Below are 56,905 nucleotides of genomic sequence, written 5' to 3'. Positions count from 1 at the left end.
GGTGGAGATCCGTTGATGGGAATGAGATCCTGGTCGCGTCCGGTCTGTCCTGGCAGTGCGGCGAGCAGGGCTTTGGTATAGGGATGCGATGGCGCGTCGAGAACATCCCGCACCAAGCCGGTTTCCACTACACGCCCAGCATACATGACCGCCATGCGGTCACATATCTGAGAAACAACGCCCAAATCATGGGTGACCAGAATGATTGAAGTGCCAAAACTGTCGCGGCGCTCCTTGAGGAGACGCAATATTTGGTCCTGTACAGTAACATCGAGCGCAGTCGTCGGTTCATCGGCGATGATGAGACGTGGACGTAGCGCAAGCGCTATTGCGATTACGACACGTTGACGCAACCCGCCCGACAGTTCGTGCGGATAGGCGTCAAGCCGACGCTCTGGCGAGGTCACATGCACGTCGCGCAGCAATTGCAGCGCCGCTTCGCGGGCTTCCTTCTTGCTGACCTTGCGATGGCGACGGATCACTTCACTGATCTGCTTGCCGACGCGCATGGTCGGATTGAGCGCTGTGAGCGGATCCTGGAAAATGAATGCGACATCGCGCCCGCGGATCTGCGACAGCGCCCCTTCCTTCATCGAGGCCAGATCGCCCGCACCCTCGAGCATGATCTGTCCGCCGGCCACCCGCGCAGCAGCCCCGCCAAACAGTTGCAGGATCGAGCGGCAGGTGGCTGACTTGCCGCAGCCGGATTCACCGACAATGCCAAATATTTCTCCCGGATTCACATCGAAACTGACACCATCCACGGCGCGTACAATCCCGGAAGGGCTCTGGAATTCGGTCACGAGATCACGGATAGACAGATGGCTCACGGCTTATCCCTTCGGTTTCAGCGTGGTGGAGAGACCTTCACCGAGCAACGAGAATGCAATGCCGATCCAGACGATGGCGAGGCCCGGGAAAATCGTCATCCACGGGGCCTCACGCATGTAATCAATGCTTTCGACAATCAGCAGACCCCATTCGGGTGCAGGAGGCTGTACGCCAAGCCCGAAAAAGGACATCGCGGCGACGGCCTGGACGGTCAGCACCACGTCGGACATCGAATAGACGATCGCCGGCGTGACTACATTGGGCAAGATATGGCGCAACATCACGCGCAACTTGCCAAACCGCAGCACCCGGGTGGCATCGACATATTCAAGCCGCGACACCAGCAACGTTTCACCGCGAACAATGCGAGCATAGCCGATCCAGTTGACGATGAAAAACGCAATGTAAAGGTTGGTTTCGCTCGGACCAAGAACACCAACAATGGCGAGGATGAGCACGTAGAACGGAAATGCCCATACAACATCAGTGAGACGCATCAGGACCGCGTCGACAATACCGCCAGAGTAACCGGCGACTAGACCGATCATCACGCCCATGATCATCGGACCGAACACGCAAATCAGTGCCAGACGCAGGTCAAACACCGCGCCGGCAAGGATACGGGTGAAAATATCACGTCCAAAATTGTCTGTACCGAACCAGTGTGCTGCCGAAGGTGGCTGCATAGCACCAGCAAAATCGAGTGCGAATGGATCGTAGGGTGACAGCATCGGGGTAAGCATCGTTGCTGCCAGAGTAATGATCAGCATGAGCAGGCCGATGGCACCGGAATAGGTGCGTAAAAGTTTGCCAAGAATGGACATAGTCTACTCCATCCTGACGCGTGGATCGGCCAACGCGTAACAGATATCGGTGATGAGATTTACAATCACAACCATGATTGCGAAAAAGACGGTCAATCCACGGATGACAGGAAGATCACGGGAAACGACTGCATCGATCAGCAGGCTGCCAAGTCCAGGCACGGAAAAGATTTTTTCGACAATCACGGTGCCGCCAACGATCCAGCTCACTCGTACTCCGATGATCGAGATGGTCGAAATCAGACTGTTCGGGAGTACGTGGCGCAGAAAGGTTTCGTGACGGCGCAGCCCCTTGGCACGGGCAGTGTCGATGTAATCGGCTTTCATCGTATCGATCAATGCGGCGCGTAGACTTTGCTGAATGAGCGCAGCGGTCGACAGCCCAACCACGAGTGACGGCAGAAAAAGACGATTGACATTGGTCCAGAATCCGATCCCTACACCGCCTGTAGCGAACCAGCCCATATTGAGTGCCAGCCATATTATGAGCATATAGCAGAGCCAAAAAGGCGGCATGGCAATCAGGACAACAAAGATCTGGCGGATGACATTGTCGATCAGGCGTCCGCGATAGACGGCTGCCAATATGGAAAATGGCAACGCGATGGCCAGTGCGATGATAGTGGAATAGGCAACAATTGCCAAAGTGAACGGCAGACGATCCATCACCAGAGTGATGATTGACTGCTTGTGGAATATCGACGTTCCGAAACTGCCGGTCACGCAATCGCGAAGGAAATAGACATACTGGATCAGAAGAGGCTTATCGAGCCCCCACAATTCCCGCATTGCTTGCAATTCTTCCGGACTGGCCCGGGTTCCCATCGCTTTCGATGCAGGATCACCAGGAACGATCTGCAGTAGCACGAAGCTGATCAAGGTGATCCCGATTAGAACCGGGATCAGCATCAAGAGACGTTTCAGGATGGCAAATATCATGGTATTCGCTAACAATCGCCGTAAAAAAAGGAGGGGCCGCCACTACCAAGCTCGGTCGGCTCTGGCTGTGTAGACTGATCGTTCTCACCGTGAAGCAAGTTGCATTCCTGTGGTTAACCGGCTGGTCCGCAGCAGGAATGCGCTGCTTGGCGTGGTGAATTAGGTTATTTTTCGAGCCTCACATCCTCCAGGCGAAAATTAGAGGTCGGCAGAACTTCAAAACCCTTGACATTATTGCGCTTGGCCCACGCTGTTGCAGGGTGATAAAGGAAAATAAAGGGTGCACCATCGTGGAGAACCTGGATCATTTCCTTGAACATGGCACCGCGTTTATCGCCATCAACCGTTTTGCGTTCTTCTGCATAGAGTTCATTCAGACGATCGCTTTTCCATTGAGTATGATAGGCGTTGGCCCGTTCTGGATTGACCGCAACGAATCCAATGATTTGATCGGGATCGATAGTATCGGAAGTGGTGAGCGAGACCGACATGTCATAATTGCCTGCCTTCGTGGTTTCCCACTGGGTACCGCCTTCCAGCATCTGCACTTTCAGTTTGACGCCCACCTGTTGCAGCATGGCCTGAAGCGCAATAGCAGCATTGCGGCTTGTTGCTGCGCCAGAATCAACGATCAACTGGGCTTCAAAGCCGCCAGCATAACCGGCTTCTGCCAGCAGCGCTTTGGCCTTGGCCGGGTCATAAGGGTATGGGGCTAAATTGGAATCGGCATAAGCCATAACGGGCATGGCCGAAGCGGCTGGTTTGCCTGCGCCATAGAGAACGCCCTGTACCAGCGCATTCTTGTCTATTGCGTAGTTCAGTGCCTGGCGAACCCGCCCGTCGTCAAATGGTTTGCGGGTCGTATTCAGCTGAACAAAATCGGCACGGTAAGGAATGGTCTGGCCAACGGTGATGCCATCCTTGGCTTTCAGTTCCTTCAACTGATTTAGCGGCGGATCAAGAGCTACGTCAATTTCTCCGGCTTCAAGCTTTATGGCGCGTGCTGATGGTTCGGTGACGACTTCGAGGCGGGCTTCATCAACAAAAGGCTTACCCTGCTGCCAGTAATATGGGTTTTTGGCCAGCTCGACCTTTGAACCGCGTTCCCAAGATTTTAACTTGAAAGGTCCCGAACCAATAGGTGCCTGGAAGAAGGCATCGCCTTTGGCTTCAACCTGTGCCTTCGGCAAGATTGCTGCTGCAAAAAGACCCAAATTGTTGAATGCCGGTGTGAAAGGCTCCGTCAACTTCATGGTGATCTCATGGGCGTTGACGATTTCGAAGTTGGTGATCGGACGGTAGAAGCGCCCCCAACCGGATTCTTTGGAAGCAGCACGTTCGATAGAGAATTTGACGTCCTCTGCGGTGACTGGTGTACCGTCGGAGAATTTTGCATCGCGCAGCTTGAATTTAAGCGTCAGACCATCATCGGAAACTGTCCAGCTTTCGGCAAGACCTGGTTCAAGCTTTTCACCGGACTTGTCGGGACGAACCAAAGTGTCAAAAATCAAGAGCTGAGTCCAAATCGAACCATTGTCGCTGGTTGCAATCGGATCAAGACTGACCGGATCAAACCCGATTGCAACGCGTAGTGCCTCGGCTTGCGCCGTTAAGGCAGAAAGAGAAAAGACGGAAGCTAATAAAAGGCCTTTGAAGCCGGTCTGAAAAAGCATGAAAAGTGCTCCTACACCATTTGATACATCGAGAGCGGCGTCCCCTTGTTTTTGTTTAGCCGCCGCTAGTTCGGGATTGATGTTAGACAACGACTACCTGTATGAATAATAATAAATATGTTGTCTCTTATTAATAGGCTGATAGTGGATCTACGCGAACTCGAACTTTTCGGTACCCTGATGCGAGTGGGTACGACCATTGAAACAGCAAGACTACTTGGAATATCGCAGCCTAGCGTAAGTGGGCAATTGAAGCGTATCGAAAGCAGGCTTGGCTTTTCGCTATTCCATCGCACAGGCAACCGTCTTGAGCCAACTCGTGAGGCGAACGAGCTTTTTGCGCTCTCCATGCCAATCTTCACTACGCACACAGTCGTGCGGTCTGAACTATCAACCTTGCGTCATCACGCATCCCGCCCTGTGGCAGTTTCTGCGACGCCAGCACTCGTTGAAAGCTTTATCGGACCGGTGCTTCTTAGCGCTGGTTACCGCAACTGGAAAAAGCGCCTCCTTCTGAAAGTTCACACTCCCGAGGAAGACTTGCGCAAGGAGGAGGCTGATATCGGTTTGCAGATGGCTTTACCGCCAAAGGCCGAATTTCATTCCTACATTGTCGGACAGACACCTCTGGTGGCGGTTATACAATCAGACCACCCGTTGGCAAAATCGAAGTCACTCACCTGCGCAATCATCGCCAAACAGCCGCTCGTTTGTTACAATGCCGATTGGTCGCCCATGGGTGGCACTATTCGTGCAGCCTTTGCCGCTCAGGGGCTAAACTATGATCCAGTGTGTGTTGTGCCGTTTTGCGGCACTGTCTGCAGCCTGGTGCGCGCTTGTGGTGGTGTTGGCGTCGTGGATGCAATGACAGCGCAAGACTATGCCATGCAGGGGCTTGTATCATTGCCGATCAGCGACATGCCAGATGTCTCCATCGTTGCATTCCATCGTCGAAATGAGCCCTTGCGAGCCCCGGTACAGGATTTCTTGACCGCGCTGCGTAAAGCGGCTGTGACGTCCGCAAATTGAAGACCCGTGAGTAGCTGAAATGACGTATTCCGATCGGATGCAATCGGTTCCGTCGCAATTTTAAGGTAACTCGCGAAATTGACGGGAGTCTTCGATCACACCTTATGCAACGGGATTGTCATATTGATTATTCGTCAAACAGATTGCGGTAGTTGAGGTGCATGAATAAGCAAGCCCCGACGTACAAAAAATCATCCCTTTTCAATTTCAATCGCGGTTCGTGTAATCTGGCTGTATTTCCGCTTCAATCTCAGTCTGTGTGAAGTTGAAGAAATGATGCTTGAGTGCGGTATACCAGTTTCTTACGAAACGATCCGCTGATGGTGTCGGTCGCATGGTTCGCTGCTCACGGCGCGACTGTGCCGCAAGATGCCCTCGGCCAGCGATATCTGGCATCTCGATGAAGTCGTTGCTCGCATCGGTGACAAGAAATGCTGGTTGTGGCGCGTGGTTGATCAGGATGGTCATGTGCTGGAAGAAATTGTACAAACCCATCGCAACACTAAGGCTGCGAGGCGCTTGCTGGTCCGAGAATTGAAGAAACAGGGATGTGCGCCAAAGCGTACCGTCACTGACAATCTGCGATCCCATGGTGCTGCCGGGCGTCAGGTCGATCGTCGTCCACACAAGGGACTGAACAATCGAGCCGAGAATTCGCGTCTGCCGTTGCGGAAGCGAGAGCGAACCAGGCAAGGGTTTCGGTCGATCGGATCACTGCAACATTTCGTATCGATCTTTTCGGCCACCCGAAACCATTTCATTCCCGCAAGTGCCAAACTCTCCGCCGACCAGGCCCGGGTGCATCGCCAAAATGCCATCGCGGAATGGTCCGCGGCGGCGCTTAAACTTGCTTGAAATTCTCCGTGCAGCTTCAACACACACTTACATCAAACAATGTGACAGCACCTATGGCTGTGATGCTTTCGGCTTGCATTGGGCTATGTTTCAATAGGGACATCATTGTCACCTTGATTTTCTATAAAGAAATTATTGAATACTTCGTGAAGCAACGAAGGAGACAGCATGATTATGCATCCATCGACATTCACACAGTCGATCAACGCCGAAACTGGCGATAATTACTCCGACAACAGCGAACGGACGAAGGTTAGATGGCCTTTTGGAGTCGAGGTGATCAGGATACATATTCCACGCGACTGCCACTATAAAGTAAGACTGGCGCCCAAAGATGAGAACGAACACAATGTCGACGTCATTACGAGCCGTGTACTGACACGCGCCGAGAAGGATTGCATCGCAACCGCGTATTATGAAACGACGCCCTTTGTTCTGGAATCCGATATCACTTTCGTGGTTGCGCAGCGCGGCTTTACCGATAATGTGTCCGACGAGGAGTGGACGACCAATAGCAGCCTAAGCTTTTGACCCGGTGTGGATTGTTTGGTCACCATTGGCCGCAGCCAGCATAAATTCGATCCAGGTTCAATCTGACCATGCTCGAACGGATAGCTTTGTTTTTGCAATGGCTGTTTCAAAATCCAGTCAAAGGTTGGAAGAGCGGATGACGAATGGGAAATGCCCAAAGTGCACAAGCGAGCTGACATCCATCAATGTCCAACAGGTTGATTTGGTGGACGGTGAGAAGCATTTGCGCGGCGGGATGTTTGTGTGCCCACACTGCACGGTGATAAACGTTTCACTTGATCCCAAATTGGTCGCTAGCGCATTGCATAGCAGTTCAAGGCGTCGAACCTAACCTGCTGTTAGCTGGCATGTCCCACATGCTCAAACGATACGAATGCTTGTGCTATCTCGGCCCTGCAATAGCTGCATCAATCCCCTCATCTCCAGCAATTGCCTCGACCGAATGACCCAGAGTCGTATCAAAGATTTTCAAAGCTAGTTGAAGTGCACCGAGGGTGACCTGGACTGTCCGGTTACCGCCGCGAATTGAGCTTGGACCAGTTTGGTTGCGGAGACAGGAGCCATACTTACGACGCCAGCTTATGGGATGACGAGCTACTGGGCGGCGGTAATCGGTCGCTCCAGTTGATTTCAGGCTTGATCGAATTCCAGCGGCATTCAGAAGAGCACCGCATAGTGCCTAAGCGTGAAAACAACCACCGAAACCAAAGCTAAAATAGCCAAAACGCCATGCCAACGTTGATTGCGTGTGATGAACGCCACGATACAGATTGAGACAATCAACGCCGTCTGAAGTTTGTATTCGACCCCGAGCCTGACCAAGTGATCTCCTCCCTTTAAGAGGGTGTCGATGAGATCGGTGAGATAAAGGACGATCAGTAGACCGAAGAACCAATGCCGGCGCGAAAGGAAATAGTCGCGATAGCCGGTATATTCCTCCATGCTGTCCGGATAGAGCAGCGTGCATAGCAAGAAGTACAAGCTCGAATAGAAGATGACGAACAGATACTCCTTGAACGTCCAGACTGAAAGCTCCCTGAGATCAAACTCAAACCACCAGAACCTCGCAACCGAAAAAAGCATGAAGCCGACCCAGATGAGATGTGCGGGGTAAATGGTGAGCTTTTTAGGGTGCTGTATAAACCGGGCGGTACCCGTCAACAGTCGCGAGACGCACAACCCCAAGACGATGCCCATGATCGTCCGGATGTGTGAGAAAGCTTCGGGCGACGGTGCTACAGACAGAAGATGATCATTCATGATGAACTCGGGTAGTCCCAGTGATTTTCTAATCTTTGACAGATCTCAATGACGTATCTGCCCTGCTTATATCAACAGCGCCGCACTCAAATGCCGTTAATATTGGCTATGGTTGTTAAACGCGTTTAACGAAGGCGCCATATACTTCCAGCTTCACGCCCGCGAAAACAGACCTGTCACCTTAAGTTATGACGCGCTTTACGGACTGGCATTCTTATACCTGCTGTGATTGATTGGCGACCTGCGATCAAAGGGGGGGACGACGAGTTGCGAACTATCATTCTCGGAGGAACGTTAGTGTTGAGTGTTCTGCTTGCTCAACAACCCTCATATGCCGTTTCGCTTTGCGACGGCGTTGACACACAACTCACCAAGCAACGCAAATCCGATTATGCCAAGCTTATCGCCGCAAGTCTTGGGAGCAAGGTCAAGCCGTCGAAAGTGCGCGTTGAGAATTTCATGCAGTCCGGCACCTGGACGGTCATATACGCAGATGTTCCAATTGCTGACCCCGGTTACTTCTTCTTCGATGCATCGACGGGCAAACCCAACTTTAAAGATGTTTGGGGTGGAATGGCAGACAAAAGCGAAATGCCGGACCTGATAAAGTGGGCAAGAAAACTGGGCGCCAATCCAAAGATTGCTTCGTGTTTCGCCGATACCGCAACGGGTTAACCAACATCGACTACCACCTTCGTGCAAACCGGGTTGCGAGATTCGGTATCCTGCCGCGTGAATAAACCATCGTGTTCAGTCTATAAGTTCAACACAAAATAGGAATGCGTGGTTTGATTCGATCCCGTTGACTATTCCTGATTTCAGCCGGATGTCTTTGGAGGTGTGCTTGAACTCCTCAAGCGCGTCATCGAGATAGCAATTCAGACCAAGCTCGTCACACATCTTCCGGATCACGGGTTGGCGATGGCCAATCAGCAGAATCCGATGGGGATTCGTATGAGATTGATGTGATTGTCGATGTGATCGGCCGCCGAAAACCGCTTAAGCTTGCGACGATCAAACTCTTCTTGTTCGCTCAATTGGCCAACGCCTTGGAACGTCACGAAGGCGTACTGTTTGAACGGATAATCGGCGGCGAATATGAAGAGCATGCGCGAAAACCATAGTCGCGTAACAGAAGGTGGTTGCGCTTCGAAGTGATATGCCCAGTGGAGAGAAGGTTATTGCCGGATCAGACACGCTTGTTTTCTCCCAAAAGATTGCTTCGCCACAGACTGGCACCCACCTGATCAGGTTGACATGTTTCAGCTTGCCCGCAGTCTATACGCAGCCAAAGTCCGGTCTACCTTCAAATTTCGTGTATCAAAGCAGACGGGATATCTGCCAGACCATCATGGACGGCGCTGCGAATGCATTGGACACGTCAATGGTCCCTCGATCTGCATTGCGATAATTCGCATAGCTCGTATGCGGATTTGTGCATTGCACCAAATTTGTACGATGCTATTTTACGGGTGTTAGGTTCTTTCCTCCCAGAAATCCTAACGACGGATGCAACAACCTCCTCCCTGTTGCATTTACAATCAGGGCCCAGCGCACCTCCTCCCGCGCTGGGCCTTTTTATGTGTTCAGCCTATTTGTCCGGCCTTTCACTATTGCTCCAAACCAAAGCAGTCCAAGCTGATTTCGCAGTTGTGTGAAGCCGCTTTTGGCCTGACGCTTGGGGGATGTCACAAAGTCCAACTCCCGAAATTTCAGAGCTTATATCCTGTTGGAAGATTTTCCGTACTCACCCGAACCAGACTGCTGGATTCAGCGGGGAAGCATCGTATTTGTCAGTGTCCAACCAGGTTATGGAATGGCGGCTTCTTACAATTTGTGACTTGCAATTATGTATGAAATAATTTTTCCTCGTTTTTGTAATGTATATATTCCATATTGCATTGCAGATAGGAGGTGCAATGAGGAGAGATATTAATAATACAAATACAAAAGATGATTATAGGCCATACTTAACGTCGATATGGCCATTTTTAGTTCTATTTGCCTTCGTCATTCTGTTGATTTTATTCTTAGTACGAATCACTGCGCATGAACATATAATTGAAAAAGACGTTTTCTATGAGGGACAGAACAGCTTGATTGTGGAAAATAACTTAGACGCTACATTTGTGTTGAAACCTTCTTCCGATAACGAGGCTCCGTGAACATTTACCCTCGATGATCAGTCGCCGCTGAGTCTCTTCTAATACCGTTCAACTATTTAAAACTAAGTCCGAATAAATTGTCATGAGATATTCAATAGGGAGGATGTGTCGGCTAATTAGAATGTCATTTATCCCTGCTGGAGAGCTGAAGAAGGCTATTATCATTCGGGCGCAACGATGCGATGCCGTTGCTCGAAATACCAATCCAAGCGCATCACTGCTGCGATTCAAACGACGATTGCGTATGATTAAGTAGCTGGTGAATTATGAGCGTCCGGCGAATGCATTTTCTGCTTTCGTGGAGGTGTATGAACCGCACCGGGTATTCGGGAGGCTTCAACTCATAAGAGATTGGAGTTGATGTGAACAAGCTCGTGGCCGGTGCAACGCATGTCCACATATGTTTAGAGGCCAGGGTGGAGGTTCTGGGCAATTCTATTCCAGGATGGCGGCAAGCGGGCGTAGCCGCGCGTTGAGGTGCAACATCGGTGTCGCGTTCCAGCAACTCAATCTGGGGTCGGAACAAGACTACCGCGACTTGCACTCCACTCCTCACAAATAAATACGGAGTTCGACTGGAATATTTGTGAATGGTTTCACCAAATAGTCCGGTTGGTCATCCACGAAACATCCGACGTCAGGAACAGGAAGGTTCTGCGCAAATGCGTCGAGCCGTGTCTTGCGTTCGATCTGGTTGAGCAACTCGGCACGGGCATGGAAGAGGTCACCGGTGTTCTGGCACGCAAGATCAAGCGTCTCGTATCGCTCATAGAAATATGTTGGTTGATTGGCCCAATAGATGCTCAGGGCAGTAGCGAATTCACATCTTGCTTGAGCGACGATCTGTGTGAGGAACCATGTACCGCTATCATAATTGTGATGCTGGGCGGTGGTGTGCAGTTCGACACCCGAGAGTATGGAAAGATCATCTACAACCTCGTTTTTGAACGGTTGAATGCCGATCGTTCTCTGTCGAACATGGAAACGATAAAAAGCCTCACCCTCATCGCCGTTCATGGCACTGTCGAATGTCGACTGGTCCATCTCATAGTAATAGGTATCGCCGGCGCATTTGCCCTTCAAAGCTAAGTCTGCAAGATCTTGCTCTGCACCCGAACCGTTCGAATGCCTTAGTCCCAGCGCCTTGGCCAGTTTTGTTAACATGCTATATTCCTTGGAGTGATTGCGTCATGACCCAAAATCATATGGCAGGCCTTCGTAGAGGACAGCGGTCTTCAAGATGGCACCCTTACGGTTACTTACATTCCCATCTGGGTACAATTGGAAACATCTGGCCATCGATGCGAGGCAAGATGTTGAGCGCCGCCTCCGCCTGTTGCTCTGTGATTATTTGGTCCTGGTGCGCGTCAGAACGCGATGCTTCCACTGTCAGTTGCAGCAGAGCGATCCGCATCCTGTCCGGTAAATAGGCTGCAACTGACAGCATGCCGGCGATCACGCATTCTCTTGCCTCGCCGATCGTAAAGTCATCGCCGAGCAGGTGCTCGCAATCCCAGGCGCTCTCTACCAAAATCCTGTAGGCGAAAGCCTCAAATGATGCGTCGCCGATGGAACTGCGCTCCTTATCATGCCAGATGAGCGCGACCCCGATATCACCGTTGGCCAAGGGTGTCAGACAGTATGCATCCCCTGCCCCTGATCGAGCAAACGGCAGAAATTTCCGTCCGCCCTGATAGATGGGATTCAACCATTCCTCTACAGTATCAGCAGCGCGTTCCGGATCGAGCCATTCAAAATCGTAAACGCAGGAGAAAGCTGGCGTCCCCGCCAACATGTAACTCCGCCAATGCTTGCGCCAATCAGCGGTATCAGTGCCATAACGTGTTTTCCCATCATTCAACAAATAACGGAGTGCGTCTGGGAGCACGATCTGGCAGCGCTCAGCAAGCTGCGAATAACTAACCACCAATATCCCCCACAATTGATCGTGCCCTTCGTCCATTTACTGTGGACAGATTCCAATTTGCCGTTCGGAGGCAAGCTTCTGGCACATCCGGCGGATGGCGCAAACAGCTGCTCGTCAGACACCCACTTTCCAACCAAGTACACTCTTCACAATGAAACGAGAAGACCAAAATGGCCCGACGAGCAATGGCGTACAAACGGAGCCGTTTGTACCAGTTGGAGAGTCATGAGAAAATGACCGATTGATAGCACGGCGAAAGGCTCGTAAGTCTTCCTTTGGAAATGCCGATAACACGCGATTTTCGAACACTTTCGATTGTAGCTTAACTGTCTACAATCCATGTCAAGGCCCATTTGGCAGGGCCATTCACTTCTCATGGTTGTAATGCCACCATCCTGTCTCTCTGGCAAAACGAGAGTGAACGGAGCCAAACAACAACGGTTGCTTCGCGCGCCCCAAGCTTGACCTTTGCAGCTCTCCAGCGAGTTCCGAAAGCTGAAGTTGCTGCAGACTGGCACAGTTGAGCAGTATACTGGCATCCTTGGGAGGTTCGACTTGAGGTTGGCGCCGACCTCTGTCAGGGCTTCACGAACCGATATGCGAAGCGATCGGTCTCGCCCTTGATCAAGGGATCGAAGACCTTGATCGCGTGTGGATCGTTCCTGTTCGCGAGCAGAGTACTTTCCGCATCCAGCACGAAGCCGGCGGCCTCCACCTCCTCGCGCACGGAGGCAGGGTCGATGCGATGCAATGACTGGGCATCACCTGTGCCGGCTCCGGCGGCGGCGGCGTGATCGACAATGACGTAGAACCCACCGGGCTTCAGCCGCTCGTAGACAGCTCGATTGAAGTTAGCCGCCGTCGCGCCTCTGGCCTGCATCAGTGCGGTGTGGAGATCGTGGTAGAACAGATGCAGCCACAGGACATCCGCTGGCTGCGTGATCTCCGGCATTGCCACGAGGTCCGCTGAGACGGCTTCGACGTTTTCCCGGCCTGGCTCTTGCGCGATAGTTCGCATGAGGCCGACCGGATCGTTCTTGAAGTGCGCGACTTCGGCCGGCACGAAGCTAATGACTCGACCTTCGGATCCAACGACGTCGGAGAACAGGCGCGTCCAGTCGCCGGCGCCTGGATAAACGTCGATGACGGTGGCACCCGCATCAATGCGTGCGAACCGGATCAATTCGGATAGTTTGGATTGGTCGTACATCGGAATCTCCTCTACGGTTGGGTATTCGACGAGCGCGCGGCACGCGAGACGGCGATCCGCTCGTTCACCTTCGGCGAAGGCCGATGGTTGCAGAAGGCCTGCGCTATACGGGCCCGGACGCGTCCATCTGCGCGGCGCGTGCCAACGCTTGCGTGTCGATGTATTCCTGGATGCTGGTCAGTCTGCCGTCCCGGACCGTGATGGCGAAGATCCAGTCGTCCTCGAACGGCTTGTTCGTGGCTTTGACCTTCCCGCTGGCGAAGCCGATGACGAGAACCCGGTCTCCTTGTGCGACAAATTCCCGGGGTTCCGTGGAGGTTTCCATCGACCTGGATGCCGTATCCAGCAAATCTGCCAGTCCCGCGTGCCCCCGGTAGGTGCCGGCCAGCGGCCAGTCCTCGCCCGGAATGATCCACTTGATGTCCTCGGCAACCAGCGCCAACAGAGCCTGTCTGTCGCCGCGGCCTATCGCGGCGAAGAAGTCCTTCACGGTCTGGATGTTTCTTTCAATACTCATGGGAATATCTCCATTTCGCTGTGATCGGATCGCGCTCGATCTGATCCGTACATCGTAGTCCTGTCGGTGGAGGCCTCGTTTTATCCGTCGAACTTGACCAGATCCGTGAAGATCAGATGACCCCAGCTCTTTCCGCGCGCCTGGACCAGCAGCCCGCCTTCCGACAGCCCGCCAAGCTTGATCGGCGCGAAGCCCAGATTTTCCGCGAGCGTAGCAATCTCCGCCGCAGCGTCGTCATCGTCACTCGCCAGGAACACGGCTCTCCTGCCGCCCCGCACCGCCGGATCTTGGCCAAGGGTGGCAGCGAGCAAATGGTTGAAGCCCTTGACCAGCCTTGCGTCAGAGAAAGCCTGCGCGACGGCCTGGGAAGACGGCTGCCCTCCCAGTTGCTCAGGAGGCACGCCGTAGGCATTGGTCACATCGACGATGGTCTTCCCCTGCCAGGTGGGGAGCGCCTTCGCGACATCTGGATGCGACTCGAAACGGAATGCCAAGAAGATGATGTCCGCCTTGACGGCTTCCGCCAGTGTTTTAGCAATGACCTTGGGCCCGATCGCGGCCGCATCTGCTGCAAAGCTTTCCGGGTCCCGCGTGGTTGCAACAGATACTTCAATGCCCTTGCGGGAAAAGGCCTTGGCCAGAGCTCGGCCGATATTGCCGAAGCCGATGATTGAGTAGCTCATAATGCTTCTCCGATCCTGTTGTTAAGGCTGGGTCAGACCTGCGCCCAACCACCATCGACGGCGAGATCTATGCCGGTGATGTAGGAGCTTTCATCGGAGGCAAGGAACGTGAGCGCAGCCGCGATTTCCTCTGGCTTTCCCCTGCGACCCATTGGGATCCGCGCAGCAAACTGGGCGACCGCCTCCTCGGCCTGCTCAACGGTGAGGCCGGTCGTTGTTGCCAAGGCGGGAGTCTCGATTGCGCCGGGGCTCATCGTATTGACACGGATATTGCGGCCCTTCAGCTCTTGGGTCCAAGACCGCGAGAAGCTGCGAACAGCCGCCTTGCTTGCTGCGTACGCGCTGAACGCTGGCAGCCCCATCACATTCGAGACCGAAGAGTTCAGAATGATCGATCCGCCGTCTTTGAAGATGGGAAGGGCCTTCTGCACGGTAAAGAACAGGCCCTTCACGTTCACGTCGAAGGTCTGGTCAAAATGGGCCTCAGTCGCTGCCGTGAGCGGCGCGACTGTACCTGCGCCCGCGTTTGCGAAGAGAATGTCGATGTGACCATGTTTCTCCTTCACGGTGGCATAGAGCCGATCCAGATCTTCCAAGCGCGAGACGTCACCCACGACTGTTGTCACGTTTTTCCCGATAAGCGCCGCGGCCTCTTGTAAGGCTTTCTCACGTCGCCCAATGATCACGACCTTCGCACCTTCTTCCACGAAACGCTTGGCTGTGGCCAAGCCGATCCCGCTACTTCCACCCGTGATGACTGCGATTTTACCTTCAAGTGCTTTCATAATCTTTTGTCCTACGTTGTGAGTGAGTTAGACACGGAACCGCGCCGGGGTCAGAGTTGAGCAAGGCCGCCGTCGACGGCAACTTCGCTGGCGGTCATGAAGCTGCTGTCGTCCGACGCGAGGAAGGCGGCCGCAGCCGCGATCTCCGCCGGAGCGGCCATGCGCTGGAGCGGGGTCATCGCGCCGTAGGCCTTTTGGCCCTCCTCTCCGAGCGCTTCCTTCGCGAGTTCGGTCGCCGTCGCGCCGGGCGACAGCACGTTGACCCGGATACCGGTACCCTTCAGATCCTCCGCCCACGTCCGTGCGAGATTGCGCACGGCTGCCTTGCTGGCGCTGTAGGCAGTGAATGCCGGGGCGCCGGTGGTCCCGGCGCTCGATCCCGTCAGGATGATCGAACCGCCCGGGCCCATCAGTGGTAGCGCCTTCTGGACCGTGAAGATCGTGCCCTTCACGTTGGTGTCGAAAGTGTCATCGATGTGCTTGGCGGTGATCTGGCCGAGAGCAAGCGGACTTCCGGCCCCGGCATTGGCGAAGACGATGTCGAGGCTTCCGCGCTCGGCTTTCACCGCCGCGTAGAGCCGATCCAGATCGGCCTCATCCGAGACCGAGCCCTTCACCGCGCGGGCGTTGGGTCCAAGCTCGGCCACAGCCGCATCGAGTGCTTGCTGCCGACGGCCATAGATGAAGACAAAGGCACCCTCCTCGATGAAGCGCCTTGCAGCGGCGAGGCCGATACCAGTAGCGCCGCCCGTGATCACGGCGGTCTTTCCATTCAATCTATTCATGTTGTGCATCCTTTGTTGAAGTTGCACGGAAACCCTGTGCATCGTTGAAGTAGGTGCAAAGTTGGGCGCGTATCAGTGCGCAAGCGCGCACATCGGTGGTGTAAAAACGATCCAGCCTGACATCGGCCGCGACGATCGGTGCTCGCCGTTCGGAATTGAGCTACGCTCGTTGACATAGCTGTACTCGCTGCCCGTACTGCTGTATCGTATAGGCGACACGGGGCTTGCAAGGCGCACCGCGCGGTGCCGAATTACACCATGATTGACTGGGATGACGTTCGCTACTTTCTTGCCGCCGCGCGTGGCGGCTCGGTGCGGGCTGCCGCCAAGAGCCTGGGAGTCAATCACTCGACCGTGCTGCGACGCATTGCTCAGCTCGAGGAGCACCTCGGGGCGCAGATGTTCGAAAAGCTGCCTTCGGGCTATCGCCTGACGACCGCTGGCGAGGAGGTACTCGAGTTCGCGAACCAGATGGAAGCCTCGTCGCACCAATTGGAGACGCGCGTCTTCGGGCGCGATCAGAGCGTACGCGGGCTTCTGCGGGTGACGCTGCCCCCGTTCCTTGCGACACACCTGCTCATGCCGGATATCGCAGATTTTACGCGTCTGCATCCGGACATCGAGATGGAGATTGTATCGACCGGCGCGGTCGTGAATCTGACCAACCGGGAGGCGGATGTGGCGATCCGGATGGTCTCCGATCGCAAGACCCTGCCGCTCAATCTTCATGGCCTGAAAGGTCCGGATCTGCTCGCGGGTGTTTATATGTCCCGCGATAGACTGGCCGCGTGGCGTGCGGGTGCGCCGGCTCCTATCCGGCCCATCGTCATCGGCGGTCAGGCTGTTCCGGACTGGATCGACAAAGGGGAGTTTCGCGCCACAGGGGTTCCGTTCAGGACGCCGGACGCCGACGCGCAGATCGCTGCGGCAAGGCAAGGGATCGGCATGACCAAACTGCCCTGTTTCGTCGGAGATGCCGATCGCCTGCTGGCGAGAGTTCCGGGCATCGATCTGAAATCACCTGCGACGATCTGGCTTCTCACGCAAGGGGAGACACGCAAGACGAAGCGCGTGCGGCTTTTCACAGAGTTCATATCCCACCGGCTCGCCGCGTACGCTCCGCTCCTCGCCGGGCGGTTCATATCGCGCGGCTGACGTCGCGTGCCAAACGCCAAAAATGGGCTGGGGAAATTGCTGTTGGAAATTGGCATTGCCAAGTGGGACAGGCCGCGGAGTGGCCGCTCTCCGTGAAATCGAAACGCATAGTGGACCGTCCGCTTCCGGCCCCGAAGCGGCGGCGTCCTGAACTGCCGAACGTGACGGGATCGATGATGATAATTGTTCCGATAGCGCAGATTAGGTCGAGGATCCTGGCAGTGAGACCTGGCCAAGAATGGCAATGCGGGTAATTTCCTGCTTCAGACATGGGACGCTCGCGAAAGTGAAGCGGCGACGAGCTGGACGCGGCGGTTGATGGCCGCCATGGTGGACGTCACGAGCTGGTCGGGAAAACCGTTGGGCAGCTTTGCTATAGCGGCCTTTGCCTGCTGTTCGGCGTTCGCGGTGATGTCTTCAAAGATCGCTTTCATCGCCGCGGTGCCGACACCGGAAAGGTCCGCCGACTGCATGAAATGGCGGGGTACGATGTCATGGATTGCATAGTGGCGGTTTCTGCCAACCGACATCGCAAGTTTGAATTTCTTGCGGGAGATCTGGCCTTCGTCGAGGCTCGGCTGTGCGGTCAGCACGTCGTAGAGAGGTGTCATTCGGAAGCGTCCGCCGGGGCCAAGAAAAATACTGAAGTTTTTAGCGTGACCGTCGGTCGCGCCGAGCAGCCAGAACAGGATACTGGCGCGCATGAATATGGCGATATCGGCGTCGGGTGTGTCACTGCCTTTCAAAAGGTTGATGATTTCCCGCATTCCAGGGCCGCCGTCGGACTGATATTTTCTGGTGGGCGGGATCGACAGCGCCTGGCAAGTGTCCTCTTGCGGCAGACGGAGCAATCTTCCGTCCTTCGCCCAAAGGCGGTCGAAACGTTCCACGATTAGTGTACGGCGTTCCCCGAATTTCGCGATCTCGACGTTGGCGGTGGGGACGCCCATTGCTTCCAGCAGCTTCAGGCAGAGATACTCATTCTCGACACTGTTGGAGAGGTCGATGCCATTGGGAAGCTGGCCGATCTGCGGTTTGAGAATATGGGTGGTGGCGGTGGTGCCTGTGGGTTTAAACCACTGGCCGTCCTTGCGCAGCAGGGCGGTTTTTTCCTGTGCCCCGGCAATCGAGATTCGAAAATCTTCGTCTTCGCCCATACCGAGCGGCGCGGCGGCGAGATTCTTGATGATGTCTGCGACCTCGTCGTCGCTGACCGGCTTGCCGTCGGTATCGCCGACAGTGCCGGGATCAGTGCCGTCGGGCAGAAACTGCAGGGCGCCCACGCAGTCCTGGCCCAGAGCGGTTAGCAGGCTGAAGGCGTCAGTTCCTTCCGCGCCGACGCGCTCGGCGACCCGGTTGCGGATTGCGTCGTTGTCAGGCAGCAGGTTGTCGAACACATTGATGACCGGGGTGCCGATATAACGGTCCTCGCGCAGGGGCAGTGATAGTGACACCGGGAATGTGCTGCGCCAATCCAGCCAGCTGTGTCCGTACTGGAAGTCGATGGCGCCTGTGGCCTCACGCCGCAGCACGCCGACATGACGGCTGTTCAGAAAAACGTTGAGGGGTACGTGCGCCCGCCTTCTCGCCATCAGAACAAGTCCTCGATGTCGGCGGCGCTGCCCTGACTGCGTGGTCGAACGACCAGTTCCAGATTGAGGGCTGAAAGGGCTTCCATCAGGGTGCGCAACTGGACGGCCGGCTCCCCGGCTTCTAGGCGCGAAACCGTGCCCTGCCGCATATGGATTTGTTCGCCGAGCGCACCCTGACTCAAGTGCGCCTGCTTGCGGGCACGGCGCAGGATGGCGCCAAGTTGTTTTTCTGTGCGGGCGATCTGTTCGTTCATGGTGGCCTCCAATCGCCAATATACGCGGCAACGTATAATCTGTCAATATACGCGAATGCGATTATAATAGAAATATACGCGGAAGCGTTTAAAACCCTATTATACGGAAATGCGCATAAGAACGCAGACGCACACCAATCGTCGCCTACCACAGGTGTTTGACCCTGCGCTTTGATGGGGCGCCGGTGCATGAATGCAGCTGAAATCGTCAACGGACGCTATTGGTCCTTGTTTTGATCCATGCATCGCCAAACGCCGATCATGCGCTTGACGATGACATGGTTGGTCAGTCGCTCTTATCGCCGCCGATCGTCTGGATCTTGTCCCAGATCTTTGCAGGCTTGGGAACGTCCACGCTGAAAATCGTTTCGAACGTGTCGGCAAGATGATCCGCGCTTGTGATGCGCTGTTCGCTGACGCCCTCAGCCGTCACGCGGCACAGGCAATCGTTCTTCAGGGCGAGATAGCCATCCGCGGTATGCCGCAGGATCGCCAGCGCGTTCGTGAAGGGCGAACCGGGATCCTGCGTCAGCCAGCCAAGCGTGGCGGTGATGGCGGCCTCGTCGCTGTGATCGGGCCGGAAATCGAAGCTGTGCGCCATGCCGCGCGCATGGTTCCTGAAACGCAGCCAGCCGTCGTCCGTCGGCATGATCGAAAAATCGAAGCCGCGCTGGCTGATCGGCCCGACGGCAAGCGGTACAGGCTCGACGATGGCGTCCGCCAAGCCGACCTCGGCAAGGTACGGGCGGTCGAGATCGACACGCAGTGTCAGGTGGTTGCCGATGGCGTTGTCGCCCAGTGTTTCACGATTGACGCCGCCGCACAGGCGGGTCACTCGGAATCCGAGCGCGGCGAACAGACCATTCATCTCGTAGCACCAGCCGCCGCGCTTGGCCCAAGACGCGCCATCTGCTCCGACGTTAGCCAGTATAAACACTTATCATTCAGTCTCCTTGAAGAGACTGAATCAAACGCCCTGCTTAAATCAATAGATCCTGAGCCTAGCGACTCTTCGTCAACTCGACCACCGGCCTCGTTACCCATAGTTTCACAACTTCGACTTGAAGGAGTTAACATGACTGATATTTGGTTTAGGACTGGGGAAGCAACTGTACTAGCTGCGGAGGGGCAAGTGACTGATGCCATGCCGGAGGTTGTGCTGGGGTCGGTAAGGGGGCCTGTCGGCCAGGCGTTTGCATCGATGATGGGACAGGTAAAAGGCCATACACGCATGTTCGTCGTTCGCGACCTTAATCAGGCCGTGCGCCCCGCCACGCTGATGACCACAAAGGTCACCATCCAAAACATGGCCTATGCCGAACTGCTCGGTGGTGTTGTCCAGGCAGCCATGGGCGATGCAATTGTTGATTGTCTTATCGAAGATGTCCTTCCAAGAGATCAAGCAGACGATCTTTGTATGATAATCACCGTTTGGCTCGATCCACGTTGCGCGGAAGATGACAATCTCGACCGTAAGGATCTGTATCGGACCAACTATGAAGCAACGAAGCTCGCCATATCTCGTGCTATGACTGGTAAACCCACCGTTGAAGAACTGATCGCCAACCGCAAGACAGTTAAGCACTATGCCCTGGATGGGGTAATCGATTATTGAGTCCGTAGCTGCGCTGTCCCAGCCAATGTTCTGCCGATGAGTTGCGCCACCAATTGACCCATTTTTACATCTCGGGTTGACCAGAGTTGATCGAGATAAAACAAAGATTAATAATAAGTTTCCAATAGAGTTGTTGGGGCAACGTTGAATGGCAAAATGGGTCAATTTCTTATTGAAATCAACATCGCGGTCTCATACTCTTTAGGTTGATCTGAAAAGAGGGCCAACGAGCCGAAGTGATTCAGACTCAATCCGATCCATCAAATGCCAGACTGAACGTTCGGGCCTGCTTTTGGGCGGCAGAACCCGGCTAAGATTCGGAAACAGGACGGCTGCGAAGCTTCAATACAGTCTCCCGTTCTGCACGCCTGCAGACCTGAGGCGGAAGACCGCGCAGCACCAACTCAGTGTCTGCAACGACCAAGCGACCAATTTCGAAGAAGCTCTCGGCCATACCTCCGCTTCGGTGGCTCGAAAGAATGACGTCGTTCATTTTCCTGATCGGTGCATCCGACGGCAGCGGTTCAACGGGGAAAACGTCAATGCCTGCACGGATGCGTCCTTCGCCGATAGCCTCCTCCAATGCCGAAAAATCGACGATCCCCGCCCTGCTCATCAACAGGAGGATGGACCCACGCTGCATTCTTTCCAGTTCTTTGGCCCCGATGAAGCCTTGGTTTTCGACCGTCGATCCAGCAAAAAGAAAGACAATCCGAGACCGCGAGAGAACCTCGTCAAGCGTGGACGGCACACAGTCCCTCTCCATAATTACCCGCTCCGAAAGCCAAGGATCGTACGCTCGTACTTTGCATCGGAACGGCGCAAGCATACGCCGCAAGGCAGTGCCGAGATCGCCGAGTCCGACGATGCCTACGTTGCACCCAGTGAGCAGAAAGCTGTCTTTGTTACTTGCCAGGCCCCAGGATTCCGAAGCCGTGCGGAACATTTCGTGCGTCGACGTAATCTGCCTTGCCAAGTCCATAGCCATTCCAAAGGCCGTTTCTGCAACAGCCGTCGCATACACCGGGCTAACGTTTAACACGTGGATGCCGCGCTCCAGACAATAGCCGTAATCTACATTAGGAAAAAAATTGCCTTCCACATTGAAGACCGCCTTCAATTTAGGCATTTTTGACAGGCGGTCAGATGGCAAGTCGATCTGGCCTATGACAATTGTGGCCTCCGCCAGATCAGCGGCAAGCTCAGTGTCGCCAAGCCGCTGGCCGTCGGCATGGATCCTGACACGCCCCAAACTACGCAGCTTCTCCATTACTGCAGGTTCGAAGATCATCGCCACGGTTCGCGGCTCCGGATCGGCAATGAGTATCAATGGACGATGTTCCGACATTCTTTCCTTTGCTTTCCGATTGGTGGCCCGGGTCAAACAACGAGCTTGCAACTGCGCCATTGATCGCACTGGCTCGATTCGAACGCTGCTTCAATGAACCTCACTCCCTTCGCGCCATCGAGTGCCGTGGGATAGGCCAAAAGATCCGGATTTAGCTGGACGCCCAATCTGCGGGCCTCCACCGCTACGGCAATTTCGGTATAAAGATTGGCCCAGGCATCGGTGAGCGCCTCAGGGTGTCCTCTCGGCATGCGCACGAACCGCACCGCCGCAGGTTTCATGCCGCCGCCATAACCCCGGCCGATCACTTGAGTTGGCTCGTCGATGCGGGTGAAATTAAGATACTCGGGGTTTTCCTGCTGCCATTCCATACCACCCAATGTACCGAACACCCGCAGGCGCAGTCCACAGTGCGTGCCGGCAGCTGCCTGAGAAACCATCAACGTTCCGGGGATGCCACCTTCAAATCGTACGTGCATGAACGCGGTGTCCTCGAGCTTCTTCGGCTTACCAGACACATGGAAGTCAGCGCGTACGCTTTCCAAGTCTTTGTCCGTCACAAATGCGGCCAAGTGCGCGGCGTGCGTGCCGATATCGCCCACGGTGAAGGTAGGACCGACCTTGTCTGGATTCAATCGCCATGGCACACCGTCACTACCCTCGTCCGTCAGTGAAACAGCCCATTCCTGAAAATACTCGACGTGGACTTGTTTGATCTCCCCAATCTCGCCTGCGCGGACCATCTCCCGGAATTGCCGAACCATCACGTGTGAGGCATAGGCATATGTCACTCCGAAGACCAATCCGGTTTGCCGTTGTCGCCGAACAAGATTGAGGGCTTCTGCGAGATTGGTGGTGAGGGGCTTGTCGCAAATAATGTCGATTCCGCCATCCATGAAAGCAAGCGCGACATCATGGTGCAGATGGTTGGGAGTGGCTATGACGACGGCATCTATGCCGTCTTCCCGTCGCGCCTCCTTTACCGCCATGTCTCTGTAGTCGGTGTAGATGCGGTCCTTGGATAACATCCACTCCCTACCGGACCGCAAGGCTCGCTCCGGCTCAGATGAAAGCGCTCCGGCAACAATTTCCCAGCGGTTCGACAACCGCGCCCCGTTCGCATGAACCTGCCCGATTAGAGCCCCTTGGCCGCCGCCGACAAACCCCAAACGCAAGCGTCTGGAAGGTAGGGGGAAGGCCTGACCTTGAACCGCATCGCTCATATCTTTGCTCACTCTCAATCAGGTTGCTGTAGCAGATTGGGGCACACCCTCCGGCGTGCCCCGGATCAACCTCATTTATATTGGTCGGCATTGTCCTTGGTGACGAGCACCGTGCCGGTATCAATTACCAAAGGCACTTGCTTGCCGGCCTTGAGATCAACAAGCGTTTGAATCCCCAGACCACCGATTTTCTTGGGCGCTTGCGCGATGGATGCCGTCATCTCGCCCGCAAGAATAGACGTTGCCGCATCAGGATTGGCGTCGTAGCCGACAACCATGACGTCCTTTAGTTTTGCCGCGGCCTTCAAGGCTTCGATAGCGCCGAGCGCCATGTTGTCGTTGGATCCAAAAATGCCTTTGATGTTGGGGTTACCAGCCAAGATACTTTCGGTCACCGAAAGACCCTTTGCCCTATCCCATTCCGCCGTCTGCTCGGCTACAATCTTTAACCCGCAAGCTTCGAACGCGGCTTTGGATCCACCCGCACGGTCCACTCCATTGGTCGTGCTCATAATTCCTTGAAGAATCGCTACCTCCGAACCCTTTGGAAGGTTCTTGCACATATATTCGCCTGCAAGTTTGCCGCCTTCCAAGTTATTGGTCCCGATGAACGGGACCCCTTCGTTGGTACCGGCACCGTCGACAAACACCGTCTTGATGCCGGCAGTCTTTGCCGACTCTATGACTTCCGCGAGGGAATTCGGATCGGTCGGCGCAAGGGCGATACCGTCGACTTTTTGAGCGATCAAGTCTTCCAGCTGGTTGATTTGCGACTGCACGTCGGTTTCAGCAGGCGGCGCAACGACAATAACATCGACGCCCAACTCCTTGCCCTTGGCCTTGGCACCCTCCTCAACCGCAGCCCAATAGGGGTTTCCCGCACCGGGGCCTTTCATGCTGAGGACGAACTTGTCTGCATGTGCGGTTCCGGCCAACGCGAATACACAAATTCCCGCGAGCAACATTTTCTTCATTGATAGGTCCTCCCGACCATAGCGTCCCCTGAATCCAAGCGCCCGTCAGGAGACGGAACGGGCTGTTTCGTGTTCAAAAACGTCCTGATCAGCTGCGGACTCCGGCACGACGTCTTAGGACATCGATGTAAACGGCAAAAATGATGACGAACCCGATTAGGATCATCTGCCAAAACGCGCTGACATTGTTGATGTTAAGTCCATTGCGCAGAAGGCCCATGATCAGGACGCCGGCCAATACGCCGAGGACTGTCCCTCGTCCGCCAAAAAATGATGCGCCTCCGATAATGACGGCCGCTATCGCATCCAGCTCAATACCAATGCCCGCATTGGGGAACCCGCTGTCGGTTCGGCCGGCAAGCAAGAGGCCCGCAAGGCCGGCAAAAAAGCCGCAGATCATGTAGACAAGCACCAGAATTCGATCGACATTGATGCCGGACACACGGGCAGCATGTTGATTTCCTCCGATAGCGTAGATGTGCCTCCCGACATTTGTACGTGCCAGAAAATACCAGAGGCCAATAGCGCATACAGCGACAATAATAAGGCTGGCTGGCAAGCCAGCAGGCGGCGCGAAAATGCCAAAATCGAAATACTTGACGCCGAGATAGCGCACTTCGGGTTGAAGTCCGGAAACCGGTGCCCCAGCGGTGACGAGATAGGTTAGCCCCCGCGCAATGTTGAGCGTGCCGAGGGTCATGATAAACGGATGCGGCAGTTTGAGCCAGGTCAATCCTACCCCGTTTATCCATCCGACCGTCAAGCCTATTGCCGGTCCGATAAGAAGGCATAGCGGCCAAGCGATTCCTGCCTTACTGGCGATAGCAATGCACACCATTGACAGGCCCATCGTGGAGCCCACGGAAAGGTCAATGCCGGCCGTGACGATGACGACGAGCATCCCGAGAGCGAGCAGCGCCAGCGATGCGTTCTGCTTAAGGATATTCGTTAAGTTCTGGGAAGTAAGAAACACGTCCGGTTTTATCGTCGCAAGTCCGATCATCATGGCGATGACGACGAACACGATCCCGTAGGTTTCCATGAAAGAAGCGAGTTTCGGGCTGTAGATCATTTCACTGCACTCTGTCGTGGGCTAGCTGATCATGGTGACCTTTGGTGCCCATGATCCAACCGATTACTTCGTTGCGGGTGGTTTCACCGAGGGGGGCTTCGGCAAAATTCGTGCCTTGAAAGAGTGCAATGACGCGATCGCAGCAGTAGAAAATGTCGTCCATGCGATGGGAAATGATGATGACCGCTACGCCGTGCTCTTTGAGCGACCGTATGAGATCAAGTACCTTTCCGACCTCTTTTATCGCCAACGCCGCAGTGGGCTCGTCCATGATCACAAGTTTCGCATCGAATGCCGTTGCGCGAGCTATGGCGACCGCCTGTCGCTGGCCGCCGCTTAAGTTTTCGGTGTTCTGGTCAATCGATTTTACATGGATTTTCAGCTTATCGAGATGCGCGGCTGCCATCTCCCGCGCTTTGGCGTGGTCCACGATGGTGAGCGACCCAAACTTGTGGCCGGGCTCGCGGCCAAGATAAATGTTTTCGTAGATGGGAAGGTTCCCGGCGAGAGCGAAATCTTGATACACCATCTCTATGCCCAGGTTCCGAGCGTCACGTGGACTCGTGAATTTAACCGGATAACCTTGGTAAATGAGTTCGCCTTCGCTCGGCACATAAAGCCCCGAGAGTATTTTCATCAAAGTTGACTTGCCAGCTCCATTGTCGCCGACGACACCGAGCACCTCTCCTTCCCCTATGTGAAAATTAACATTGTGAAGCGCTGTTATAGCTCCAAAATATTTTGATATGCCCCTTGCCTCGAGAAGCTGCGACCCATTTGCGGGAACATTAGCCATTTATTCCTCCCTTGATACCTCAGTGCAAACCGAACGCCTGCTCTTCACACCATAACGATGCAGACCAATCTCTAGACGATGCGGTCAAGTGAGACAGCGAAGACGCCAGCGGTCCTGCCGTCCCCACTTTCGAAGTCATCTTTCGAATTCTCAGGCGAACGTCGTTTTGAACAAAAATCTCGGGGCCGACAGAACTGCCTTTAATAAGGACGCTCTCGATTACCCTTTATTTTTAATTGCTTGCGGCCACTCCTCAATGCCGTGGATCCGAACTGAAAACATCGCAAGGACCTTCAATAATCGTATTATGCAATTAATTATGCGTCAATGAAAAAATGCAATAAAAGTTGCAATGGATGATAGCGGGAAAGCTTTGCCCTGCGGTCCCAAAATCGGTGTCAATTCAATTGGTCCACCCCTAAGAGAGGCTCTTTATGAAGTATGGTTTTTGAGCCAATAAGGGATAACGAGAATGTCAAGCAAGCGACGCCAAACCCAAATAGTTTGGCGCGAGATGGTTGTCTACCGCTTGTTTTGACGTGGTAGATTGGGTGCCATTCTGCAGCCGTCATCAATGGCACCTCGCCATTGCCTTAAGCTCTCTTCTTGCGCCGATAGACATCAGCCACAACAGCAGCAACGATAATACCGCCCTTGATGATCTCCTGATAATACGCGTCGACACGCAGAAATGTGAAACCGGAAGTCATCACACCGAGAATGATTGTGCCAATCACAGTGCCAGTAATGCGGCCCACGCCGCCTGAGAGCGACGTTCCTCCGATAACAGCGGCTGCAATGGCATCAAGTTCATACATTACACCCATGCCGGATTGAGCCGTCTGTGCTCGCGCTGCGGTCACAATTCCAGCCAAGCCTGCAAGAAGCCCTGCAATTGCGTAGACTTTTACGAGATGGGCTTCGACATTGATCCCGGAAACCCTTGCCGCCTGAGCATTCGCGCCAATCGCATAGGTGAATTTGCCGTAACGCGTGTAACGAAGCGCAATGTGGAAGACCACTGCCATAACTAGGAAGACGATGACCGGTACTACGCCACTGCCGATAAAATTGAACTGATCCGTGAGCCCGGATATTGGCTGGCCCTTCGTGTACCATTTGGCAACACCACGCGCCGACACCATCATGCCGAGTGTTGCAATAAAGGGCGGGATGCGGGTGAAGGCAATCAACCAACCATTCAGCAGTCCGGCCAATACGCCGATGATCAGCCCGATACCGATCGGGATAAATGCAGGCAAGTCGGTCATACTGGGATAAATGGCACGGGCCCAGGTCGAGGATTGTGCAAAGCCAGCGGCGATCATGGCAGTCATGCCAACAACCGATCCCGACGAGAGATCGATGCCACCGGTAATGATCACCTGCGTCACACCAATTGCAATGATCCCGATGACGGAAACCTGCAAGATCATGATCGTCAAACGTTGAGGATTAAGCAAAAAGCTCTGTCCAACGAAGAGCCAACCCAACACTTCAAGTACGAGCGCGATAGCGATCAAAACCATAAAGATGTTCAATTCCGGAGGCAAACGTCGAGCGGATGTGGTTCTTTCGGTCTTTTCAGTGACAAGTTGATTGGTGGTCATAGTTGTTCCTTCCAGCCGTCCGCAGACGCTTAGCGCGCAGCCAGTTCCATTATTGTTATTTGGGTGGCTTCTGATCTATCGAGGAATCCGGTGACCCTCCCCTCATGCATCACCATCACGCGATCGCTCATGCCAAGCACTTCCGGCAACTCCGACGAAATCATGATGACAGCCACGCCATCCCTCGCCAGTTCCGTCACGAAGCGATGGATCTCCGCCTTTGCACCAACGTCGATACCGCGCGTAGGCTCATCAAGAATAAGGATGCGCGGATTGGTGAGAAGCCATCGACCGATGAGAACCTTTTGCTGGTTACCGCCCGAGAGGTTTTCGATTTTCTCATGCAAATTCGGGGTCTTTACACGAAGCTTTCGGCTCATTTCCTCACAGGCAGCATAAGCCTGCTTTTCCCGGACGAACCCGCCACTTGCAAAGCGATCCTGCAAAACGGCTATTTGCATGTTTTCAAGAATATTAAGAACCAGCAGACATCCTGTGTCTTTCCGGTCTTCGGTAAGAAACGCCATGCGATTGCGGATGGCGGTTTTGGGACTATCGATGTTGACAGGATTGCCATTGATTTCAATCGAACCGGACGACGCGGGCGTCACTCCGAACACTGCTTCTGCCACATTCGATCTGCCAGATCCTACAAGTCCGGCTATACCGAGTATCTCGCCTGCGCGAACATCAAACGAGACGTCGTGAAACACGCCATTGAGTGTCAGGTTCTTGACAGAAAGGACCGTATCCCCGATCGGCACCTTTTCCTTAGGGAACATCTGTGTGATCTCACGGCCAACCATCATCCGGATAATGTCATCCCGTGTTACATCCGTGGACCTATGCGTGCCGATGTACTTGCCGTCGCGAAAGACCGAGAATTCATCGGCGATCTCGAACAGCTCATTCATTTTGTGGGTAATGTAGACGATCCCGATGCCTTGCGCGCGCAGATCGCGGATGATCTCGAACAGATGACCGACTTCACGCTCGGTCAAAGTCGACGTCGGTTCGTCCATAATGAGAACATCGGACTCGTACGAAACAGCTTTTGCAATCTCGACCATCTGCCGATTGGCGACGGACAGGAGTCGGACTTCCATTTCCGGATCGATGTTGATCTTCAAGCGTTCGAAGAGTTCGATCGTCATCCGGTGCATTTCTCTATGATCGACGAATCCAAACCGGTTCTTTGGTTCTCTGCGGATCCAGATGTTTTCCGCAACGGTCATATAGGGCATCAGGTTGAGTTCCTGATGGATCATGGCGATGCCGTTCTCCAGCGCGTCGAGTGGTGACAACAACCGGATTTCAACGCCTTTGAGTTTGATTGTGCCTTTGTCCGGATGGTAGATACCTGCGAGCACCTTCATCAGGGTGGATTTGCCGGCACCGTTCTCGCCCATCAAGGCGTGAACCGACCCTCGCCTTAATTTGAAAGAAACGTCGTCCAACGCAACGACACCCGGAAATTCCTTGTGTACACCCTCTGCAGAGAGAAGGTATTCGGCATTTGGAATTGTCCTGCTGGCGCGCACGGCGGCCATTGCTGTCGGGCTTATGGTCATTTCTGTCCTCCCAATCACGACCCTGTTGCAATGCGTATTGGGAGCGGGATTGACCCCGCTCCCAACGGCCCAATCACTTCTTGGTCTGATACTGTGAGAGGTTTTCTTTGGTCACGAGCTCGAAGGGGATGTATGTCTTTTTTTCGACAGCCTCGCCTTTGATGATCTTGCGTGCCGTGTCGACCGCACCGCGTCCCTGGCCGGCTGCATTCTGGAACACCGTGACATGTAGATCCCCTGCCGCCACAGCAGCCAGAGCATCTGCCGTGGCATCAACACCGCCAACCACAACGCTATCCATCTTCCGCCCCGAAGCCTTCAATGCCTGTATGGCACCCAGGGCCATTTCGTCATTGTTGGCAATGACCGCATCGAATTCGACACCGGCAGACAACCAGTTTGTCATCAAGTCGAGAGCCGGTGTGCGCATCCAGTTGGCCGACTGTTCTTCAACGACTTTGATGCCGCTGCATTCCGGCGTGGACAGCACATCGTGCGTGGCTTTCGTGCGGCCGCGTTGACCTGTGGTGCCGAGCTGTCCCTGCATGATAACCGCTTTGCCTTTGCCTGCGAGCATCTTGCAGACAGTCTGGGTTTCCAGCGTTCCAGCCTGCTCTTCATTAGACCCGACAAAAGCTTGCTTGTCCGGCAGGCTGTCGACGTTCGACGGTGCATTGTTCACAAAGATCAGCGGAATACCTGCTGCCGCCGCAGTTTTTGAGATCGCTGCGCCAGAGTCGGCGTCGACCAGCATGATAATGATCGCATCAACGCGGGACGCGATGAAGTTGTCCACCTGGCTCTGCTGCTTTGCGATATCACCCTGACCATCCTCGGTCAGTATGGTCACGCCGTCGAGTGACTTGCCGTAGTCCTCCATGCTGTGACGAAGACCGGTCAGCCAGTTATCGTCGAACAATGACATACTGACACCAATGGTTTCGGCATGCGCCGTGCTCGTCAACAGTGCTGCCGCGAGAGCCGCACATGCAAAATACTTCTTCATTCCATTCCTCCTCAGTTGTGCGGACGATTTCAAGCGTCCGCGATTAATGCCAAAGCATCTTCGTTCCGGGAGACGATGCGCCTCCGGTTCTGCCGGTTTCTTCCGGCTTCGTTCGATCTTTCGGTATTCTTGGCATCCGCACGATTTGCGAACAGATACCGTTTTCAGACTAGCTCCTCCCAGCTGTGTCGATCACACGAAGCGTGGTTTTTGCCAGCCTCCATCGTATATTTCGTGGCTATCCACGACAGCGTCCACGAAGGCGACCCCCTTCAATCCGTCATAGGATGTCGGAATGACCTCCTCATCCACAGCTTTACCGCATGCTTTCGATCGGATAACCGATGCGAAAGCAGAGTAAAGATTGGCAAATGCTTCAATGTAGCCTTCCGGATGACCAGGCGGCGTGCGCGTCCGAACCTGGGTGTTCGCAGAGAGATCGTCCCTGCCGCGCTTGACGACGATGGGCGCACCAAACAGCGGGGTGAAATGCAGCTCGTTGGGGTGTTCCTGATGCCAGGCCAAGCTGCCTTTTTCGCCGAACACCCGTAAGCGTAGCCCGTTTGATTGGCCGATTGCCACCTGCGACGACCACAATAACCCGCGGGCACCACCTTCGTAGCGGATCATGACGTGAGCATTGTCATCAAGGGCTCGTCCTTCGACAAAGGTAGCAAGATCGGAAGCCAGCGCTTCGGCTTTGAGACCCGTTACAAATCCCGCCAGATGATATGCATGGGTGCCTATATCTCCGATCGATCCGCCGCGACCGTTTTTTTTCGGGTCTGTCCGCCAGGCTGCCTGCTGGTTTCCCTGCAGTTCAATGCCAGTCGCCATCCACTCCAATGGATATTCAACCTGAACGACCCGAATGCCTCCAAGATCGCCGCGCTGAACCATTGCACGTGCCTCATGGATCATCGGATAACCGCAATAGGTGTAGGTTACGCCGAGGAAAAGACCAGTCGATTGTGCCAACTCATGCAAGGCGATGGCATCTTCCGCGGTTGTTGTCATCGGCTTTTCGCAGATCACGTGAATACCAGCTTCGAGGAAGGCCTTGGCGATCGGGAAATGTGTATGATTGGGTGTGCAAATTGCCACGACATCGATACGATCGGCCCGGGATATTTCTCCCTCCACCATTGCCTTGTAGTCATCGTAGGATCGATTTCGTTCGATGTAGTTTTTCGCCGCAAATGCGTGACCGCGCTCGGCATTGACGTCGAACGCGCCTGCGACGAGTTCGAAATTGTTGTCCAGTCTTGCCGCGAAACGATGGATGCCGCCGATATAGGCACCATCACCGCCGCCCACCATGCCCAGTCTTAGTCTGCGATTTGCAAGGGGTATCCCGGTCATCGCAATACCTCCGAAATTCCAAGGATCTCATGATTGAGCGAGCGGTCAGCTCCGGATTTCACAAAGTCGTCAAAGGCCCGCTCTGAAACCCGAATGATATGATCTGCAATGAATCGTGCGCCCTCAGCGGCACCATCCTCAGAGTTTTTCAAGGCACATTCCCACTCAAGGACGGCCCAGCCATCAAAGTCGTAGCCGGACAATTTGGAGAAAATCGCGCCGAAATCGACCTGACCATCGCCTGGAGACCGGAAACGGCCGGCTCGGCTGATCCACGGCTGGTAGCCGCCATATGCTCCAGTCTTACCCGTCGGGCGGAACTCGGCATCCTTGACGTGGAATGTCTTGATCCGTTCATGGTAATGATCAATGTAGGTCAAATAATCGATCGACTGCAGCACCAGATGGCTCGGATCGTACATAATGTTGCATCTTGGGTGATTTTCGACACGTTCCAGGAACATTTCGAATGTGAGCCCGTCATGCAAATCCTCAGTTGGGTGGATTTCGTAGCATAGATCCACGCCCTCGCTGTCGAACGCATCAAGCAGCGGACGCCAACGTGTGGCCAGTTCATCAAAGCCGTCCGAAATCAAACCGTCCGGCCATTGCGGATATGGATAAAAATAGGGCCAAAGTAATGTTCCGCTGAATGTTACATGGCGATCTACGCCAAAGCGCCGCGAGGCCTTTGCCGCACAAAGGAGTTGGTTCACAGCCCACTCCTGCCGCGCTTTCGGGTTCTTGTGCACCTTTGCGGGGGCAAAAGAGTCCGCGGGAAGATTGAAGGATGGATGGAGGGCAACAAGTTGTCCCTGAAGATGGCTTGCGAGCTCGGTGACCACGAGGCCGTCTTCTTTTAAAATGCCCTTGAACTCATCGACATAATCCTGGCTTTCGGCCGCCTTCTCGAGGTCAATAATCCGCCTGTCCCATGTTGGGATCTGAACGCCCTTGAAGCCCTTATCAGCGGCCCACCCGGACAAGCCTTTCAGCGAATTAAATGGTGCTTCATCGCCAGCAAACTGTGCGAGAAATACCGCAGGTCCCTTGATTGTCTTCATTATAATACCTCGTTCGGCATCAAAGTGGCGATGCGGGGTGTGGGATGCCATCATAGGCTCCCCATATCCCTTGATCGAAATTTATGATTGCGCCTGTCATCAGGCCGGATTCAGAGGACGCCAGAAACGCGATTGCCCGGGCAACCTCAACCGGGTCGATTAACCTGCCGTTTGGCTGGTCGGCAGCTGCCTGCTCAAGCCAGTTTTCTGGTCTGCCGTCCAGGACGCGCTGGGTCCTGTCTTCACCTTCCGATGCCATCCAACCGATATTCAGGCTGTTGATGCGGATACGGTTGCGAAGAACTGCGTAAGCAACATTACGTGTCAGCGTGTCAAGCGCACCTTTGGAGGCACAATAGGCTGTCAAATTTGGCTGGCCGCCCATCGATGACATTGAGGAAATATTGACAATCGTTCCTTCGATCTGCTCGCGCTTGAAAAGCTTGATTGCCTCCTGGATCAGGAAAAACGGCGCGCGTGTATTCACCGCAAACAACATATCGAACAGCTCAGGTGAGGTTTCCAGGATGGTGCCTCTGTTGGTCGCACCCGCAACGTTAATGAGACAATCCAGCCGCCCGAATACTCTGTCTGCTTCCGCAACGACCTTGCGGCAATCATCGATGTTCCCAAGATCGGCTTTCACAAACACGGCCTTACAGCCTAGTTCTTCAAGTGCGGCTACCTGCGCGGCGCCCTTTTCCGTCGAGCGGCCACAAATTACCAAACCTTCCGCTCCCCGTTCCGCGAAAAGCTTCGCGGTGGCGGCACCCAATCCCTGCGTGCCTCCCGTTATAAGAGCAACTTTACCTTTGAATTGACCGTTCATGTCGTTGGTTTCCGCATAACCGAATTGCGCCGATAACAGATTTGGAGAGCCCCTAAATGCCGACACGCTGCTTTTTACGACCGGCTTGCTGGTCGGCCGACGCGACATTCACTTCCGGGCGGGCACTCACTTGGGGTACGCCTACATCCCACCAAGCGTCTCCAGGCGTCCAGGTGAAAGCATCCGACACAATTGTGAGTACAGTTGTCCGGTCTGTTGACTGAGCCCACTCCATGGCGGCTCCAAGATCTGCCAGGCTTTCAACATGGCGCGTCAGTGCTCCCATGGATTCAGCATGCTTGCCGAAGTCCACTGGAAACGCCTCTTTGACCCGGCAATCCTTCAACAGATTGTTGAAGGACGCTCCGCCCTTGGCGTTCTGAAGGCGATTGATGACAGCATAGCCGCCATTGTCACAAACAATCAGAATCATCTTGTGCCCCGAAAGCACTGTGGAATAGATGTCCGAGTTCATCATCATGTAGGTGCCGTCACCGATCATGACGATCGGGGTACGGGTGGGATCAGCCATCGCTGCGCCCCACCCGGCTGCAATTTCATATCCCATGCACGAAAAGCCAAACTCGCAGTCGAAGGTATTGGGAGCTTTGACCCGCCAGTTCTTCATGACTTCACCAGGCAAACCGCCGGCGGCCGTAATCAGGAGATCGCGCTCGCCGGCATGGGCGTTCACGACGGCGACAACTTGTGCGTAGGTAGGTACGGCAGCATTGGTAGGCTTTTGATAACCGTCGAGCGCGGTATTCCATTTCGCAAACTCGGTCCGACCCTTTTGGGTCCATTCTGGTGCGGCCATATAGCCGCTGAGTGCTGCCTGAAGCTCGTTTATACTCTCACGCGCATCGCCAACGACCGCAACCGCGCGATGCTTGTTGGCATCCCAGCGCGCCGCATTGATCGATACGAACGTGGCGTCCGGCGAGAATGCGGTCCAGGATCCGGTTGTAAAGTCCATCAGCCGCGTGCCAACGGCAAGGATTACATCTGCTTGCGCAGCCAATGTATTTGCCGAGGTGGAGCCAACGATACCAATAGGGCCGACATGAGCGGGATGATCATGCGTTACGGTACCCTTGCCGGCGATGGTTTCGCACATCGGTATGCCGTGCTTTTCTGCGAAGTCAGCAAGGGCTGTTTCTGCTCCGGAGTAGCGCACACCGCCACCTGAAATGATCAGCGGACGTTTGGCAGACTTCAAGACTTTGACAGCCTGCGCCAGACTATCCAAATCCGGGCGTGGGCGCGGAGCTCTATGCACTGTTGGCTCGAAGAAGCTCTCCGGATAGTCCCATGCGATTTCCTGCACATCCTGCGGCAGGGCCAGAAATGCCGGACCACAATCTGCCGGGTCAAGCATCACGGCAACCGCTTGCGGCAGGGAGGCAATGATCTGTTCTGGATGGGTGATCCGATCCCAATATCGTGTGACCGCCTTGAATGCATCGTTTACCGTGATCGTCGGATTGCCAAAATGCTCGACCTGCTGCATCACCGGATCGGGACGACGATTGACAAAGCTGTCACCGGCGAGCAGCAAGACTGGAAGCCGGTTGCTGTGAGCAACACCGGCTGCGGTGATCATGTTCAATGCGCCAGGACCGATCGAAGACGCTGCAACCATGATCTGACGCCGCTGCGTCGCTTTCGCAAAACCAATTGCAGCAAGTGCCATCGACTGTTCATTCTGTCCGCGCCATGTCGGCAATATATCTTTAACCGCTTCGAGTGCTTCTGAAAGGCAGGTCACATTCCCATGCCCGAAGATCGCAAAAACACCAGGAAACAGGGGTTCACGCCGCCCCTCAATCTGCGTGAACTGATTGCAAAGATAGCGGACCAGGGCTTGTGCCATGGTTAAGCGGACAGTAGACATATTAATCCTCCCAAACTGGCGCTCCTCGACCAGCCTTGTGCATGGAATATTTATTGCATTAATTTAAATATTGCAAGTCTTTTTGCATTTCAGCTGTGTGTGGCCCGTCCTGGGACCGTTCAGACAATGTGAATCAATCATAGTTTCGATCAATTCGAGCGGCCATGCGCCTCCAAATGCGCGCGGGTACAAACAGCACGGGCTGAACCACACAGAGAACCAATATTGTCATATTTGATTTATTGCAATATTTTTTGCATTGAGTTACTGCAGAACCGCTTGATCAAAACCCCGGGAGGAAATCCGTGTTAAATATCGCCCTTCTCGGCTGCGGTCGCATCGGTAAAATGCACGCAGCCACGATTGCCCGCTCGCCTACCGCGCAGCTTGTTTCTGTTTACGATCCTGTCTTTGAAGCGTCAGAGCAGGTTGGAACGCAATTTGGCTGCGCTGTTGCGCCGAGCGCCGAAGTGGCAATCGCTTCAGCCGATGCTGTGCTTATCGCCACGTCCACACCGACGCACGCAGACCTTATCGAAGCATCAGTACGAGCTGGAAAAGCTGTATTCTGCGAAAAGCCCATTGATCTGTCCCTGGAGCGGGTTATGAAATGCCGGAATGCGATTGCTGCCCATTCGAGTGTCGTTCAAATCGGGTTCAACCGCCGTTTCGATCCGGGACATCGCGCAGCGCGTGAGGCCGTACGCAATGGTGATATCGGAGACCTGCAACAGATCATCATCACATCGCGCGATCCTGGACTGGCCCCATGGGGTTACTTGCAGGCATCAGGCGGAATTTTCAGAGATATGACCATCCATGATTTCGATCTCGCGCGCTTTATGCTCGACGAGGAGGTGGATGAAGTATTTGCAACTGGAAGCGCACTTATCGAGCCAAGACTTGCCACGGAACTTAATGATGTCGATTCCGTAATGGTGGTTATGCGGACAGGGAGCGGCAAGCTATGCCACATCAACAACTCGCGCCTGGCCACTTACGGTTATGACCAGCGCATTGAGTTGTTTGGCTCCAAAGGCATGGTGATTTCTGACAATCGTCGCGCCCACGAACTGAAGCGCTTTGGGGCAGTAACTACAGCCGCAGGCGAGCCTTATCTTAATTTCTTCATTGAACGTTATGTTGAAGCGTTTTCCGCGGGGCTCGAAAGCTTCATTGAAAAGGCTGTCAGCGGCGGAAAACCGGAAGCAACGTTTGATGATGGAGAGCGGGCGCTTGCGCTCGCCGAAGCGGCAGTCCTGTCTTTGAAAAAAAAGCGCTTCGTGAAGGTGTCTGAAGTTTCCTGACGAATGCGCCAAGCGCCGTTCGCAGGAACGGCGCTTGTCAGATCACACCTTCCGGCGTTGATTTTCCGTGACAGTTGGAATGTGCGGCGTACTTTCGCCATCTTCCTGGAGGGACGCCGCAAGGGCTATCGCGATACATTGGGTGATGCACATGGGTGCCGCCAAAGAGCGCGAAAATGAATACTCGTCTTCCGGTACCGTGAACAAGACCTTCGCACTCTTCGCCAAAGGAGACAGCTGGCTGTCAGTGATGGCGACCATGGGCGTACCGTTGCTCGCGGCAACGTCGGCGATCGAGACCACTTCCTTGGCATAGTGCCGGAAAGAGATCGCTACGAGTACGTCTTTCTTGCCCATGACCTGAGCCATTTCAGGAGCAAGACCACCGGCCGGATCAAGCAGGACAACCCTGCGTCTCAGCATTGAGAGAACATACCGCAAAAAACCGGCAATCGGTTCAGAGCGAAGTTGTCCGGCAATAAAAATCGTATCGGCATTTTTCAGCAATTTTGCGGCATCTGCCAGAGACTTTTCCGTAACTGCGTTCAGCAATTCCTGCAGCGTTGCTATATCCCGCACCACCAGATCGTGCAGAAAGCCTAGATTGCCTTTGCGTTTGTTCTTTTCCAAATCCGCATCGAGAGCGCTGATGCGTTCCCGGTATCCCGGCGCAGCAGTCGACAGTCTTGTCTGGAATACACCCTGCAGCTGCTTGAAACCGGAAAACCCGAAGTGCTGCGCGAAGCGCACAAGAATCGAGGGGTGTGCGCCAACTTGTTCGGCAATCGTGTTAATCGACTGCATGGCGACTACATTTGAATTCTGCGTGAGAAACCTCGCGACTTGCTGGAACCTGTCGCTCAAAGAAGGATATGCTTCCGTGACAGCGTTGACGAAACTCTCGTAGTTCGCCAATCGCGGTTCGGATTGCTCAGAATTCTTTACCCTTGGCATGAAACAGAACCTCTTCATTGTTAGCCGCTCACGCGAGCCAAGCCAGCCGTTTAAGTCGCTGTCACTTAACAAGGAAGCACCGTGCCAGTTTGATTATTGCAATTTTTCCTATTTCGCAACATTCCATGTTCACAGCAGGTTGATCGAGCCGTGTGTTGTCCGATCTCTGAACAGTTGGAAGAACCGGTGCACCCGAAAGTGCACCGGGGACAATCAATACGGAGCGTCAGGAAAATAGTACTCTACCGCATTATCCTTTGTGATCAACGGGCTGCCAAGAACATACCGACCATTGATCGGGGCTTGCGTGGCAAATTTCATGGTCACCAATTCAATCGCGGGAATAATAAGCGTCGGTGGATAAAAAATATCGGCGTCAACCATGTCGTGCCCATCCTTGACGAGTTTAACGACCTTGTTCATGCCAGATCCGCCAAGAACGGTGACATTCTTGCGGCCGGCCTGCTTGATAGCCTCGATGGCACCAAGCGCAGCATCGTCATCCCCAGCCCACACACCGTCGATCTTTGGGAAGCGCTGCAAATAATCCTGCATAACTTCAAAACCCTTGTCGGGATTCCAATTGGCGTATTGCATGTCGAGGACGTCGATCTTCGTGCCCTTCAATGCGGCATTGAAGGCTTCGATGCGAATGTTATCGATCGCGGTCGGTATTCCCCGCATAACGACAATCTTGCCACCGTCCGGGAATTTCTTTTTGAAGTATTCCGCAGCTGCACGCCCGTACTGCGGATTGTCGCCTCCCACGTACAGATCTTCAATGCCCTCTTCGCCCAGTCCCCGGTCGACGGTTGCAATAAAGATACCCTTGGCTTTTGCGGCCTTCACCGGTTGGGTCAAGGGATCAGATTCAAATGGCAACACAATAAGTGCATTGATGTTGCGGGCGACCATATCCTCTATATCATTGACCTGCTGGGTCGCACTGGATGATGTCGTCAGAACAAAATCGACATTCGGGAAGGCCTTCTTCATGGTGTCGATCGTTCGCTTCGTGTGGTAATTCAGACCACCAGTCCAGCCGTGCGTTGCAGCTGGTATGGAGACACCAATAACGGCATCTGCAGCATTTGCCTCTATTCCCCATCCCGCGATCATCATTGCTGCCGCGACAAGAGCCGTTTTCAAACTTCTTAGCATGATAGTTCCTCCCTTATTTAGACAACCCAACCCTTCCAGACTCATGCAAAAGTCCGGCAAGCTCTTCATTAGTGACAGTGTTCGTCGTTCAGCCTTGTGAGCGATCCCGCTGCAGGAGAACTGCGATAATTATGATCGCCCCCTGGAATGCCCCGTTAAGATAGGGGCTGACAAAGCCAGTGAGGTTCAGGATATTGCTGATGAACCCGAGGATAAGCACCCCGACAACCGTTCCCCATATGCGGCCAAAACCGCCACTCAGAGCAGTTCCGCCAATGATGACGGCCGCGATGGCTTCCAGTTCCCACATCAATCCCGTCGAGGGTGTTGCCGCGCCGAGGCGTGGAACATAAATGACCGTGGCGACTGCCACACAGAAACCTTGAATGACGTAGGTCAGGATTCGGACGCGGTTAACGGGAATTGCTGAATAAAGGGCGACATGACGATTGGAACCAATCGCGGCAACGTGCCGCCCAAACCGCACACGTCTCAAAACCACTTCGCCGATAACAGCCATGACAATGAGAACGATGATCGGAACTGCGATCCCTCCCACCTGCCCATAGTAGATTGGTCTCGCGGCATCACGCAGGGAGAAGTCCAGCGAAATGGAACCACCATCGGAAAGCCAGGTAATAATTGAGCGGAAGATGCCCATTGCGCCAAGTGTGACAATGAATGCTTCGACTCTGCCCTTCACAATCATGTAGCCATTCAGGAACCCCGCAGCTGCGCCCACAAGAATGGAGAACAGTATTCCTGCTGAAATCAGCAGCCAACCGGATCCAAGAGCCCCTACCGAGTGATTGAGGAAAAGAATGGTCACACCTGCGACCAATGCGGATAGCGAGCCGACCGACAAATCCAGCCCGCCCGCTGTAATCACGAATGTGGCACCAATCGCTATGATGCCGATAATGGCACTTCGCGTGAAGACATTTGACAAGTTCTCGGCACCGAGAAAGGTACCGCTTGTCAAAGCGCCGATTATCATGAGCAGGATCAAGGCGATGAGCGGGCCCATAGCCTCCAATGTCCGAGTTATGGTCAGACCAGAGCCTGTCGGGGCACCTGTGGTATTAAGTGTGACGTCAGACATGGGTTAGCTCCTCCTGCAAGCCCATTGCGAAGCGGATAATCTCGCTTTCCTGTATTTTCTCTCCCGTCAGCTCGCCGGAAATCTGCCCCCGTCGCATGACAACAACACGGTCCGATAGTCCAACGATCTCTTGCATTTCCGAGGAAATGACGACGATGGCTTTGCCTGCATCGGCGAGCCTGGCGATGATTTCGTAGATTTGTTGTTTGGCTCCGATGTCCACGCCTCGCGTCGGCTCATCGAAAACGACCAGATCAGGATCTGTTGCGAGTGTCTTCGCAATCAGGATTTTTTGCTGATTGCCACCGCTGAGCGAACCAGCAGTTGCGTTATAGTTCCCCGCCCGGATATCGTATTCCTTCACCACGGTGACCAGGTCCAGATTCTCCACGCGATGACTGATCCAATTGCGGCCACTCAGCGCTCCCTTTGTCAGCGCAATATTTTCAGATAGTGACTTGCCCAGCAGGAGGCCCTTCCCTTTCCGGTCCTCGGTCAGGTAGGCAAGCTTCAATTGCCAGGCCTCCCGCGCATGCGGCAGCGCACGGCGTTGCCCGTTGAGTTCGAATGAGTGACACGACGCGGAACGCAAGCCGAGAAGTGCCTCGAACAATTCTGTCCGCCCTGACCCCACAAGTCCGGAAATTCCGAGAACTTCCCCCTTGTGGATCGTCAGGCTGGCATCAATAACCGCATTCGCAGAGTTCAATCCGATCACGTCGACAAGGATTTCACCCCTCGTTTTTGTCTTTTGACGAACCGGATAGATTTCCGACAATGGCCGACCGACCATGGCTTCGGCCATTTCATTTTCAGATATTTCGCTTGCCCTTGCCACCCGCACAATCTGGCCATCCCGCAGCACGGCGATCCTATTGGCGATAGCCTTCACCTCATCGAGACGGTGCGAGGTGAAAACGACCGAGCCCCCCTCGTCGCGGAACAGTCGGATGCGATCGAAAAGCTGGTTTGCTTCTGTCCCCGACAAAACCGCCGTTGGTTCGTCCATAAGGATTAGCTTAGGTTCTCGCGCAAAGGCTTTGGCAAGCTCGACCATCTGCCAATCAGACACAGGCAGATCTTGCAACCGAGCACGCGGTGAAACGTATGATCCGAGTTTTGCCAAAATATCAGCGGAAGCCTTCTCCATGGCTTGGCGATCTGTAAAAATCCCTTTGGTCAGTTCGCGTCCGAGAAAGACGTTCTCGGAAACGGTCAGATGCGGAGCCAAACAGAATTCCTGATGCACCATAACCACACCAGCCCGCTCGGCTTCCCGGAGAGTCTGCGGGGCACGTTTTCCTTCAAAATCCATCGTGCCGCTCGATTGGGGTGCAAGCCCGGCAATGATACGCATCAGGGTTGACTTGCCAGCACCGTTCTCGCCGACCAGAGCAAGAACCTCGCCCTGCTCGACAGACAGGTCTATCCCCTTCAGGACGGGAACATCGCCGTACGATTTGAAGAGCTGGGTGAGCGCAAGCATCGGCATCGTCAAACGCGCGCCGCTACTAGCGTCTGATGGCCGATCTCAGCGTGGTTGACGACCAGAGCCGCGCTCAAATTACCATTGAAATAATCGATAATATTGGCAGCGGCAGAAACGGCCATCCTCCGCCCGCACGCTTCCGTTAGCCCAGCGTTGTGGGGTGACAGGACTACCCGCTCGCAAGCAAAGAGAGGATTTCCGGAAACTGGCGGTTCCTCGGTGAAAACATCCAGCCCGGCAGCACCTATCCGATTTTCATTCAAAGCAGCGAGCAATGCCTTTTCATCGACCAGGCCACCCCGTGCCGTATTGATGAGGATCGCAGACGATTTCATCAAAGCCAGTTCGCGCTCTCCGATAAGTGCCAGAGAGCCAACCTTTGGTACATGGAGGGAAACCACATCCGCGACGCGAAGACCATCTTCCAATGTATCAACGGGATGAACACCACGTGCAAGAATGCTCGAAGGATCCTGAAAACGATCATGTGCCAGGACATTCATCCCCAATGCAGCGGCAATTTGGGCGAGACGGCGACCGATACGTCCAAAACCAACAATCAGCAATGTTCCGCCATCCAATTCGACTGCATCGAGCGAATTGCGATAGTTCCAATCGCCTTGCCGCATTTTCTGATCAAACAGAACGGTCCGACGTGCCGCCGAGAGCATGAGCATAGCCGCGTGTTCTGCAACCGCACGGGAATTCACGTCACCGACCACTGCCAGCGGGATTTGTCGCGCGTTGAGGGCCGCGACATCGACAGAGTCGTACCCAACGCCGTGCCGGGATACAATTTTCAGGTTGGGTGCTGCGGTGACAAACGCGGACGACAGCGGCTGCGTTCGGATGAGCAATGCATCTGCGGTTGGTAGATAGGGCTCGTAACTGGCGGCAGTGACATCTTCAACGTAATCGACTTCGATTCCCGGCGCATTTTGCAGGAGAGACAGCCCGTCCGCGTGGATCTTTCCAGCGACAACAACTCTTGGCATGCTCAATACCCTCCCCGGTCGAGCTTGTTTTCAGGAAGCGCGTCCACCACGAGTTCCCTGAATTTTCTCACACTTGCATCGGCTGCCCCCGCCATAAGGCGAACGTCGTTCGAAACGGTGACCAGATCAAAGCCCCATCCAACGGCTTTTGCGGCATACTCCGCTGTTCCGTTGTGAAGAGCTGCGCGTTTACCCGCCTTGTGTGCGGTGTGGAGAATATGCTGGATCGCCGCAATCATTTCGGGCTCACTCCGATCGAAGCCGGGGGCATACTTCCTGCCTTGAAGTCCGAGCGTGAGGTCGGCTGGACCTATGTAAACACCGTCAAGTCCGGGCGTAGATAAAATGTCGTCAAGATTTTCATATGCCTGCGCGGTTTCGATCATCGCGAGGCAGATCATCTCGTCGTCGGCCTCGTTTGCATATCCCGTTCCGGTAGAGAACAGAGCCCGGCTGGGCCCGAAGCTGCGAACACCATGCGGCGGATAGCGGACGTAAGAAACCAGGCGCTCGGCTTCCTCCCTCGTGTTTATCATGGGGCAGATGACACCATAGGCGCCCGCGTCGAGCGCCTTCATGATGTCAGCTGGGTCGAGCCAGGGAACGCGAATAAGAGGTGCTACACCGCTTGCGCGCATGGCCTGCAACATCGGGACGGCGCCATCATAGCCAACGATCCCATGCTGCATGTCAATAGTGATTGAATCGTACCCTTGAGCGGCCATAATTTCCGCACTGAATGAACTCGCAATCGACAGCCAGCCATTGAGCACCGGCTTTCCATCGGCCCAGCGGCTTTTCACACCATTCTTGATCATTTGCGGATTCCTTAAACCATCATCTGTGAGAGCTTGACGTTGGAGTAGTCGAGAATTCCCTCGATGCCGCCCTCACGGCCCATCCCGCTTGCCTTGATTCCGCCGAAGGGAGCTTCTGCTGCTGCCAGGGCGAAGCTATTCACACCGACCATGCCCGCCTGCAGCCGGGCAACCGCATCACGGGCCCGCGCCGCATCCCGGCTGAAGACATAGGCAGAAAGCCCCATCTCCGATGCGTTGGCGCGCTCAATCACTTCATCCGTATTTGAGAAGGACGTGATTGCCGCAATTGGCCCGAAATTTTCCTCAGCAAGTGCCTTGGCATCGTCAGGCAAGCCCGTGATCACAGTAGGTTCGAAGAAGTATCCGGTATTCAGTTCAGCGGGACGGCGTCCGCCAGCAAGTATCTTTCCGCCCCTGTCACGCGCATCTGCAACGACTTCCTCAATAGCATTGATGCGCCGCTGATTGATCAAAGGCCCCATCTGCGTTGTCTCGTTGAGGCCATGGCCAAGCTTGAGCGCACGTGCGCGGGCGGCGAAGCCTTCTGCGAAAGAGTCATGCAGGGATTCGTGAACGTAAAACCGATCGGGCGTGACACACACCTGACCGCTATTGGCATATTTTGTGGGCACTGCAAGATCGAGCGCGCGCTCCAGATCAGCATCTTCGAAGACGATCATTGGAGCATTCCCGCCAAGTTCCATGCTCACACGCTTCACAGTTTGCGCACTGTCCCTGATCATTTGCTGTCCAACTTGCGTTGATCCGGTCAAAGACACTTTTCTGACAACGGCCGATGCCATTATCGGTCTGTAGGTATTGGCAGTAGGACCGATCAACAGGTTTGCCACACCCGCCGGGATTCCAGCTTCCCGAAGGCAGTCAAACATAGTCATCGCGACGCCTGGCACCTCAACGGAGGGCCGTACAATCACGGTACACCCGGCCGCAAGAGCCGGCGCAACCTTGCGTGCTATCAAAGCTGCGGGAAAGTTCCACGCGGTAAAGGCTGCGACAACGCCAACTGGTTCATGGGTAACTTCAAGCCGTCCACCGGGCAATCTGCTTTCAATGATCCGACCGTAGATGCGGCGGGCTTCTTCCGCATACCAGCGAAATTGATCCACAGCGAGATTCCATTCACGGCCGGCCTGCGCAAAGGGTTTACCGGTCTCAAGCGTCATGCGCCGAGCCGCCTCGACTTCGCGGCGGATCATCGTGTCAGCAACTTTATGAAGTAGATCGGCACGTGCCCAGGCGGCTGTCTCGCGCCATTTGACCAGAGCCTGTTCGGCGGCAGCAATTGCTGATTGCGTGTCTTCCGCGCTTGCGGCAGGAACAATGCCGAGCACTTCTCCGTTACCCGGATCCGTGACTTCCGTGCTTGCCCCTTTCACCGGACCGGACCACGCGCCGTCGATGAAAAGCCCGTAAGATGTATACATGTCTCCTCCTCGCGGTGAAGGCCGTTTCGGCCTAGCGCCGTATGCAATTATTATTTCAAATTAGCAAATTAAGCAATTTTTATTGCTAGTCAAGTTATATTTGAATCGCAAATGCTGGGGATTTGCGCATCTGGGTTGCTACAACTTGTAAGTATAAAGTTTCACAGGGGTAGCCCAGCCGTTCTGCCGAGGCGTCACAATGGCTGCCCTTGAGGCATGGGCAAACAGGATTCGTTATTAAACTATTATTGCAATATTTCATATACCGCAAGTTAAATTGCAAACCGCACCGTGACGCAAGCCGCAACCTTCAACCCGCAGGCACAATAGACATGACGTAATCCGCGATCAGCTTCAGCGACAAAAAGAGCAAGGTGATCTGAATCAGCAGATAGAAAATACCCTCGGGCAAAAGACGCGTCAGTTTGGCACCAACGAACGTTCCCGTAATTGCTGCCGGCAGCAACCATAATGCTAGCGTCGTATCAAACTTCGAGAACTGCTGGAGTTCCCAATAGGGTATTATCTTGGCAGCATTCACGATCGCGAAAAGAATGGTTGAAGTTCCTGCGAATTTCATCTTTTCAAGGTGCTGCGGTAGCACGTACATCTGAAACGGGGGCGCGCCGGAATGAGAGACGAAGCTGGTCAAGCCCGTGAGTGTACCCCAGAAGACGCCCCCGGGGATGTCTGCGGGCTTTACAGTCTTCCTGTATTTCGCGCCAAACCACGCGTTGAAACAGAACAGAATACCGACAAGCCCAACAAGCATTCCGATGAACAGACTTGAGAGGTTTGCGCTAAACATCCACCCTAACCCCACACCAGCGAGCGCTGCTGGCGTAAGGATCACGAGATTCCTGGCGGAATAATTTTTCCGATAGAGATATAGCCCGACCATATCGCTGATCACATAGAGTGGTAGCAACAAAGCTGCGGCTGTCACAGGCGATATGACCAAGGCCATAAGCGGCACAGCCAGTGTCCCGACCGATGGCAGGCCACCTTTCGACAAACCGACGAGAAACGATGCAACCACCGCAATCGCCAATATTGTTGGAGTATGCTCAATCATTCAGTTCATCCAGTCTCGCCGGGAAGCCCGCGCCAACTTCAAGATTAAAAAGCGTTCATACCGGGCGCGATGGCAGCCGAAGCTCCGTTCGTTGCCATGTTCGCAATGCGCTGACGATCTGTTCTGCAAGACAAGTCGCTACAAGTCCATCCCACGACGTTGATGCATCTTCTGAAACTTTTCCTAGCCGAAGCGCATCCACCCAGGCCTGACCTTGAACACGATATGCGTCCGCAAATCGAGGGATCCAGTTCGGCGGAAAGCCTGCCATTTCAGCATCGCCGCGTTTGCTATGCGTTAACGCCGGTTGCGCCAAGGAAACGGTGCCATTGGAGCAGACTGCCTCCGCTTGGACGTGATAGCCATAACTGGCATTCACGAAGACTTCTGCGGATACAACTGTGCCATTGTTCATTTCCAATATGAACAAAAGCGGGTCGGCAATACCGCTATTCCCAATACCGGCACAAGGGATGACAGTGGCCGAAATGAACTCAGCTGATAGCAACCACCGACAGATATCGATCTCGTGGACGAAGGCAGACGGATCGGCCGGATGGTTATGGGAAGCGCAGTACTCGACTTTCTCCCGCGATTTTCTTCTTCCATCACACAACCTCCACGGCAAGCCAAGTCCCATTCCGCGATGAGTTCTGGATGGTTTCAACCAGCGTTTGGATGCGTAGTCCGGCGCGGAAATTAAAAGGTTCGGGGCGAATGCCGGCGATGGCTTCCAGGTAGCCGGCGACCTCAATCGCCTTGAGGTCGTTAAACCCCAGCTGATGACCGGGCGCGACGCAAAAGCGACCGTAAGGCACGTGATCCGGCCCCGCCTCAATGCGCCGGAAGCCCTGTCTGCCCTTCGTATCGCCCGTTGAATAGTAATGCAGTTCATTGAAACGTTCTTGAGAAAAGGCCAGCGCCCCTTTAGTGCCGTAGACTTCAAAGTCATGCTGCATCTTTCGGCCTGTCGCGATCCAGTTTCCTTCAACGGAACCGCTGGCCCCGTTTTCGAACCGCAGGAAGGCGCGTCCAACATCATCCGTTTCAACTGATTGCATTTCGCCTTTTCCGTCTGGGCGGCTATCGATCATCGTAACGCAATCACCCATGACACGCGTAATCGGGCCGAGCAGGAATTCTGCTGTAGCCAAGGCGTGGCTGCCAATATCCGCCAGCGCACCACCACCTGCCGGGTTATGCCGGAAAGTAAACGGTCCGCTGGCATCAGCCATATAATCTTCCGCGTGAAGACCGCGATAGCCACGAATTTCCCCAAGTTCCCCACTGGCAATCATCTCACGCGCGAGACCAAGCATCGGATTGCAAAGGTAATTGAAGCCAACCTGCGTTTTTATCGACGCGCGTTCGGCCGCCTCGGCCATCTCCCGGGCGTCGGCGGCGAGTGGTGCCAACGGCTTTTCACAATAGACATGCTTTCCTGCAGCAATGGCTGCCAGAGCCATTTCTTTGTGGAAGGCATTAGGCGCGGTGATATCAATCACGTCGATCGAGGGATCGTGCACCATTCTGCGCCAATCGTCGGTTGCTTCCGCAAATCCAAGTGAGTCACGTGCTGCCTCAGCCTGAGCCATTGTGATATCGGCGATACATGCCAGTTCGATTTCATATGGCAGATCGAACACGCGCTGCGCCGCTGCAAAACCGAAGACATGGGTCTTGCCCATGAAGCCTGATCCAATGAGACCCAGCCGAAGTTTATTCTTCATGCTTTTTTTCCTTGAGATGATTGTAACGATGCCCGGCCAGGTCACCGTGCCACGCGGTGGCCTATCGCCGATATCGCCAAAGTGAGAAGCAACTGGCGGCTCCAAACCATGTTCAGTGGAGTTGCTTTACGCAGCTCGTTTTCCGGCCTGACTGAGCAACGCCTCTGTCAGTTTCTGTTTGGTCCACCCTTCCTGAACGGCTTGGGTAAGCAGGTCCTGTTGGGCTGGAGGAGCAAGTCCACCTAGAGGGGGATCGCTGTCCAGGTTTGTTGGAAATGGATAACCGTCCGCTGTTGCGGCAATGACGGCCTCGCGCGCGCGAGTTCCCAAGCTGGCGAGATAAGGAAATACGGCCAGGCACATTGCAGCCCTATCCAGTGTTTCCATGTGTTTTGCGAAGGGTGAAACCACCTGCAGAAGGTTCACAAGCCTGATCACATTCGATGTCTGGTTTGCACCCGCTGCGTGAAACAATGCAGGACTGAAAAAGATGACATCGCCTTTTTCAAGCGGAAGTTGAACGCAGTTAGCCTCAAAATAATCTCGAAACTCTTGTTGCGACGTAGCGAGATAGCCGGACAAATAGCGCTGGGAATGCGGCAGCAGTTTCGTCGTCCCGCTTTCCACTGGCATATCGCAGTGCGCAACCCCGCCCTGAAGAACGAGGCCTTGACCGAAAGCATGGACGTGGGCTGGAAACTGGCTCATCTGCTGCGTGGTCATGAAGCCAAGATGGAAGTCTCGGTGAACCGCCTGCGCTTTGCCGCCGGGGCGAACCTGATTGACCTGTGTTGCTATCTGGTAGCCTGGTCCCAACCAGGACCGGCACGCCAAATGGATGATCGGATTTGCCATGTAATGCGCATATACTTCGGGTGCACGCAGGCACAGCTTTTGCAGACTGTTCCAGATGCGATCGTTCGCGCCAGTTGCCGCAAAATGATCGCCTATCGCTGCACCCTGCGCACGTTCCTCGGCAATGATCATCTGGAAAACACTCGTCGCCATATCGAGAACCTTAGTATCAGCAAAGGCTCCCCGAATGACGATCACCCCGGGACCTTGTCCAATGGCACGCACCCATTCCGGGCCATGGACATCGTCCACGTCCTTCCCCTCGTAAATTGGAATTTTGGAGATAATCTCACGCGCCAGCGGATAGTCGGCTGCCAAAGTATCAGTTTCCACCTCTGACCGAAAATCGGAAAGATTTGTCTTCATTATCGGCTCCTCCTCAGCCCACACTTTTTAAGTTCCCTTACAAGAGCGCCTTCACGGTCGCTTTCATGGGCTTCATTCACCTGTTCAAGGATCGCAAAAAACCGTAGCTACGTTGTCGTTGTAACGACTGATTGGACCTCGACCCGAAAGAGTTCCACTACTCCCTATCCTTAATGCAATATTTTTTGCAAGTTTCTTGATTTGTCAATATTTATTTTGTAACAATCCAGCATGCGGGAGAATGGCGATGCACGATTGCGGCAATCTGATAGCTGGCTCGTAAGGGCTTAACCCTCTAAAGATTTACACCAATCAAGTATGGAAATTGTGTCGGAGTAAGAAATGAAGGCCAAACTTGGGATAGCCCCCATTGCATGGTGGAACGACGACTTAGCCGAGTTGAGCGGGGATATTTCCCTGGAGGGCTGTTTGGCGGAAGCGCGTCAAGCGGGCTTTACCGGAATGGAAACCGGCAGGCGGTTCCCGATGGATGCGTCGATCCTTGGACCAATTCTCCAGCAACATGGAATAAGTGTCTGCGGTGGTTGGTTTTCCGGGCAACTGCTTGATGGAGATATCGCAGCTGAAAAAGAACGCATCGCCGAGCAGATGGCATTGTTCAAGGCAATGAATGCACCCTGCATCGTTTATGGCGAAACAGCGGGCACCATTCAGGGTGATCGCAATGCCCCGCTTTCGACGAAGCGGAAACTGTCTGAAGACCAGATCAAGGTTTACGGCCGCAAAATGACGGAATTTGGTGAATGGTGTGCGGATCAGGGAATGCCGATCTCATACCATCATCATATGGCTGCGCCGATTGAAACGGAAGAAGAACTGGACCTGCTCATGAAGCACTCGGGCGAAGGCCTGCCGCTTCTGTTCGATGCAGGGCATATGGCATTTGCCGGTGGTGAAGTACTTCGGGTGATCGACAAACATCATAACCGCATTTCTCATGTCCATACGAAAGATGTGCGGATGGATGTAATCAACGCGCTGGACCGCACAAAAGAGAGTTTCCTCGACGCGGTCGTAAAAGGTGCATTCACAGTACCCGGAGATGGCACACTCGACTTTGTTGCGATTGTCAAAAAGTTGGCGGCCTATGGCTATGAAGGTTGGTTTGTAGTCGAAGCCGAACAGGACCCGATCCAAAACCCGCCGTTGAAGATGGCTCAAATAGGACACCAAGAACTCATGCGGGTGATGAATTTAGCGGGATACGAAGTTGAATAGGAAATGCAAACAAAGAACAGTTCCTTTGTAAATGCCGATAATCGGCAGATTGGGGTGGTTTTGATCGGAGATAAAAAATTCCATTCATAATGACGGAACCTCAAGACGATCTTCTTGAGATCGCGCTTAGCCTCACTGCCCGAACGTGACGGATTGGTCCGACATATGGGGCGGTGTTCGATGGTCTGGTGCCTGAGTAGTTTGGCATACCGCTCTCCATGCGTAAAGGCGGCTCTGACGAACCGCCTTTACGCATGTATTAGGCTAGGACCGTTTTTGAGACGGAAGATTGCCAATGGATATCAATATCCTTGGTTATAATGACGATGACCATGTCGATAATCACGATTACCGCGATGACCATTCCAATTGCCGTGACGATCGCGACGGTTGTCATAGTGTGGACGGCGACGATCACTGCGATCCCATCCATGACGATTATGCGAGCGACGATCGTTATAATGTAGTCGGCGCTTTTCCTGGTATTGGACCTGCTCGATGTTGCTTACCGCTGGCGTCGCTTGTTGTAAAACGGGACCAGCAAACGATGAGACCACCGAAGTAAGACCAACCAGTGCGACGATGAAACCGCCGGTAATTAGCGAAACAAGTTTTTTCATGATATCTCCTATCAATACGATAATGAGCTACCTGCATCTTTGTTCCTTGTTGCCGCGGGAAAAGAATCGTTAGCTCCTCGCCTGCACTTCAAAGTATACTGCAATCCTAGCCGGATTGAGCGGCATCACTCGGTGCGCTGATTGAACGTCTCGCGGACTGAAAGAGCTTAAGCATCAATCTATTTTTCCTTGAACGGCTAGCGTCGCCTTGCCATTTGAAGCGGTATTTACAGTCATGAGCCCGAACCCGGCCACCGATATCACGTCGCACCGCTACAAGGCCAATGAACATTAAACGGGCACAGATATACGGATAAGAGAAGCGATTTTAAATATTGTAGAATTTCCATTGCTACTAATCCAAGCACGTGAAATCCTTCACCGTTTCGACGTCAAGCTCATCCTAAAAATATATGGGCTACATACGTTTTTTCAAGCTTGGAGAGGCTGCAATATCTGTGCCCATTTAATGTTCAGAGCCAGGATCCTTCGTCGAGCCTGACCAGAGAGAAACTGCGCCATGCATTGGCCGCCGGGCGCTCCTGAGCAACGGCTCCCTCTTGGCAGCAGGCTTTCTTAGAGCGTCCCACCTGACAAAGTCAGCTTACCGCAGGCGCTAGTCATGGCTAAAATGTGAAAGAGGATAAAATGAAGAGACTAGCTTCCGGTGCCAATTATGTTCGATACGGTCTCGGCAAGATCGCAGTGATCGCGCTGCGGGATGGCTATATCGATATGCCCACCAGACGCTTGCGCCAAACGGGAAACCAACCGTTCAAAGACCTTCCCGACCAAGTGGAATTGGTCGGTGGAAAGCTTCGACTGTCCGTTAACGCATTTCTGATTGTTGACGGCGACGAGCATATTCTGATCGATACGGGAGCGTCGAACTCTTTGGGCCCGACGATGGGCGAACTTCTTCGCGCACTCGGGGACGCCGGTGTCAAACGTGAAAAAATCGGCACGATCGCATTGACGCACACTCACGAAGATCACGCCCATGGTTTGGTGGCTGCGGATGGTTCGGATGCGTTCCCAAATCTCCAGCGGCTTTTCGTTCCAAGAGCCGAAATCCCGCTATTCGACAAGATCGGGAGGGTTGCCCGGTTCCGCGAGCTTCGCGCACCGATCGACGATGGTTTCAAGCTAAGCCCGAGCGTCACGGCCGTAGGCGCCCCCGGCCACGAGGTCGGCCACACCACATACGAGATATCGAGCGCCGGCGAAACGCTGATCATCTGGGGAGACATTGTCCACGTACAGTCGATCCAGTTCGACAGGCCGGAACTGACATGGGAGTATGATGCCGACCAGGATATGGCCCGTTCCAGCCGTTTATCGATGCTACGCCTTGCCACACGTCCGAACGTATATGTGGCTGGAGCACATCTTGACTCTCCGGGTGTTGGCAAAGTGAGCGAGAACGGCTCGACATTCAGCTACGTTCCACTATAGAATCGCTGAGACCCACCCGAGCGTGGTAGGCTCAATTCTACTTTAGAAGACACCAATCGCGACGCCTGGTGACCGCAGTGCGCCGTCGCCATCCTTGCCGGAATCCGAGCCTTGATTTCGAACCGGGTGGATCGTCTTCGAATAGGTCTTGGGTTGCCATCGATCAACCCCGGGGTAACAGCCGCTAGCTTCGAAAAATTCCGGTGAAGAGTGCGGCGCAATCATTCCGGTTCACCAGTTTTTGCCGACAATATTACTGTTCGGGGGCGATTGACGACCTGTACAACCTCGGCAGTTGTTAGGACACGATCAATTTGGCGTGTCGTTTCAAGTACGGCGCATCTTCCATCAACAGTCGCAGGGCGGGTAAATGAGCTCGAGAACAGACCCTTGTAATATCCATACATCACACGTAGGATGTGGTGTATTGTAAAAATTTCTCTCCATTTTTTTCCGTTTATGAAAGTTAAACTCCTTGCGGGATCATCTCGACCAAACCGATCGTCGTCTCGTCAAACTGCTTTCACAGGATGCGCAGCTCGGCATTACGCGGCTCGCTGAGATGATGGAGATATCGGTGCCGACAGTACGGACGCGGCTGCGCAATCTGCTTGACCGGAACCTTCTCAAGATCACAGGACTGCTGAACCTGACCGAGCGTCCGGAACTGATTTCAGCCATTGTCGGCGTCAATGCACAAGGGCGTGGCCGGGCGCGGGAGATCGCGCGGCGCATTGCAGAACTACCCTTTGTCAATTCTGCATCCGTCGTGACAGGACGGTTCGATATTATTGTCGACGTTGTCGTTGCCGGGGATGTCGCTGACCTTTATCGGGTCACCAGCGAATTGATCCCTGCTGTTGGTGATCTGGGAGAGATCGTCCGTACGGAAACCTTCGTGGTGATGGCGTCGTGCAACAAATGGGTCAATCTGCCGGAAGGATGCTGGTCCGAAAGCACAGAGGTACCGGTAAGCGAATAGAGGATCTGAAAGATCCTGTCCGAGAAGATAGGACCCATACCAAGAACGTCTAAAAATGGACGGACATATAACAAGGAGGAACCAGGAATGAAGATTGCCAAGTTGTTTGTCGCAGGTCTTGCGATGCTCACCGCTGCCGGCGCCGCGAGTGCCGGAACGCTCGACGATATCGTCAAGCGTGGAGAATTGCGTGTCGCAGTACAGACACAAGGTCCACCCTTTTCCATGGTTGACCAAGCCGGCAAACGCACAGGAAGTTCCGTGGAGCTTGCTGAGCTGATGGCAAAGGAAATGGGCGTGAAAATCAGTTTTCTCGACTTTGACTGGGATGGGCTTATTCCGGCGCTCCTTTCCGGCAAGGCCGATCTGCTGGTGGCGGACATGACCCCGACCCTGCCGCGCGCCATGAAAGTCGCCTTCACCAAACCTTTCATGTTTACGGGCAGTACCGTTTTTGCGAAAGCAGGCAGTAAGTTCACCACGATCGACTCCTGCAAGGCAGCAGGCACCAAAATCGCGGTATTGCTGGGTGCTACCGGAGAAAAGGTCGCCAAGGCTACATTCCCCGATGCTGACATCAAGAGTTACAAGGGTGGCGGCCCTCTCCTCCTCGATGCCGTCAACAACGGTCAGGCCGATTGCGGCGTCAACGATGTCTCCGCTGTAAAGGGCCAATCGGCCGCATATCCGGCCGGGACCTTCACAGTCATGCCGGAAATGCTGTCGAAAGAGCCTTTGGCCTTTGCCACGCGTTACGACGAGCAGGACCTCCTCATCTGGATGAATCTGTTTCTTGATCAGGTCGCCATTGACGGTCGCCTCCAGAAAAATCTGGATTACTGGGTTAACTCGGACGCCTGGAAGAAGGATCACTAGGCAGGGATAGATTTGGGTGGCCGTGAGCCGGTTCTTTAACCTGTTCGGGGCCACCCGTCTGCCGGATCATCATTTGCACAGTCGCCTGAGGGATCATCCCGGACATGCTTGAAAATTTCAGCTTCCGTACCATTGCCGAGTACCTGCCGCTGTTCGCACACGGCTTCCTTGCCACGCTTTGGTTGTCCGTCGTTTCCTTTGCCGGCGCACTTGCGGTTGGGATTGTGCTTTGCGCAATGAATTTGCAACGCTCGCGCTTGTCGAAAGTTCCGGCAAAGATCTATATCGATGCTATCCGTGCAACCCCGCTGCTGGCGCAGCTTTATTTCCTTTATTTTGGTTTGCCGCGACTGGGTATCGTACTGCCGGAACTCGTTGTCGGCATTCTTGCTCTGTCGTTGAACAGCGGAGCTTACATCGCCGAGATCATCCGGGCGGGCATCCTTTCGATCTCTCGCGGGCAGGTAGAAGCAGGTATTGCATCCGGTATGACTTACACGCAGCGCATGCGCCTCGTGGTCCTGCCCCAGGCTTTTCGCGTGACCATCCCTCCTCTCCTTGGCCAAGCCATTGTGCTGGTGAAGGATTCCGCGCTGCTGTCCCTGATTTCCGTTTCCGAACTGACCCGTGCCGGGCAGCTTCTTGCTTCTGACCGCTTCATGCCGGCGGAGGGCTTTATAACAACCGCAGCGTGTTATCTCATCCTCTATTATGGATTGAAGGGTCTGGCGGCCCTGTCAGGGCGTTGGCTTGGTTCGCAGCCGATGAGGAGCCGAACATGATCTGGCAACAATTCCAAAGTCTCATCGGGAGCTATCCGCTGGCTTTGCGGGGCCTTGGCATGACTGTGGCGCTGTCATTGATCAGTCTTGTTCTGGGCACGTTCATCGGCTTTGCCCTCGGTATAGTGCGGACAGGGGGCAATCAGTTGATCAGTCGGATGATTGGCGCTTGGGTCGATCTGATACGTGGAACTCCATTCCTCGTGCAGATTTTTCTGATTTTCTTCATCCTACCGGAACTGGGCATTGAGCTTGATGCTTTCACAGCTGGTATCATTGCACTGTCCAACCTTGCGGCCTGCTTCATTTGCGAAATCGTTGCCGCCGGTATCCGCGCCGTTCCAACCGGCCAGGTCGAGGCATCCCTTGCCTCGGGCCTGTCGCGCTGGCAACGCATGCGGCAAGTCGTGTTACCGCAAGCAATGCGAATGTCTTTGCCACCACTGGTGGGGCAATATGTTCTTCTTATCAAGGATTCCTCTGTCGTCTCCGCAATCGGCTTGACCGACCTCACCCGAGTTGGCTGGCTGGTGGTACAACGGGTACCCAATGGGCTGCTCGTGTTCGCCATTGTCGGCGTTGGCTATTTCATCGTTTGCTATCCGCTCATCTTGCTTGCCCGCAAACTTGAACGTCGCATGGGAACGGCTCATGGCGAGGTACAATTGTGAATTCTGGCAGATACACCATCAAAGAAAGTACCAGGCATGATTGAGTTTCGCGGTGTCAACAAATGGTTTGGAGCACTGCATGTGCTCAAAGATATCACCCTCAGCATTGAACCGCGCGAGGTTGTGGTGGTATGCGGACCAAGCGGTTCTGGCAAAAGCACCTTGATCCGCTGCGTCAACGGTCTTGAGACCACAAAGGACGGTGATCTCATCGTCGACGGTCAACGCGTCGGCGATCCGACAACGAACATGACCGATCTGCGTGCCGAAATTGGCTTTGTGTTCCAATCCTTCAATCTCTATCCGCACAAAACTGCATTGGAGAATGTTACACTCGCGCCGATTCACGTGCGGAAAATCGCTCGTTCGACCGCCGAAGCGGCTGGGCGTGAGTTACTCGCAAGAGTTGGGCTCGCCGACAAGTTCAACGCTTACCCATCTGAGCTCTCCGGCGGACAACAACAGCGGGTCGCTATTGCCCGTTGCCTTTGCATGCGACCCAAGATCATGCTGTTTGATGAACCGACATCAGCCCTCGACCCCGAGATGATCAGCGAAGTGCTCGACGTCATGGTCAGCGTAGCCGAAGAAGGAATGACCATGATGGTTGTCACCCACGAAATGGGTTTCGCGCGCAAGGTCGCACAGCGCGTCGTGTTCATGGATGCCGGGGCCATTGTGGAAAGTGGTACACCGGAAGAGTTTTTCTCTCATCCAACGACCGATCGCAGCCGTGCCTTTCTCAGCAAGATCCTGCGCCACTGATATATTCATCAGTTTCCTTATGGTGGACTGGAAACATTGGAGGTCAAGACATATTTCGCAGCTCGGCCAAAGAGCCCTTTGACCGCGAATGGCGCCTGCAATACTGTTAAGTGTGTCTAAAGCATGGATGAGCGATGAGACGCTTCAACGAAGTCCTGCTTACTGGCGAACTTCAAGGAAGCCTTCGGATTCCGCACGATCCAACGGAAATTGGCATTGTCGTTCTCGGCTGGTCAGGCGTCTGTTCGCTGTCCAGCGTGCCAAATTTCTTGCAGCCAATGGTACGATGGCTGTTACAGTTCGATATTCTGGTGGGGACGGCCAGCATCCGGCTTTGTTGCAAACTCTTCATCAAGACGACTGCGCTATGATGCTGGCTTTCAACGAGCCGGGATGTGATTCAGCCTTACAGAGAGCAAGAGAACTGCGCCCGCGCCTGCGTGGAAGCTGTAGGACATGATTGCAATTGCTCCTGTATGGGGAAAAACCATAGTGCTGGTGTTCACCGTAGCTGGTTCGAAGTATCGGAGACATCCGGCAGACGGGCGGCCTGCCGGATCCGGCGATCAGTAGTCGCTAATCTTCTTCATGTAGCGGCGGGCTTCCAGCATGGTCTGGTTGCGGTGTGCGGCGAGCTTATAGGCGAATTTCCAGAGAGCATCGAAAAAGATGAGAGGCACCAGATAGCCTTGGAACTGTTCGTCGATTCCAGCAAGATCCAGATCCTTGGCATCGAGCACCAGTATGTTGTCCTTGTCCCCGAAACGATAGAGGAAGTCGCGTGCCCGCTCCTCCAAGCGACGGGTCTCGTCGAGGCCGATCATCGTGATGAAGCA

At 54.2% G+C, this 56,905-nt stretch carries 55 protein-coding genes and 1 pseudogene (2 of these 56 running past the window's edge); 16 read left to right on the top strand and 40 right to left on the bottom strand.

The window, feature by feature from the left end:
- From AC1Q5O_RS24350 to AC1Q5O_RS24335, 4 genes are all read right to left on the bottom strand, one after another.
- A protein-coding gene (locus AC1Q5O_RS24350) for an ABC transporter ATP-binding protein (protein ID WP_492566548.1) crosses the window boundary here: on the bottom strand, positions 1 to 830 show its 5' portion. The gene continues 166 nt to the left of window position 1, outside the view; only the first 830 of its 996 coding nucleotides appear in the window; the start codon lies at positions 828 to 830; its stop codon lies off the left edge, out of view.
- Between the two features lie 3 nt (positions 831 to 833).
- Positions 834 to 1,655, bottom strand: coding sequence for an ABC transporter permease (locus AC1Q5O_RS24345; RefSeq protein WP_492566546.1), 822 nt, complete (start codon positions 1,653 to 1,655; stop codon positions 834 to 836).
- Between the two features lie 3 nt (positions 1,656 to 1,658).
- Positions 1,659 to 2,594 carry an ABC transporter permease gene (locus AC1Q5O_RS24340; RefSeq protein ID WP_492566544.1) on the bottom strand — a complete coding sequence of 312 codons (936 nt, stop codon included), beginning with the start codon at positions 2,592 to 2,594 and terminating at the stop codon, positions 1,659 to 1,661.
- Between the two features lie 164 nt (positions 2,595 to 2,758).
- Positions 2,759 to 4,267 carry an ABC transporter substrate-binding protein gene (locus tag AC1Q5O_RS24335; protein WP_492566542.1) on the bottom strand — a complete coding sequence of 503 codons (1,509 nt, stop codon included), beginning with the start codon at positions 4,265 to 4,267 and terminating at the stop codon, positions 2,759 to 2,761.
- Positions 4,268 to 4,384: 117 nt separating this feature from the next.
- Between AC1Q5O_RS24335 and AC1Q5O_RS24330 the strand changes: the two genes are divergently transcribed.
- The 3 genes and pseudogenes from AC1Q5O_RS24330 (at position 4,385) to AC1Q5O_RS24320 (ending at position 6,682) form a co-directional block, all read left to right on the top strand.
- A complete protein-coding gene (locus AC1Q5O_RS24330) occupies positions 4,385 to 5,296 on the top strand; it encodes a LysR family transcriptional regulator (protein WP_492566540.1) in 912 nt (303 codons plus the stop codon).
- A 165-nt stretch (positions 5,297 to 5,461) separates the two neighbouring features.
- A pseudogene (locus tag AC1Q5O_RS24325) lies at positions 5,462 to 6,151 on the top strand (IS6 family transposase).
- 168 nt (positions 6,152 to 6,319) lie between these two features.
- Positions 6,320 to 6,682, top strand: a complete 363-nt coding sequence (locus AC1Q5O_RS24320; protein WP_492566537.1) for a hypothetical protein — start codon at positions 6,320 to 6,322, stop codon at positions 6,680 to 6,682.
- 657 nt (positions 6,683 to 7,339) lie between these two features.
- Here the strand turns inward: AC1Q5O_RS24320 and AC1Q5O_RS24315 are convergent.
- Positions 7,340 to 7,942 (bottom strand): hypothetical protein, encoded by a 603-nt coding sequence (locus AC1Q5O_RS24315; protein WP_492566535.1) that lies wholly within the window; start codon positions 7,940 to 7,942, stop codon positions 7,340 to 7,342.
- A gap of 300 nt (positions 7,943 to 8,242) precedes the next feature.
- On the opposite strand from AC1Q5O_RS24315, the gene AC1Q5O_RS24310 reads away from it, so the two are divergent.
- On the top strand, positions 8,243 to 8,617 hold the full coding sequence (locus AC1Q5O_RS24310) for a hypothetical protein (RefSeq protein WP_492566533.1): 375 nt from the start codon (positions 8,243 to 8,245) through the stop codon (positions 8,615 to 8,617).
- Positions 8,618 to 8,907: 290 nt separating this feature from the next.
- Positions 8,908 to 9,066 (top strand): hypothetical protein, encoded by a 159-nt coding sequence (locus AC1Q5O_RS24305; RefSeq protein ID WP_492566531.1) that lies wholly within the window; start codon positions 8,908 to 8,910, stop codon positions 9,064 to 9,066.
- Between the two features lie 1,593 nt (positions 9,067 to 10,659).
- On the opposite strand, the gene AC1Q5O_RS24300 is transcribed toward AC1Q5O_RS24305, so the two are convergent.
- The 7 genes from AC1Q5O_RS24300 to AC1Q5O_RS24270 form a co-directional block, all read right to left on the bottom strand.
- The gene (locus AC1Q5O_RS24300) at positions 10,660 to 11,271 is read right to left on the bottom strand and encodes a DUF4274 domain-containing protein (protein ID WP_492566530.1); all 612 of its coding nucleotides are present in this window, start codon (positions 11,269 to 11,271) and stop codon (positions 10,660 to 10,662) included.
- A 91-nt stretch (positions 11,272 to 11,362) separates the two neighbouring features.
- Positions 11,363 to 12,070: an SMI1/KNR4 family protein gene (locus tag AC1Q5O_RS24295; RefSeq protein ID WP_492566528.1), complete on the bottom strand. Its 708-nt coding sequence runs from the start codon at positions 12,068 to 12,070 to the stop codon at positions 11,363 to 11,365.
- A gap of 541 nt (positions 12,071 to 12,611) precedes the next feature.
- Positions 12,612 to 13,244, bottom strand: a complete 633-nt coding sequence (locus AC1Q5O_RS24290; protein ID WP_472460466.1) for a class I SAM-dependent methyltransferase — start codon at positions 13,242 to 13,244, stop codon at positions 12,612 to 12,614.
- Between the two features lie 103 nt (positions 13,245 to 13,347).
- Complete coding sequence (locus AC1Q5O_RS24285; protein WP_472460465.1) at positions 13,348 to 13,761, bottom strand: nuclear transport factor 2 family protein; 414 nt, start codon at positions 13,759 to 13,761, stop codon at positions 13,348 to 13,350.
- Positions 13,762 to 13,841: 80 nt separating this feature from the next.
- Complete coding sequence (locus AC1Q5O_RS24280; protein WP_472460464.1) at positions 13,842 to 14,444, bottom strand: NADPH-dependent F420 reductase; 603 nt, start codon at positions 14,442 to 14,444, stop codon at positions 13,842 to 13,844.
- A 32-nt stretch (positions 14,445 to 14,476) separates the two neighbouring features.
- Positions 14,477 to 15,229: an SDR family NAD(P)-dependent oxidoreductase gene (locus tag AC1Q5O_RS24275; RefSeq protein ID WP_472460463.1), complete on the bottom strand. Its 753-nt coding sequence runs from the start codon at positions 15,227 to 15,229 to the stop codon at positions 14,477 to 14,479.
- A 50-nt stretch (positions 15,230 to 15,279) separates the two neighbouring features.
- A complete protein-coding gene (locus AC1Q5O_RS24270) occupies positions 15,280 to 16,014 on the bottom strand; it encodes an SDR family NAD(P)-dependent oxidoreductase (RefSeq protein ID WP_472460462.1) in 735 nt (244 codons plus the stop codon).
- 258 nt (positions 16,015 to 16,272) lie between these two features.
- On the opposite strand from AC1Q5O_RS24270, the gene AC1Q5O_RS24265 reads away from it, so the two are divergent.
- Positions 16,273 to 17,169 (top strand): LysR family transcriptional regulator, encoded by an 897-nt coding sequence (locus AC1Q5O_RS24265; protein ID WP_472460461.1) that lies wholly within the window; start codon positions 16,273 to 16,275, stop codon positions 17,167 to 17,169.
- A gap of 263 nt (positions 17,170 to 17,432) precedes the next feature.
- On the opposite strand, the gene AC1Q5O_RS24260 is transcribed toward AC1Q5O_RS24265, so the two are convergent.
- The 3 genes from AC1Q5O_RS24260 to AC1Q5O_RS24250 all read right to left on the bottom strand — a co-directional run bounded on the left by AC1Q5O_RS24260 (position 17,433) and on the right by AC1Q5O_RS24250 (position 19,952).
- On the bottom strand, positions 17,433 to 18,761 hold the full coding sequence (locus tag AC1Q5O_RS24260; RefSeq protein ID WP_472460460.1) for a type II toxin-antitoxin system HipA family toxin: 1,329 nt from the start codon (positions 18,759 to 18,761) through the stop codon (positions 17,433 to 17,435).
- Complete coding sequence (locus tag AC1Q5O_RS24255; protein ID WP_464663456.1) at positions 18,761 to 19,015, bottom strand: helix-turn-helix domain-containing protein; 255 nt, start codon at positions 19,013 to 19,015, stop codon at positions 18,761 to 18,763. Before AC1Q5O_RS24255 ends, AC1Q5O_RS24260 begins: the two co-directional genes overlap by 1 nt.
- Positions 19,016 to 19,301: 286 nt before the next feature.
- On the bottom strand, positions 19,302 to 19,952 hold the full coding sequence (locus tag AC1Q5O_RS24250; protein ID WP_472460459.1) for an arylamine N-acetyltransferase family protein: 651 nt from the start codon (positions 19,950 to 19,952) through the stop codon (positions 19,302 to 19,304).
- 138 nt (positions 19,953 to 20,090) lie between these two features.
- On the opposite strand from AC1Q5O_RS24250, the gene fae reads away from it, so the two are divergent.
- Positions 20,091 to 20,630: a formaldehyde-activating enzyme gene (gene fae, locus AC1Q5O_RS24245; protein WP_472460458.1), complete on the top strand. Its 540-nt coding sequence runs from the start codon at positions 20,091 to 20,093 to the stop codon at positions 20,628 to 20,630.
- Between the two features lie 310 nt (positions 20,631 to 20,940).
- On the opposite strand, the gene AC1Q5O_RS24240 is transcribed toward fae, so the two are convergent.
- The 12 genes from AC1Q5O_RS24240 to iolD form a co-directional block, all read right to left on the bottom strand.
- A complete protein-coding gene (locus AC1Q5O_RS24240; RefSeq protein ID WP_472460457.1) occupies positions 20,941 to 21,978 on the bottom strand; it encodes a hydroxyacid dehydrogenase in 1,038 nt (345 codons plus the stop codon).
- Positions 21,979 to 22,010: 32 nt separating this feature from the next.
- Positions 22,011 to 23,201, bottom strand: a complete 1,191-nt coding sequence (locus tag AC1Q5O_RS24235) for a Gfo/Idh/MocA family protein (RefSeq protein ID WP_472460456.1) — start codon at positions 23,199 to 23,201, stop codon at positions 22,011 to 22,013.
- A gap of 71 nt (positions 23,202 to 23,272) precedes the next feature.
- A complete protein-coding gene (locus tag AC1Q5O_RS24230; protein ID WP_472460455.1) occupies positions 23,273 to 24,175 on the bottom strand; it encodes a sugar ABC transporter substrate-binding protein in 903 nt (300 codons plus the stop codon).
- Between the two features lie 88 nt (positions 24,176 to 24,263).
- Positions 24,264 to 25,247, bottom strand: coding sequence for an ABC transporter permease (locus AC1Q5O_RS24225; protein ID WP_492566522.1), 984 nt, complete (start codon positions 25,245 to 25,247; stop codon positions 24,264 to 24,266).
- Position 25,248: 1 nt separating this feature from the next.
- Complete coding sequence (locus tag AC1Q5O_RS24220) at positions 25,249 to 26,043, bottom strand: ATP-binding cassette domain-containing protein (protein WP_472460453.1); 795 nt, start codon at positions 26,041 to 26,043, stop codon at positions 25,249 to 25,251.
- Positions 26,044 to 26,636: 593 nt separating this feature from the next.
- Entirely contained in the window at positions 26,637 to 27,653 is a 1,017-nt protein-coding gene (locus AC1Q5O_RS24215) for an ABC transporter permease (protein ID WP_472460452.1), read from the bottom strand.
- 29 nt (positions 27,654 to 27,682) lie between these two features.
- Positions 27,683 to 29,224 carry a sugar ABC transporter ATP-binding protein gene (locus tag AC1Q5O_RS24210; protein WP_472460451.1) on the bottom strand — a complete coding sequence of 514 codons (1,542 nt, stop codon included), beginning with the start codon at positions 29,222 to 29,224 and terminating at the stop codon, positions 27,683 to 27,685.
- A gap of 73 nt (positions 29,225 to 29,297) precedes the next feature.
- Entirely contained in the window at positions 29,298 to 30,230 is a 933-nt protein-coding gene (locus AC1Q5O_RS24205; protein WP_464665105.1) for a substrate-binding domain-containing protein, read from the bottom strand.
- Between the two features lie 192 nt (positions 30,231 to 30,422).
- Positions 30,423 to 31,592 carry a Gfo/Idh/MocA family protein gene (locus AC1Q5O_RS24200; protein ID WP_472460450.1) on the bottom strand — a complete coding sequence of 390 codons (1,170 nt, stop codon included), beginning with the start codon at positions 31,590 to 31,592 and terminating at the stop codon, positions 30,423 to 30,425.
- Positions 31,589 to 32,656 (bottom strand): sugar phosphate isomerase/epimerase family protein, encoded by a 1,068-nt coding sequence (locus tag AC1Q5O_RS24195; RefSeq protein WP_464665103.1) that lies wholly within the window; start codon positions 32,654 to 32,656, stop codon positions 31,589 to 31,591. Before AC1Q5O_RS24195 ends, AC1Q5O_RS24200 begins: the two co-directional genes overlap by 4 nt.
- Before the next feature lie 19 nt (positions 32,657 to 32,675).
- Positions 32,676 to 33,485, bottom strand: a complete 810-nt coding sequence (locus AC1Q5O_RS24190) for an SDR family oxidoreductase (RefSeq protein ID WP_464665102.1) — start codon at positions 33,483 to 33,485, stop codon at positions 32,676 to 32,678.
- A 52-nt stretch (positions 33,486 to 33,537) separates the two neighbouring features.
- The gene (gene iolD, locus AC1Q5O_RS24185; RefSeq protein WP_464665101.1) at positions 33,538 to 35,379 is read right to left on the bottom strand and encodes a 3D-(3,5/4)-trihydroxycyclohexane-1,2-dione acylhydrolase (decyclizing); all 1,842 of its coding nucleotides are present in this window, start codon (positions 35,377 to 35,379) and stop codon (positions 33,538 to 33,540) included.
- 305 nt (positions 35,380 to 35,684) lie between these two features.
- Between iolD and iolG the strand changes: the two genes are divergently transcribed.
- A complete protein-coding gene (gene iolG / locus AC1Q5O_RS24180) occupies positions 35,685 to 36,686 on the top strand; it encodes an inositol 2-dehydrogenase (RefSeq protein WP_492566517.1) in 1,002 nt (333 codons plus the stop codon).
- Positions 36,687 to 36,728: 42 nt separating this feature from the next.
- On the opposite strand, the gene AC1Q5O_RS24175 is transcribed toward iolG, so the two are convergent.
- From AC1Q5O_RS24175 to AC1Q5O_RS24125, 11 genes are all read right to left on the bottom strand, one after another.
- A complete protein-coding gene (locus AC1Q5O_RS24175; protein ID WP_492566515.1) occupies positions 36,729 to 37,601 on the bottom strand; it encodes a MurR/RpiR family transcriptional regulator in 873 nt (290 codons plus the stop codon).
- Between the two features lie 252 nt (positions 37,602 to 37,853).
- Positions 37,854 to 38,801: a substrate-binding domain-containing protein gene (locus tag AC1Q5O_RS24170; protein WP_472460448.1), complete on the bottom strand. Its 948-nt coding sequence runs from the start codon at positions 38,799 to 38,801 to the stop codon at positions 37,854 to 37,856.
- An 88-nt stretch (positions 38,802 to 38,889) separates the two neighbouring features.
- Positions 38,890 to 39,903: an ABC transporter permease gene (locus AC1Q5O_RS24165; protein WP_492566512.1), complete on the bottom strand. Its 1,014-nt coding sequence runs from the start codon at positions 39,901 to 39,903 to the stop codon at positions 38,890 to 38,892.
- Positions 39,896 to 41,389 carry a sugar ABC transporter ATP-binding protein gene (locus AC1Q5O_RS24160; protein WP_472460446.1) on the bottom strand — a complete coding sequence of 498 codons (1,494 nt, stop codon included), beginning with the start codon at positions 41,387 to 41,389 and terminating at the stop codon, positions 39,896 to 39,898. Before AC1Q5O_RS24160 ends, AC1Q5O_RS24165 begins: the two co-directional genes overlap by 8 nt.
- Positions 41,390 to 41,397: 8 nt before the next feature.
- A complete protein-coding gene (locus AC1Q5O_RS24155) occupies positions 41,398 to 42,387 on the bottom strand; it encodes a hydroxyacid dehydrogenase (RefSeq protein WP_472460445.1) in 990 nt (329 codons plus the stop codon).
- Positions 42,388 to 42,389: 2 nt separating this feature from the next.
- Positions 42,390 to 43,205, bottom strand: coding sequence for an HpcH/HpaI aldolase family protein (locus AC1Q5O_RS24150; protein WP_472460444.1), 816 nt, complete (start codon positions 43,203 to 43,205; stop codon positions 42,390 to 42,392).
- Positions 43,206 to 43,216: 11 nt separating this feature from the next.
- The gene (locus tag AC1Q5O_RS24145) at positions 43,217 to 44,653 is read right to left on the bottom strand and encodes an NAD-dependent succinate-semialdehyde dehydrogenase (protein WP_472460443.1); all 1,437 of its coding nucleotides are present in this window, start codon (positions 44,651 to 44,653) and stop codon (positions 43,217 to 43,219) included.
- 310 nt (positions 44,654 to 44,963) lie between these two features.
- Positions 44,964 to 45,728, bottom strand: a complete 765-nt coding sequence (locus AC1Q5O_RS24140; RefSeq protein ID WP_464665087.1) for a sulfite exporter TauE/SafE family protein — start codon at positions 45,726 to 45,728, stop codon at positions 44,964 to 44,966.
- 55 nt (positions 45,729 to 45,783) lie between these two features.
- Positions 45,784 to 46,368: a Gfo/Idh/MocA family protein gene (locus AC1Q5O_RS24135; RefSeq protein WP_464665086.1), complete on the bottom strand. Its 585-nt coding sequence runs from the start codon at positions 46,366 to 46,368 to the stop codon at positions 45,784 to 45,786.
- Entirely contained in the window at positions 46,337 to 47,458 is a 1,122-nt protein-coding gene (locus AC1Q5O_RS24130; RefSeq protein ID WP_464665084.1) for a Gfo/Idh/MocA family protein, read from the bottom strand. The genes AC1Q5O_RS24135 and AC1Q5O_RS24130 overlap by 32 nt, the downstream gene beginning before the upstream one ends.
- Positions 47,459 to 47,584: 126 nt before the next feature.
- Positions 47,585 to 48,679, bottom strand: a complete 1,095-nt coding sequence (locus AC1Q5O_RS24125; protein ID WP_464665082.1) for a phytanoyl-CoA dioxygenase family protein — start codon at positions 48,677 to 48,679, stop codon at positions 47,585 to 47,587.
- A 342-nt stretch (positions 48,680 to 49,021) separates the two neighbouring features.
- Between AC1Q5O_RS24125 and iolE the strand changes: the two genes are divergently transcribed.
- Positions 49,022 to 49,918, top strand: a complete 897-nt coding sequence (iolE, locus tag AC1Q5O_RS24120; protein ID WP_464665081.1) for a myo-inosose-2 dehydratase — start codon at positions 49,022 to 49,024, stop codon at positions 49,916 to 49,918.
- A 302-nt stretch (positions 49,919 to 50,220) separates the two neighbouring features.
- On the opposite strand, the gene AC1Q5O_RS24115 is transcribed toward iolE, so the two are convergent.
- Entirely contained in the window at positions 50,221 to 50,538 is a 318-nt protein-coding gene (locus AC1Q5O_RS24115; RefSeq protein ID WP_464665079.1) for a hypothetical protein, read from the bottom strand.
- Positions 50,539 to 51,186: 648 nt separating this feature from the next.
- Between AC1Q5O_RS24115 and AC1Q5O_RS24110 the strand changes: the two genes are divergently transcribed.
- From AC1Q5O_RS24110 to AC1Q5O_RS24080, 7 genes are all read left to right on the top strand, one after another.
- Positions 51,187 to 51,993 (top strand): MBL fold metallo-hydrolase, encoded by an 807-nt coding sequence (locus AC1Q5O_RS24110; RefSeq protein WP_472460504.1) that lies wholly within the window; start codon positions 51,187 to 51,189, stop codon positions 51,991 to 51,993.
- A gap of 475 nt (positions 51,994 to 52,468) precedes the next feature.
- Positions 52,469 to 52,975 carry an Lrp/AsnC ligand binding domain-containing protein gene (locus tag AC1Q5O_RS24105; RefSeq protein ID WP_464665075.1) on the top strand — a complete coding sequence of 169 codons (507 nt, stop codon included), beginning with the start codon at positions 52,469 to 52,471 and terminating at the stop codon, positions 52,973 to 52,975.
- An 87-nt stretch (positions 52,976 to 53,062) separates the two neighbouring features.
- Positions 53,063 to 53,851 carry an ABC transporter substrate-binding protein gene (locus AC1Q5O_RS24100; RefSeq protein ID WP_464665073.1) on the top strand — a complete coding sequence of 263 codons (789 nt, stop codon included), beginning with the start codon at positions 53,063 to 53,065 and terminating at the stop codon, positions 53,849 to 53,851.
- Positions 53,852 to 53,955: 104 nt separating this feature from the next.
- Complete coding sequence (locus AC1Q5O_RS24095) at positions 53,956 to 54,633, top strand: amino acid ABC transporter permease (protein ID WP_464665071.1); 678 nt, start codon at positions 53,956 to 53,958, stop codon at positions 54,631 to 54,633.
- Positions 54,630 to 55,304 carry an amino acid ABC transporter permease gene (locus AC1Q5O_RS24090; RefSeq protein WP_472460506.1) on the top strand — a complete coding sequence of 225 codons (675 nt, stop codon included), beginning with the start codon at positions 54,630 to 54,632 and terminating at the stop codon, positions 55,302 to 55,304. The genes AC1Q5O_RS24095 and AC1Q5O_RS24090 overlap by 4 nt, the downstream gene beginning before the upstream one ends.
- A 36-nt stretch (positions 55,305 to 55,340) precedes the next feature.
- On the top strand, positions 55,341 to 56,069 hold the full coding sequence (locus tag AC1Q5O_RS24085; RefSeq protein ID WP_472460507.1) for an amino acid ABC transporter ATP-binding protein: 729 nt from the start codon (positions 55,341 to 55,343) through the stop codon (positions 56,067 to 56,069).
- A 134-nt stretch (positions 56,070 to 56,203) separates the two neighbouring features.
- A complete protein-coding gene (locus AC1Q5O_RS24080; protein ID WP_492566506.1) occupies positions 56,204 to 56,440 on the top strand; it encodes a hypothetical protein in 237 nt (78 codons plus the stop codon).
- A 195-nt stretch (positions 56,441 to 56,635) separates the two neighbouring features.
- Here the strand turns inward: AC1Q5O_RS24080 and AC1Q5O_RS24075 are convergent, their stop codons facing one another.
- Positions 56,636 to 56,905 carry the final stretch of an SIS domain-containing protein gene (locus AC1Q5O_RS24075; protein WP_464665066.1) on the bottom strand. Its footprint extends 732 nt past the window's final position, so the window shows 270 of its 1,002 coding nt (coding positions 733-1,002); its start codon lies beyond the right edge, outside the window — the gene reads right to left on this strand; it ends in the stop codon at positions 56,636 to 56,638.

It is taken from the genome of Phyllobacterium sp. MT110, from assembly GCF_058792715.1.
The sequence above is the reverse complement of the archived record's forward strand: the minus strand, read 5'-3'. Positions and strand labels throughout refer to the sequence as shown.

What these genes read in the sequence shown, in the direction of transcription:
- AC1Q5O_RS24160 (WP_472460446.1), bottom strand. Translation starts at nt 41,389, where the DNA reads ATGCTTGCGCTCACCCAGCTCTTCAAATCGTACGGCGATGTTCCCGTC.
- AC1Q5O_RS24295 (WP_492566528.1), bottom strand. Translation starts at nt 12,070, where the DNA reads ATGGACGAAGGGCACGATCAATTGTGGGGGATATTGGTGGTTAGTTAT.
- AC1Q5O_RS24240 (WP_472460457.1), bottom strand. Translation starts at nt 21,978, where the DNA reads ATGTCGGAACATCGTCCATTGATACTCATTGCCGATCCGGAGCCGCGA.
- AC1Q5O_RS24090 (WP_472460506.1), top strand. Translation starts at nt 54,630, where the DNA reads ATGATCTGGCAACAATTCCAAAGTCTCATCGGGAGCTATCCGCTGGCT.
- AC1Q5O_RS24190 (WP_464665102.1), bottom strand. Translation starts at nt 33,485, where the DNA reads ATGAACGGTCAATTCAAAGGTAAAGTTGCTCTTATAACGGGAGGCACG.
- AC1Q5O_RS24345 (WP_492566546.1), bottom strand. Translation starts at nt 1,655, where the DNA reads ATGTCCATTCTTGGCAAACTTTTACGCACCTATTCCGGTGCCATCGGC.
- AC1Q5O_RS24215 (WP_472460452.1), bottom strand. Translation starts at nt 27,653, where the DNA reads ATGACCACCAATCAACTTGTCACTGAAAAGACCGAAAGAACCACATCC.
- AC1Q5O_RS24170 (WP_472460448.1), bottom strand. Translation starts at nt 38,801, where the DNA reads ATGCTAAGAAGTTTGAAAACGGCTCTTGTCGCGGCAGCAATGATGATC.
- AC1Q5O_RS24290 (WP_472460466.1), bottom strand. Translation starts at nt 13,244, where the DNA reads ATGTACGACCAATCCAAACTATCCGAATTGATCCGGTTCGCACGCATT.
- AC1Q5O_RS24165 (WP_492566512.1), bottom strand. Translation starts at nt 39,903, where the DNA reads ATGTCTGACGTCACACTTAATACCACAGGTGCCCCGACAGGCTCTGGT.
- AC1Q5O_RS24230 (WP_472460455.1), bottom strand. Translation starts at nt 24,175, where the DNA reads ATGAAGAAAATGTTGCTCGCGGGAATTTGTGTATTCGCGTTGGCCGGA.
- AC1Q5O_RS24335 (WP_492566542.1), bottom strand. Translation starts at nt 4,267, where the DNA reads ATGCTTTTTCAGACCGGCTTCAAAGGCCTTTTATTAGCTTCCGTCTTT.
- AC1Q5O_RS24275 (WP_472460463.1), bottom strand. Translation starts at nt 15,229, where the DNA reads ATGAAAGCACTTGAAGGTAAAATCGCAGTCATCACGGGTGGAAGTAGC.
- AC1Q5O_RS24315 (WP_492566535.1), bottom strand. Translation starts at nt 7,942, where the DNA reads ATGAATGATCATCTTCTGTCTGTAGCACCGTCGCCCGAAGCTTTCTCA.
- AC1Q5O_RS24100 (WP_464665073.1), top strand. Translation starts at nt 53,063, where the DNA reads ATGAAGATTGCCAAGTTGTTTGTCGCAGGTCTTGCGATGCTCACCGCT.
- AC1Q5O_RS24125 (WP_464665082.1), bottom strand. Translation starts at nt 48,679, where the DNA reads ATGAAGACAAATCTTTCCGATTTTCGGTCAGAGGTGGAAACTGATACT.
- AC1Q5O_RS24280 (WP_472460464.1), bottom strand. Translation starts at nt 14,444, where the DNA reads ATGAGCTACTCAATCATCGGCTTCGGCAATATCGGCCGAGCTCTGGCC.
- AC1Q5O_RS24205 (WP_464665105.1), bottom strand. Translation starts at nt 30,230, where the DNA reads ATGAAGAAGTATTTTGCATGTGCGGCTCTCGCGGCAGCACTGTTGACG.
- AC1Q5O_RS24320 (WP_492566537.1), top strand. Translation starts at nt 6,320, where the DNA reads ATGATTATGCATCCATCGACATTCACACAGTCGATCAACGCCGAAACT.
- AC1Q5O_RS24235 (WP_472460456.1), bottom strand. Translation starts at nt 23,201, where the DNA reads ATGAGCGATGCGGTTCAAGGTCAGGCCTTCCCCCTACCTTCCAGACGC.
- AC1Q5O_RS24210 (WP_472460451.1), bottom strand. Translation starts at nt 29,224, where the DNA reads ATGACCATAAGCCCGACAGCAATGGCCGCCGTGCGCGCCAGCAGGACA.
- AC1Q5O_RS24285 (WP_472460465.1), bottom strand. Translation starts at nt 13,761, where the DNA reads ATGAGTATTGAAAGAAACATCCAGACCGTGAAGGACTTCTTCGCCGCG.
- AC1Q5O_RS24145 (WP_472460443.1), bottom strand. Translation starts at nt 44,653, where the DNA reads ATGTATACATCTTACGGGCTTTTCATCGACGGCGCGTGGTCCGGTCCG.
- AC1Q5O_RS24200 (WP_472460450.1), bottom strand. Translation starts at nt 31,592, where the DNA reads ATGACCGGGATACCCCTTGCAAATCGCAGACTAAGACTGGGCATGGTG.
- AC1Q5O_RS24195 (WP_464665103.1), bottom strand. Translation starts at nt 32,656, where the DNA reads ATGAAGACAATCAAGGGACCTGCGGTATTTCTCGCACAGTTTGCTGGC.
- iolE (WP_464665081.1), top strand. Translation starts at nt 49,022, where the DNA reads ATGAAGGCCAAACTTGGGATAGCCCCCATTGCATGGTGGAACGACGAC.
- AC1Q5O_RS24340 (WP_492566544.1), bottom strand. Translation starts at nt 2,594, where the DNA reads ATGATATTTGCCATCCTGAAACGTCTCTTGATGCTGATCCCGGTTCTA.
- AC1Q5O_RS24115 (WP_464665079.1), bottom strand. Translation starts at nt 50,538, where the DNA reads ATGAAAAAACTTGTTTCGCTAATTACCGGCGGTTTCATCGTCGCACTG.
- AC1Q5O_RS24300 (WP_492566530.1), bottom strand. Translation starts at nt 11,271, where the DNA reads ATGTTAACAAAACTGGCCAAGGCGCTGGGACTAAGGCATTCGAACGGT.
- AC1Q5O_RS24135 (WP_464665086.1), bottom strand. Translation starts at nt 46,368, where the DNA reads ATGGGACTTGGCTTGCCGTGGAGGTTGTGTGATGGAAGAAGAAAATCG.
- AC1Q5O_RS24270 (WP_472460462.1), bottom strand. Translation starts at nt 16,014, where the DNA reads ATGAATAGATTGAATGGAAAGACCGCCGTGATCACGGGCGGCGCTACT.
- AC1Q5O_RS24155 (WP_472460445.1), bottom strand. Translation starts at nt 42,387, where the DNA reads ATGCCAAGAGTTGTTGTCGCTGGAAAGATCCACGCGGACGGGCTGTCT.
- AC1Q5O_RS24140 (WP_464665087.1), bottom strand. Translation starts at nt 45,728, where the DNA reads ATGATTGAGCATACTCCAACAATATTGGCGATTGCGGTGGTTGCATCG.
- fae (WP_472460458.1), top strand. Translation starts at nt 20,091, where the DNA reads ATGACTGATATTTGGTTTAGGACTGGGGAAGCAACTGTACTAGCTGCG.
- AC1Q5O_RS24130 (WP_464665084.1), bottom strand. Translation starts at nt 47,458, where the DNA reads ATGAAGAATAAACTTCGGCTGGGTCTCATTGGATCAGGCTTCATGGGC.
- AC1Q5O_RS24255 (WP_464663456.1), bottom strand. Translation starts at nt 19,015, where the DNA reads ATGAACGAACAGATCGCCCGCACAGAAAAACAACTTGGCGCCATCCTG.
- AC1Q5O_RS24330 (WP_492566540.1), top strand. Translation starts at nt 4,385, where the DNA reads ATGTTGTCTCTTATTAATAGGCTGATAGTGGATCTACGCGAACTCGAA.
- AC1Q5O_RS24225 (WP_492566522.1), bottom strand. Translation starts at nt 25,247, where the DNA reads ATGATCTACAGCCCGAAACTCGCTTCTTTCATGGAAACCTACGGGATC.
- iolD (WP_464665101.1), bottom strand. Translation starts at nt 35,379, where the DNA reads ATGTCTACTGTCCGCTTAACCATGGCACAAGCCCTGGTCCGCTATCTT.
- AC1Q5O_RS24260 (WP_472460460.1), bottom strand. Translation starts at nt 18,761, where the DNA reads ATGGCGAGAAGGCGGGCGCACGTACCCCTCAACGTTTTTCTGAACAGC.
- AC1Q5O_RS24220 (WP_472460453.1), bottom strand. Translation starts at nt 26,043, where the DNA reads ATGGCTAATGTTCCCGCAAATGGGTCGCAGCTTCTCGAGGCAAGGGGC.
- AC1Q5O_RS24150 (WP_472460444.1), bottom strand. Translation starts at nt 43,205, where the DNA reads ATGATCAAGAATGGTGTGAAAAGCCGCTGGGCCGATGGAAAGCCGGTG.
- AC1Q5O_RS24095 (WP_464665071.1), top strand. Translation starts at nt 53,956, where the DNA reads ATGCTTGAAAATTTCAGCTTCCGTACCATTGCCGAGTACCTGCCGCTG.
- AC1Q5O_RS24265 (WP_472460461.1), top strand. Translation starts at nt 16,273, where the DNA reads ATGATTGACTGGGATGACGTTCGCTACTTTCTTGCCGCCGCGCGTGGC.
- AC1Q5O_RS24085 (WP_472460507.1), top strand. Translation starts at nt 55,341, where the DNA reads ATGATTGAGTTTCGCGGTGTCAACAAATGGTTTGGAGCACTGCATGTG.
- AC1Q5O_RS24110 (WP_472460504.1), top strand. Translation starts at nt 51,187, where the DNA reads ATGAAGAGACTAGCTTCCGGTGCCAATTATGTTCGATACGGTCTCGGC.
- AC1Q5O_RS24080 (WP_492566506.1), top strand. Translation starts at nt 56,204, where the DNA reads ATGAGACGCTTCAACGAAGTCCTGCTTACTGGCGAACTTCAAGGAAGC.